This is a genomic window from Agrobacterium sp. CG674, from assembly GCF_053521645.1.
In genome coordinates, this window is the sequence record NZ_JBNWDZ010000007.1 from 228,656 (window position 1) to 286,326 (window position 57,671).

A 57,671-nucleotide genomic window follows, 5' to 3' on the forward strand; every position below is an offset into this window, starting at 1 on the left:
TAGACCTCGGCGAAAGCAATCGGCGTGGTGTTGGCGCCGCATGCGCGCGGCATGGCCAGATAGGCCGGAACATCAGGAACGCGCATTTTCACGCCGGCCAGATCAGCACATGTCGCAATCGGCTTGTTTGCTGTGGTGTGGCGAGTGCCGTAATAGCTGACGGCTGCGATGACATTGCCGCTCTTGTCCTCATACCCTTTCGCAAGGCGCTTGAAGACGTCGCTCTTGGTGTAAGCAATCAGATGCTCGGGGCTGCGGAAGATGTAAGGGAAGTACGTGACGCCGATAGGCTTGTAGTCACGGGCGGCGAAGCTGGAACCCGAAATGATCATATCGACCGTTCCCAGTTTCAGGCCCTGGTTAATATCAACCTCCTTGCCGAGCTGCGATGCAGGAAACACGTCGATCTTGTAACGGCCTTCCGTACGCTTTTCGATTTCCTTCGAAGCCCAGACGGATTCGGTGTGGAAAGGCTCACTTGTTTCGTAAACATGGGCCCATTTGAGCGCGGTCTGCGCCTGGGCTGCAAATGCGGATACAGCGACGATTGCCGTTGCACCCAGCAAGCTGATGATTCTAAATGACATTGTTTTCCCTCCCGGATTGATGTCAGATTTTCTGTTTTCATGCTCCTCCCTCTTGGAAGGATCATGCTTCGCCTACGGCTCCTCCCCGAAGCTTTCGGAAAACCTTTTCTGCGACAGCATCAGATGGCGGCGCATGGCATCGCGCGCACCTGTCGCGTCGTTTTGGGCAATCGCATTTCGAATGACCCGATGTTCATCAAGCGCCAGACGCCATGTCTGCGGCCCTTCGAAATGGCTGGCCAGCCTCTCGAAATACGGTGTCATGCGCCGGTCAAAGATCTGGCCGGTAAACCGATGCAGAGTAGCGTTGCCGATGATATCCGTTATGGCAGTGTGAAATGCGCGGTCCTGAACCAGCATGTTGACGGGATCGCCAATGGCTTTTTCCATCTGCCCAAGACAATCGTCCAAACGCTGAATACCTTCAGCATTTGCAACCCGCGCGGCCTCCTCCGCAATTGCACTTTCGATAATGCTGCGCGCCTGAAGTATTTCAAACGGGCTGTCATTGTCGTCAACCGGCAAGGCCTTGGGAGCGTGGTTCGTGCGCTGACTGACGTAAACGCCGGAGCCCATCCGGATATGGATATACCCTTCCACTTCCAGAACAATCAGCGCTTCCCGAACCGTCGGCCTGGAAACTGCGAACCGTTCGGCAAGATCCCGCTCAGCTGGAAGCTTCGCGCCCAAGCTCAACTCGCCCGTTTCGATCAGCGAACGGATTTGGTCCGCCACCTGCCTGTGCAGACGGCGTGGTTCCAGTGCCACAAACATGAAATCCTCCCAGATCCCATCTGGTCAATTGGTCTTACCAGTTGCAACGTTTTAACGTTTGCTGCAGCGCAGAGTCAAGCCTTCACTGCCGTCGCTCAGGCAGTGTTTTGGGGGTAGCGAAGATCATGCAGGATCGTGCCGCTCTACAACCAATATCTACGGCTGCGAGCGGTGATTTCGATCAACCAGAAGCGCACCCATTACCAGATCGAGATGCGCATCGATGTAGGCCGGAAGATCCAAAACTCGGCGGTCTTCATGGATGAGCGTTTCAATCGCTATCGCAACGATGGGCGCAAAGAGAAGGCAAGCGTTTACCCTTGGCCCTCCCACAAATTCTCCCGTCTCAACGCCCTCATCCAGTATGGCCTGAATGCGGGCGTGAATGGGCTCGATGAGTTCATCGCGGTGTGTATCGATGACATGGGGAAAACGCGCACCTTCCGCTACGACAAACCGCAACAATTGCCTCAGCCGCTTTTCCCGGAGCAAACGATCATAGAGCCCCTTGATGAGTATCTCCAGACGAACAGCTGGCTTGCCTTCAATCTCTCCAATATCGGCGATGACAGTTTCCAGCGGCGCGGCAATATGCAGGATCATCGCCGAAAAAAGTTCTTCCTTCGTTGGGAAATAGACATACACTGTGCCCTTGGTAACACCCACCCGCTCGGCGATGTCTTCTACCCGTGCCGCTGTAAAGCCGTGATCTACAAACTCTTGAAATGCCGCTTCCAAGATTTGCGTTGGCCGAAGTGCCTTCTGTTCGGCGCGTGTCAGCCTTTTCATAACTATCCTTAACCATCTGCGCTCGATCAACTCGAAACACAATAATTTCATTGACTACCCAGTAAGTCAAATGTATCACGTATTCATCATGGTTCAAGAGGCAATATATGAGACGGTACGCAACAATCGCCTTGCTGGCGGCAGCACTGCCAGGCCTTTCCGCCTGCGAGCCTGAAAAAGAAGCGCCGAAAAAACCGCTACGTCATGTAGAAGTGGTCCATGTCAAATCGCTCCCCGTCGCCGATGTCGTTTCGACAACCGGCGAAATCAGCGCCCGGGTACAATCCGATCTGTCGTTTCGCGTCAGCGGCCGCATTGTTGAACGGTTGGTGGACATAGGCGAACACGTTACCAATGGTCAGATCCTCGCCCGGATAGACCCACAAGAACAGAAGGCGGACCTGCAGGTAGCATTGGCGACGCTACAATCGGCGCAGGCACAGCAAACTCAGGCCCAGCAGGCTTTCGAGCGGCAGCAAAGCCTTTTCAACACCGGCGTCACCACCAGAGCCGCACTCGATCAGGCGCAGGAAACGCTTCTGACCGGACAGGGCACCGTTCAGTCCGCACAGGCGCAGGTTGACACTGCGCGTGATGCGCTGGAGCAGACCGAACTGAAAGCAGACGCCGACGGCATCATCACCGCCCGCAATGCGGAGGTCGGCCAGGTGGCCCAGGCGGCGCAGCTCATTTTCACCCTCGCCCATGACGGCCCGCGAGATGCCGTGATCGACGCGGACGAAACGACCCTGTTGGGCGGAGAAATTCAAAACGATATCGTCGTCAAGCTGCTGTCCGGTGGCAATGACATGAAGGCATCGGTGCGAGAAATTTCGCCCACTCTTGACACCTCGACCGGCACGATACGCGTCAAACTTACGCTAGATGCAAAAGCAGATGTGCGTCTTGGCAGTCCAGTCGTCGCCATTGCTCACTACAAACCCATCGACACGATCGAGCTTCCATCGTCGGCGATGGCGTCCCTGTCAGGCAATCCAGCCGTTTGGATTGTTGACCCCAAAAACCATGTAGTATCCATGCGCAAAATCGAAGTCGGAAAATACGCGAATGGCCGCTTCTCGGTCCTGTCAGGTCTTTCCGAAAATGAAACGGTTGTCGTGAACGGCACGAAATTTCTGGCTCTAGGCGAAATCGTGACGTACGAAGGAGCCGCCCAATGAAGACGTCTTTGACTGCTGTGGTGCTTTTGGCAGCCACAACGTTTCTTGTGTCCTGTGAGAAGCAGGAAGAAGCGGTAGAAAAGCCAAGGCCCGTGCTCTCCGTGGTCGTTAAGCCTGCGCCTGAGGCAACGCTGACACTGCCGGGCACCGTTAACGCAAGGATTGAAACGCAATTCGGCTTCCGCATTCTCGGGCGAATCGTTGCCCGGAATGTTCAGGTCGGTGACACCGTGAAAAAGGACGATGTCCTTGCTGCTATTGATCCGCTGTCTCTGGAGTTAGCTGTCAGAAGTTCGCAGTCCGATCTTTCCAATGCGCAAGCCCAGCTTGCAAACGCCATCACAAATGAGCAGCGCCAGCAAACATTGTTTGAACGGCAGTCTGCGGCAAAAGCGACGTTCGAAAGCGCGCAACAGGAACGCGAGACCGCTGCGGCAAACGTAAACAAGGCGCAGGCCAACTTGGATAAGGCGAACGAGCAGTTGGGATACTCACGCCTCCTGGCCGAGTTCAACGGCGTCGTTACCAGCACCTCTGCCGAGGTTGGGCAGGTCGTCTCCGCCGGACAAAGCGTTGTAACTGTTGCTCGGCCGGAAGAGCGGGACGCCGTCATCGACGTCCCTGAAACGGCAGGGACATTGGTCAAGCCAGGTACCGCGTTCGACGTGGCCCTCCAACTTGACCCCAGCTATCATGCCAAAGGCGTAGTTCGTGAAATCGCGCCCGATGCTGACGATGCGACACGCACTTTCAGGACAAAGCTGGCATTGGTAAACCCGCCTGAGGCGCTCCGTCTCGGCGCGGTCATCACAGCGACTGCAATTACGAATACTCAATCCATCATTCGCCTGCCTGCATCGGCAATCAAAGTGGATGGCTCCAAATCTATCGTCTGGATCGTCGACGACAAGGCGGGAAAAGTTTCATCCCGTGAAGTAACCGTCGCGCCAGGCTCCGCTCCAGGCGGCCCGGTTGTCATATCGGCGGGTCTCAATTCGGGCGACCGCGTGGTGGTTGCCGGCGTCAACCAACTAAAGGACGGCCAAGCCGTACGCATCGCGCAGGAGAATGCCCAGTGAAACCGTTCAATCTTTCTGACTGGGCGCTCGATCACCGTTCGCTCGTCTGGTATTTCATGATCATCTTCCTGATCGCCGGCGCGTTCTCCTACATCAATCTTGGCCGCGAAGAAGACCCTGCGTTCACGATCAAGACGATGATCGTCAACGCGCAGTGGCCGGGAGCATCTGCCGAAGAGGTCGCTAAACAGGTTACCGACCGGATCGAGAAAAAGCTTCAGGAGCTTGATGCGCTCGACTTTACCCGCAGCGAGACCAAGGCCGGTCAAACAACGATTTACGTTGAACTGCTGCCAACCACCAAGGCGAAAGACGTGGCCGGAAACTGGGTCAAGGTTCGCAACATGGTGAGCGATATCAAGGGAGACCTTCCAAGCGGTGTCGTTGGCCCGTTTTTCAACGACACGTTCGGAGACGTTTACGGCAATATTTTTGCCTTCACGTCCGATGGCCTGTCCCAACGCCAATTGCGCGACCTCGTTGAGAACGCGCGAGAAAAGCTGCTGACAGTTCCCAATTCCGGTAAGATCGATGTTGTGGGAGAGCAGGATGAAGTGATTTATCTTGAGTTCTCGACGCGCAAGATCGCAGCACTGGGAATAGACCGACAGGCCATCATAAGCACGTTGCAGGCACAGAACGCGGTTACCCAGTCCGGCTTTGTGGATGCGGGACCGGAAAGCATCGCCTTGCGGGTTGGTGGAGCTTTCCTGTCTGAGGACAGCCTGAAGACAATCAATCTGAGGGTCAATGATCGCTATTTTCCGTTGACCGACATCGCAACCATCAAGCGCGGCTATGTAGACCCTCCATCCGCACTATTTCGCTTCAAGGGAAAGCCCGCCATTGGCTTGGCCATTGGCATGAAACCGGGTGCTAACCTTTTGACATTCGGCAAGGACCTTGATGATGAGCTGAAACGCGTTGTGGCGGACCTCCCCATCGGTGTGACCGTGGAGCGTGTATCCGATCAGCCTGCAGTGGTAGAGGAAGCCGTGTCCGGGTTCACTACCGCCCTTTTCGAAGCCATCGCCATCGTTCTGGCTATCAGTTTCATAAGCCTGGGCGTACGTGCTGGCCTAGTCGTTGCCGTGTCGATTCCACTCGTTCTGGCCATCACTTTTGTGTTTATGGAATATACGGGCATCTCGCTTCAGCGAATCTCGCTCGGGGCGCTGATCATTGCCCTAGGCCTTCTGGTAGACGATGCCATGATTGCCGTGGAAATGATGGTTTCGCGGCTGGAAGCCGGCGACAACCTGAGAAAGGCAGCCACTTACGTCTACACATCAACGGCATTTCCGATGCTGACAGGGACTCTCGTCACTGTTGCGGGCTTTATTCCAATTGGCCTGAATAGCAGCGCGGCTGGCGAGTTCACATTCACACTCTTTGTCGTCATTGCTGTTTCGCTCGTTGTATCTTGGATCGTCGCGGTGGTCTTCACACCGCTGCTCGGCGTCGTCATTTTGCCGAAAACAATGAAGTCGCACCACGATAACAAAGGTCGCTTCACGAGAGCCTTTGCCTGGACGCTCAGGCTCGCCATGCGCTGGCGGTGGGTCACAATCGTTTTGACGGTCGTTATTTTTGCCCTGTCGATCGGCGGACTGGGCCTTGTGCAGCAGCAATTCTTCCCGGCCTCCGACCGCACCGAGCTTGTCATTGACTGGGGTTTGCCACAGAACAGTACAATCGCTGAAACCAACAGGCAGATGACAAAGTTCGAGACGGAAAAACTCGTCGGCAATGGTGATATCGACCACTGGTCTACCTATGTTGGCGAAGGAGCACCCCGCTTAATTCTGTCGTACGATGTGCAGAGCCCTGCGGCATGGTTTGGCCAGACTGTGATCGTGGCGAAGGATATCGAAGCCAGGAACAAGCTCCGGACCGACCTTCAGGCTTACCTCTCAACAACATTTCCCGGCACGGATGCGTTTGTGAAGCTTCTCGATATCGGCCCGCCGGTTGGAAAGCCGGTTCAGTATAGAATCAGCGGACCTGACATCCAAAAGGTTCGTCAAATCGCACAACAGTTCGGATCTATCGTTCAGGCGAACCCACTCCTGTCCAATATGGCCTATGACTGGAACGAACCGTCCCGCGTTGTGAAGGTCGATGTGCTTCAGGATAAGGCCCGACAGCTAGGTGTATCGTCTCAAGATATCGCGACTGTGCTGAACGATGTCGTCAAGGGAACCACGGTTACCCAGGTCAGAGATGATATTTATCTGGTGGACGTCGTGGGCAGAGCTGAAGATATCGAACGGGGTTCCATCGATACACTCAGAAACCTTCAGCTGGCTGCGTCGAACGGGAAGGCGGTTCCACTCTCGGCTGTTGCCAAGTTCCGCTATGAACTGGAACAGCCACTGATTGGTCGCCGTGACCGGATGCCGACGATCATCGTCAAAGCAGCTGTCGTCGGCCCCACCCAGCCCGCGACGATTGTTGAACAATTGAAGCCTGAAGTCGAGAAATTCAGCGCATCCTTGCCAACAGACTACAAGGTCGAAATCGGTGGATCTGTCGAGTCGAGTGCAGACTCGCAGGGACCAATCGCAGCCGTAGCCCCGATCATGCTGCTGGTGATGGCGACGATTCTCATGTTCCAACTGCAAAGTTTCAGCCGACTATTCCTTGTCTTTGCTGTTGCTCCGCTGGCCCTGATCGGGGTGGTCGCGGCCCTCATGCTCAGCAATGCTCCGATGGGCTTCGTAGCGATCCTCGGTGTTCTCGCGCTCATCGGAATTCTGATCAGAAACTCGGTGATCCTTGTCGTGCAAATCGAGCAACTGCGGGAAGAAGGTGTCAGCCCTTGGCGTGCCGTCATCGAGGCGACCGAGCACCGTATGCGGCCTATCCTGCTGACTGCAGCTGCCGCGACACTTGCGCTGATACCAATCTCGCGCGAGATTTTCTGGGGACCAATGGCTTACGCCATGATGGGCGGCATTGTCGTCGGAACGGTCTTGACCCTTCTGTTCCTGCCGGCACTCTACGTCGCCTGGTTCCGAATTCCGCGTGAAGACGAGAACCAGAAACCGCACGAACCGGTAACGGCTTGATCTGCAGGGGGGCGCGCAAGCGCCCTCTTTTTCCATCCATTCAGCAAGGCGATATTGAGCGTGACGATTCTTCACTTCTGCATGGGCGAACTCCCACGCCGCATTCTCATCCTATCCGCTCTTGCCTTGGCATTGTCCGGCTGCGTTTCCCGCCCGGGCACCGAGGTTCTCAAACCCGTCGCCCTGCGCACCACCCCCGCGCAAACAGTTGATGTACTTGCTGTTACGAATCGCGTTTTCGAGCCAAAGGACAACACGTTTGGCAACAGATGGGGGAGCGGCGTTCAATATGATCGTTTTGTTTTTTCAGTCCCACCCGACAGAAAGGACATTTCGATTGCATATCCCTCTGCAAAGCCCGACCCGAAGCAGCAATATATCGTAACAAAGCGGGAGAAGCTGACGCTGGATTCCCTCGTGAAGGATGCAACGCATTTAGCCAGATTTGACGGCACAGTTTCAGTCTTTGTGCATGGCTACAATTACTCCTATCAGGAAGCGCTGTACCGAACGGCGCAGATGGCTGCTGATGCCACTGCCATTGGCTCGCCAATCATGTTCTCCTGGCCATCTGCCGCCAGCGTGACAGGCTATGTAGCAGACCGGGACGCCGTCCTATATTCTCGCTCGCAACTCGACTCTCTCCTCCAAGCATTGGCGAAGGCGCCCAAGGTCAAGCGCGTCATCCTGTTTGGCCACAGCATGGGCGGCTTCCTTTCCATGGAGGTCGCAAGACAATTAAGACTTCAGGGACAAGATAATGTTCTTGGGAAACTTCAAATCGTTCTGGCAGCTCCCGATATTGATGCCGACGTGTTCAAATCGCAACTCAGGGATATCGGCCACATCCCCACACCCGTCACGCTGTTGGTATCAAACAGCGATAGCGCCTTGAAAATTTCCAGCTTCGTCAGCGGCGAACGGCCACGGGTTGGTATGCTCGACATCAATGACCCGCTGATCCAACAAACGGCAAAAGCAGAGCGCCTGACCGTTATCGACATTTCCTCCCTGAAGTCATCCGACGGATTGGGCCACGATCGCTATGCAGCGCTCGCTCAGTTTTCGGGAGATCTCGCCGCAGCGGAAAAACGGATGCAAACAAATGGCACAAACATCGGCGCTTTCGTGTTTGATGCAGCGGGTGCCGTCGTCTCAAGCCCATTCCGGTTGGCGGGAAAAATAGCACGCCAGTGACGGCCATATCGCCAATAGAAAAGGGGCTGGGTCAGCGACCCAGGCCCCTTCTCTCGCGCTCGATATCAATTGTTACTTCCGGATTTCCGCAAGTTCCGCAACGATGGAATCAACCACACCAGCACCGATTTGGTCCTTGTGCTTCTGGTAGACGACCATCGACTTTTCGCGAATGCGGGCCTGCTCTTCCGGTGACAGCGTATTCACCTTCAATCCGGCTTCCTTGATCTTTTCGAGGGATTTCTTGTTCAGCTCCTGAATGACCATCCGCTCCTTATCACGTCCGACCACGGCGCACTCGCGAAGAGCTGCCTGTTCTTCTGGCGTGTAGGTATCGAAAATCGCCTTCGAGAAGAGCAGCAGGAACGGCGTATAGGCGTGATTGGTCTCGGTGATGTACTTCTGAACTTCGAAGAACTTCGAAGTGTCGATCGTCACATAAGGATTTTCCTGCGCATCGATCGCGTTGGTTTCCAGAGCCGAGAAGACTTCGCCAAATGCCATCGGCGTTGGGTTCGCACCCAAATTCTTGAAGGTATCCAGGAAAATGTTGTTCTGCATGACGCGAACCTTCATCCCGGAAAAGTCTTCCCACTTGGTCACGGGTCTGACGGAGTTCGAGAGGTTGCGGAAACCGTTTTCCCAATAGGCAAGATTAACCAGTCCCGCTGCCGCCAGCTTCTCGTTCATCATGTCGCCGAACTTGCCGTCAAGCACGGTGTAGGCTTCCTGCGGTGTGGCAAACAGGAATGGCAAATCGAAAACACCAAGCTCAGGAATGATGCCAACGAGCGGCGATGAGGATGTAACAACTCCTTCCTGAACGCCGGAGCGCAGGGCTTGCGTGGCCTGCAAGTCACCACCAAGGGCACCGCCCCAGAATGCTGTAATCTTCAGCTTGCCGCCTGACTTTCCGTCGAGGCAGGCCTGCATGGCCTTGATGCCATCACCTACGGGGTGATCGGCATTGATGCCGTTGGAAATACGGATATTGCGAGCGTTGTATTCGGCAAAGGCCGGCAATGCCGACACCATGCTGAAGGCAATTGCTGTGGTGGCTAGAAGCAGTTTTCTCATTTTATCCTCCCAGGATTGATTGAAAACGACGTGTAGATTGCGAAGCGCTAGCGCAGCCAGCGGGCAGGCACGAGCACGATGTCAGGGAATATGACCAGCAGGAACAGAACAATCGTCTGGGCGAGCAAGAACGGCCAAACGCCGATCGTCACCTTGCCCAGCGGGATCTTGCCAACGCCGCTGACGACATTCAACACCACGCCAACCGGCGGCGTGATGAGACCAATACAATTGTTCATGATGAACATGACACCGAAATAGACGGGATCGATGCCGGCCTGTTTGATGATCGGCATCAGAACCGGTGTCAGGATGAGGATGGTTGGCGTCAGATCAAGAGCAGTGCCGACAACCAGCACAAGCGCCATGATAACGAACATCAACAACATCGGCCGGTCAATCAATGGCTCGATATAGCCAGCAATCTCCGCCGGTATATTGGCAGCCGTTATGAGCCATGCCGAAACCAGCGCTGCACAAACCAGAAACATGATGACCGAGGTGGTCTTGGCAGCCCGTAGAATGACACCAGCCAAATCTCGCGGTTTCAATTCGCGGTAGATGACCATGCCAACAAACATCGCATAGGCAGCGGCGATCACGGCTGCCTCAGTCGGAGTGACCACACCAGCTTTGATGCCACCGAGAATGATGACAGGCATACCCAGCGCCCAGGCCGCACGTCCCGTTGCCGTCAAACGCTCCGACATCGGCGCCTTTGGCAGAGGCTCAACCTTGTCTTTGCGCACGACGATCAACCATGCGACGACGAGCGCGAGCGCCATCAGCAAACCGGGGACAATACCGGCCATGAAAAGCTGCGTAATGGAAACGTTTGCAGAGACGCCGAAGACGATGAACGCCATCGACGGAGGAATGACGGGTGCGATGATGCCACCGGCAGCAATCAAGCCACCAGCGCGCGGCACGTTGTAGCCAGCCTTTGCCATCATTGGCAGCAGAATAGCGGCAAGAGCGGCGGTGTCGGCTGCAGCGGAACCCGAAATACTCGCCATGATGATCGCGGCCAGAATGGCAACGATACCGAGGCCACCACGAATATGCCCGACACAGGCAATGGCAAAATCGATGATGCGGCGCGACAAGCCGCCGGAATTCATCAATTCACCGGCCAGAATGAAAAAGGGAATCGCCAGCAGCGTGAAGGTGTCGGCACCCGCAATCATGTTCTGCGCGATGATTTGCGTATTGAACATGCCCATAAACCACATGAGCATGACGCCGCAGAACATCAATGCAAAGGCAACGGGCACGCCAATAACCATGGCGCCCAAAAGCGATGCGATGAAGACAAGAAGGGTCATCAGGTACGCTCCGCCAGCTGCTCAATCGTCAGATTTTCACCGGCGAAGACAGCAATCTCCTCGTCCGTCACGCGCCCTGTCAGCAATCGGAACAACCGCTCGCAGGCGATCAGTACCATTCCGGCGCCAGTGAAGAGACCGACGCCATAGACCCAGATCATCGACATGCCGGTTACGGGAGCAGACATGCTGGCATTGATCGGGAACTGCTTCCACGTTCCCCAGAAAAATATGCCGGAACAGGCAATGATGACGACGTTGGCAAGGGACATGCAGATGATGCGTCCCCGGCGGGACAAGAACATGACGAGCGTCTCGATGCCGAGATGGCCATGCTCTCTGAAGGCCACGACTGCACCTATGAAGGTAAGCCAGACGAAGAAATACCGAGACATTTCTTCTGATACGTTGAGGCCGGAGTTGAAGCCGTACCGCATGACGACATTGACAAACACCATGATCGCCATGCCGGACAGCAGCAGGATCAGCAGGAGTTCAAGGAAACGAAAGAAGAGATCAATGGCTCTTTGCATAGGTCACACCTTCTCCAGAAGGCCGCGCTCTGCCAGATTGCGAATGAGCGAGCGAACGCCAAAAGTCCATTCCGGGCACGCGTCGGTGCGTTCAACCCAGTTCACGAGCCGCCCAAGCCTGGCGGTGGAGATTTCCACCCGGTCTCCGACTTCGTGCGTAAACCCCTGCCCCGCGCCCCTACGATCCTTGACGGGCGCGAACATCGTACCGAGAAACAGGACCGCGCCATCGGGATATTGGTGGTTGCGGTTGCGCAACTGCGCCGCAAGGCTTTCTGGCGAGCGACTAATGGCTTCCATCGGGCTTTCGCCTGTCATCTCGAACCCATCATCACCCTGCACCTTCAGCCCAACCCGAACCCGACGCAGGTCTTCCATCGTGAAGCCCTCGTCAAACAGCCTGATGAAAGGGCCGATAGAGCAGGAAGCATTATTGTCTTTCGCCTTACCCAGCAGCAGAGCCGACCGCCCCTCGACATCCCGCAGGTTGACGTCATTGCCGAGGGTGGCGCCAAGAATGGTGCCATCCGACCGCAGCACTAGAACGACCTCGGGCTCGGGATTATTCCATTGCGAGATGGGATGAATGCCGACAAGATCCCCACAGCCAACAGATGACATAGGCTGGGACTTGGTAAAGATCTCAGCGTCAGGGCCAATCCCGACCTCAAGGTATTGCGACCAGAGGCCCATATCCTGCAACAAGGCCTTTACCGCTGCGGCCTGTTCGGAACCGGCAACAAGGCCACGAAGACTATCGCCGAGAACCGGCGCGAGCTTGGCGCGAATATCCTGAGCGCGGCGCGGATCGCCCTTCGCCTGCTCTTCGATGACCCGCTCCAGCATGCTATCGGCAAAGGTCACACCGGCGGCCTTTATGGCTTGAAGATCGATGGGCGCTAGGAGGTAACCTGCTTCTTTCGACAGGAAACTCTGGAGATCGCCAAGGTCCGGCAGATCACGCGCTTGGCGCAAGTGGGCAACGATATCAGCCTTCTCAAGCAGGCCCGTCATTGTCGCGGCAATATTGGTCAGATCAAGCACACGTTCGTTCGATATGAGAACCGGGCATGGGCCACCGCTGGCATTAGACCAAACGCGGCCGACAAGAAGAGCGCTGGTAGCATCATCCGGCAAAATGGACTCTGCGCGTAGTACACGATCGCTTTTCACAGGTGCTCCTCCCATTTCCAAGCAAGCCATGCCCTCCAGCACGTGCTTGCCTTCTTGTCAGGATGTCTGACAATACTCCTAAACGTTCTCTAGTATGACTTTTGCATCATGTCCAGCAGGTAAGAAGCAGCAAGGCGATGCAAATGATTGTTGCCCACATGGCAGCAGCTTCAGTAAACCTCGAGGGTGAGATCGAGGCGCTCGGCCGCACCAATCAGATGGCGGCGCATCGCGGCACGCGATTTGACGGGATCACGCGTTGCGACAGCATCCCTGATGGCCACGTGCTCGGCAATTGTGATTTCCACAATCTCCTCAAGAACGGCTGTGGCCCGGGCGGCGTTAATGGTCAGACTGATCCGCTCAGCGATGAAGCCGATAAAAAGCGGAAAATATTCATTGTGGGTGGCCGCAGCCAATGCCCTGTGAAAGGCAAGATCCGCAACAATTCCCTCTTCCGTCCATTTCGCGGCACCGGTCATAAGGACCAGCGCCTTGTCTAGTTGCGCCAGATCATCAGCGTCACGGTGGATCGCGGCGAGCCCTGCCGCCTCAATTTCCAGCGGAATACGAAGCTGGAAAAGGCTACGGAAGCTTTCGCGGTCATGAAGAGCCGCATGCTCGATCCGAATGGAGCCGCGTGTTTTCGCTTCAGTCACAAAAGCGCCGATGCCCTGCCGCGTTTCGACCAGCCCCTCATTGCGCAACTCTGCAATTGCCTCACGCACAACGGAACGGCTCACACCAAAGGTTTTGGCCAGGATGTGTTCCGTCGGCAGTTTTTCTCCAGGCATGATTCGACCGTCGGCAATTTCCTTGCCAATATGTCCCGCTATGCGCGCCGGGAGATGCTCATTACGCTTTATCTGGCCAAAATCCGCCACCATTCACTCTGCCCACCTTTCATGGTGCCGGATTATTCTATGATCTGTCCGGAAAATTCAATTGGCATCCGGGATTCATCAGCATGGATGGATCGATGGCCCGCTTCAACGCCGCCAGCAAGTTGCGATGCGCAGGCTCCAAGCGCTCCTCGAAGTCTGCACGCTTCAGACGACCAATGCCGTGTTCGGCGCTGATGCTGCCGCTGAAGCGGTCTACGACAACATTCACGACTGTCTTGGCCTGATAAATCATCGCAGCAGCCTCCTCTTTGGAGGAGCCTTGCGGCGGCAGGACGTTCAGATGAACATTGCCATCACCGACATGGCCGTAAGACACGTTCAAGCATGTTGGGAGCGCCTCACTCACGGCTTTTTCGGCTTCCTTCACGAACTCGGCGAGACGGGAAAGGGGAACAGAAATGTCTGTGCGCATGTGCTGACCACGTTTGGCCTGCCCCTCGTTCATTCCCTCTCGTATTTTCCAGAGGTTTCGGGTCTGAGCCTCCGACGCTGCGATGACGCCGTCAACGACCAGACCGTCTTCCATGACACCAGCCAGAAAGCGCTGCATCAAATCGGAGATATCAATCAACCCCGAGCCGGAAATTTCCATCAGCACATAGGCCGGATAATCAGCCGCCATTGGCATCGGCAGGTCAGGTATCGCTTCCTTGGCCAAAGTGAATGCCAGCGGTGGCATAAATTCGAATGCCGACATGAGATCACAGCATTCTCGCCGTGCACGGCGATAAAGGGTCATGACATCCTCAAGGGAATTCAACCCCAGCAAAGCCGTTGCAATCTGGTCGGGTAAAGGCGTCAGCTTGAGTGAAACGGCGGTAATAATGCCAAGAGTGCCCTCAGAGCCGATGAAAAGCTGCTTGAGATCAATGCCGCGATTGTCTTTGCGCAGGGTCGAAAGACAGTTAAAGATGGTGCCATCCGGCAGCACGACCTCCAGCCCCAGAACCAGTTCACGGGTCATGCCATAGCGAAGCACGTTGATACCGCCAGCATTCGTCGCAACATTGCCACCAATGCGACAAGAGCCTTGTGCGCCAAGCGCCAAAGGAAAGAACATGCCCTTTTCGGCAATTCGATCTTTTAACTCCGAAAGTACACAGCCTGCTTCTACCACGGCGGAAAAATCGTCGGCATCAATTCTGCGCACCGAGTTCATGCGCTCGAGGCTCAGAATAACCTGCGCGTCCGGCTGATCGGGAATCCCGCCGAGGACGAGACCCGTGTTGCCGCCCTGCGGAACAATGGAAATTCCCAATTCACGGCATAGCTTGACCGCCGCACAGATGTCTTGCGTCGAGCGCGGGCGCAGAACAGCGATCGCACCGCTTGTCACATCTCCATGCCAGTCCCGGCAGAACCGCAACATTTCCTCTGGATCAACGAGCACCACATCGTGGCCCAATGCCGCAGACAAAGAGGCTTGGCGATGCGCGACTGAATTCCCGACATCTGCGCTCATGGTCCTGCCTTTCGATTGCGGTTACGACGTCCCGCGTCGTTAATTGACGCATGGGGGCCATTTTCAATGGATATGGCCAAATCGCTGTTTTCAAAACAGCAATATATGGTTATCAGACAACCTTACAATAGAAATGTTCGGCTGCATTGTGAATGCCGTTGGGCGTAGAGCATATGTGTGGAGGAGGAAACGAAATGCATGTTCTGATCATAGGCGCGGCTGGCATGGTAGGCCGCAAGCTCGCGGCCAAATTGGCAAGCGAAGGAGATATGGGCGGAGATCAGGTCTCCAAAATGACATTGGTCGATGTCATCGCGCCAGAAGGTCCCGCTGGTTATGATGGCGTTGTCGACGCGTGGGAAACGGATTTGTCCACGGTGGGAGAGGCCGAAAAGCTCGTAGTAACGCGCCCCGATGTGATTTTTCATCTGGCGGCCATTGTGTCTGGCGAAGCAGAGCTTGATTTCGACAAGGGCTATCGCATCAATCTGGATGGCACGCGCTATCTCTTCGATGCAATTCGCCTTGCCCATGGCGTGGATGGCTACAGGCCTCGCGTCGTCTTTACCTCTTCCATCGCAGTGTTCGGCGCACCCCTGCCCTACCCGATTTCAGACGATTACCACACGACGCCGCTGACGAGTTATGGCACCCAGAAGGCAATCTGCGAACTCCTCCTGTCTGATTACAGCCGTCGCGGCTTTTTTGACGGCATCGCCATTCGCCTGCCAACAATCTGCATTCGCCCTGGCACGCCCAACAAAGCCGCATCCGGCTTCTTTTCCAACATATTGCGAGAGCCTCTGATCGGGCGCGAAGCCATACTCCCTGTTTCGGACGATGTGCGCCATTGGCACACATCGCCACGTTCCGCGGTCGGTTTTCTCTTGCATGGCGCAACGATTGACCTCGATAAGGTCGGCCCGCGACGCGCGCTTTCCATGCCGGGGCTGAGCGCCACTGTGGGTGAACAGATTGAAGCGCTGCGACGGGTTGCAGGAGAAAGTGCTGTTGGCCTGATCCGCCGCGAACCGGATGACATGATCATGAAAATGGTCGCCGGTTGGGCACCAGGATTTGAGGCAACACGCGCCAAGGGGCTGGGTTTTACAGCAGAGAAATCCTTCGACGAAATCATCCGTGCGCATATCGATGATGAACTTGGCGGGACATTGTGACGCCTCGACCCAGGCAGCACCGGCGATGCGACGCAAAAAATCATAGAACATTCCACATCGATATGAATTCGCGGTAGCTTTTGCATCTCCGCTATGGCAGTTGATTGATGAGCAATTGCATTATAAAAGTCCGCAGCGAAGGCAATCGCTTCAGGAACTCGAAAGGAACTGTCATGCCAACTGGCACTGTAAAATTTTTTAACGACGACAAGGGCTTTGGTTTTATCACGCCGGAAGATGGCGGCACGGACGTATTCGTTCACGTGTCTTCCTTGCAGCGCGGTGGATCGCTGAGAGAAGGCGACAAGGTCAGCTTTGAAGTCGGCCAGGACCGCAAGACGGGCAAGTCGAAGGCTGAGAACGTTAGCGTACTTTAATCGTAACGTTTGCTGCCAGCCTGAACGTGTTTCAGAACAGGTTGTTCCTTTGGATTGAGTAGCTGCCGGAATTGAAAAGCGGCGGTCTGCACCAAGCAGACCGCCGCTTTTTTATGGATTGCACACCGTCATGACAGTCTGGCGGTTCGCCGTGCTGGCATGGCGCCCCCCATTTGTCCTTGCGAACAAACGGAGGAAGAAAGCCAAAGCTTTAGCCGCCTGGCAATTATGCACTTCGCCTGTATTGAACAGCCTGACGCTCCATTCGGCCAGCCGATGAGCTCATCTTGGATGTTGTTCCGAGCTTGAACTGGGAGAGTAGCTCGCTCAGCGAACCACTTTCCTGCGCCAACGCGGCACCAGCAGCATTCATCTCTTCCACCATCGCAGCGTTTTGTTGCGTGGCCTGGTCCATGTGGTTGACGGCTGTATTCACTTCGGCAAGACCCAGCGACTGCTCTTGAGCGGCCGTTGCAATAGCATCCATGTGGGCCGTCACGGTCTGGACGAGGTCCTTGATGGCCATGAGCCCCTCACCCGTCTCGCTAACAAGCTTCACGCCTTCCGAAACCGCGACAGCTGAATTTGACACTAGCGTCTTGATTTCCTTGGCCGCTTTCGCAGACCGCTGCGCCAATTCACGAACTTCCTGAGCAACAACAGCAAAACCCTTGCCTGCCTCACCTGCTCGGGCAGCTTCAACGCCCGCATTCAGAGCCAACAGGTTTGTCTGGAAGGCAATCTCATCAATGACACCGATGATCTGACCAATCTGCTGCGACGACGTTTCAATACGTTCCATGGCCGCAACGGCGTTACGCACAACCAAGCCTGATTCATCTGCACGAGAGCGAGCGTTGCGGACAACATCGCGAGCTTCTGATGTGCGGCTTGTTGTGGCGACCACGTTAGAGGTGATCTCTTCCAGAGCCGCCGCGGTCTGTTCCAGCGAAGCAGCCTGCTGTTCTGTGCGCTTCGCCAAATCGTCGGATGCGTCCGAAATCTCTTTCGAGCCGCCGGCTACCGTCGCGGCAGAATTATTGACGCTGAGCAGAGCGTCACGAAGCTGGCGAACGGACGCGTTGAAGTCTTCGCGCAGTGTTTCGAACTGAGGCGCAAGCGCTTCACGGACCTCACAATGCATATCACCGTCAGCAAGACGACGAAGGCTGGTAGCAAGCGATGCGGTTGCCTGGTTGAGGCGTGCTTCGGCATCGGCTTCTGCCTGCCGCTGAAGGTTCAAACGTTCCCCTTCAGACCGCCGACGACTATCTTCAGCTTCGGCTTCAAGCGACTGATTGCGAATTGCGGCATCCCTGAAAATTTCAACAGAGCGTGCAATATCCCCAATTTCGTCTTTGCGGTCAGCAAATGGAATGTGATCCTGTGTGTTGCCAGCGGCAAGATCAGACATGCGAGAACTAACGCGGCGGATCGCGCTTGAGAGCCCCCGTGCGGTCGCTACCGACAGACTGATCGCAACGATGATGAATGCTGCGAGGATAGACAGGGACACAAGAAGAGATTGATAGGCCTTGTCGAGCTTCGACGTGACAGTTGTCCTAACGTTTTTGGAGGTCGCGAGCAGTAGGTCCTTGACAAGATCGCGACGCTCAACCATCGCCTTTGTCCAGTTTTCCAGGTCAACTGGCACTGGAGTGAAGGTAGTGTTCTTCGACATCCCGTCTATGGCTTTTTGGATCATAAGTCCTGAAGGGGACTGCATGAAGGCATCGAGACGAGCCGCAACATCAGGGGCGACAAATTCCTGGACGCCTTGATTAAAGATGCGAATTTGAGTGGTAGCTGCGTGGACCCGCGCGTACTCATCAAGCGAAAGTGTTCCATTTTTCGCATACTGTATACCGAGACGGTTCAACACAAGGTAACCTTCGTTGTATTGCGAAAACGCATTGTAGCCGGTCACACCATGCAAAAGGTCGCGGTCTTCCATAAGGTTACCGGCACGGCTTGCCAGACGAATCGATGCTGAAGACAGCGGCTGCATATATGCCAGACTGGCCAATGGTTCGGCAGTTCCTGTGTCTACTTTCGTTCGAAATTCGGCAAGCTTGGCATATCGTTCATCAACGTTACGCTTGATCTGAAGAAGCAGAGGATCCGCATATCCTTCTGCGACCACTTTATCGTAGCTCTGGACAACTGCGTTGTAGGCGTCATCCGTATTCTTACGCGCCTGGGAGCGCTGCTCAGCAGACGATGCACTTTCTACGGGTAGATTAATCATCAGCCGACCGCCATTGGCAGCGAGACTTTCAAGCACCGAAGCATCCAAGAGCTTCTGGTACGCCCGGTATGTATCCAATGTGACGATAGCCCCCAGCACCACAACGGCTGCTAGCGGCAAACTCGCCAAAAACGTGAAGTAATCTGAAAGAAAAATAAGAAAATATCCGCGCAATTAAAATCCCCCCCGAATAAACGCACGACCGTGCCGGTCCCATCCAGCATAGAAGTAGTTATGAAATAGCATTATATTCTTACTCATTGATTTAAATGCTAAGTCTGGGGAGGAATGCATCCAAACTTACTTAAAAAATGACAGACTGGGTTATCTCCGTCAGGCCCATCAAAATTGCAGGGGAAAGGCTTTGGGGCCGGAGATTGATTGCGAGGAACGTCAGTCGCTAACCTGTCCATGCTGATTTTATAATAAATAACTACCTAAGGTAGCGTTGTTATGAACCATCCGACAGCTTTCTGGGGGCAGTCCGTCTCATGTAGGAGTGTGCAAACCCGACCGGAAGCGAGAGGTTGGCGCGAGCCAGCGCCAACCAGAATGCTAAAGTTATTGAAAATCGGAGGTTTAGTGAAATTCCTACATCTCGACCTTTGCGTTTTCACCCATGTCGGGACGGGTGTTGCTAACGGCAGCTGCCGCCATCTTGATGTAGCTGATGACAGTGCCTGGGCTGTCCCAATATTCTGCGAAGGATGGTGTCACTTTCAAAATCCGAATGGATGGATCTTCCGCACTATCCCACCAGGCCTTTGCGGGCGTGGCCCACAATTCCTTGATTTTCTCACGGTCATTCTGCACCTCTGCGACGCCGGAGATCGAAACATATTTCTGGCCTTTGGAATCCGCAAATGCGAGGCAGACATTGGGAGCGCGGGAAATTTCTTCATCCTTGTGGCTTGCGACATCTGTGAGAAAATAGAAGGCGTTCTCAAGCTGTTCGGAATAGGCCGACATGGGGCGGGCACGCAAATCGGTGCCGGTCTGGGTGGTCAGCATGCAAAACCCGATTTTGTCAGCGAGTTCCCAGACTTTGCCGATATCTGTGTCTGAACTGGTCATATCTGTCTCCTGTTAGTGTGTGCAGCAAACGATATGGGCGAGGCAACGTTCCACGCATGCCTGACTTATACCTGATGGATCATCGGCATAGGCCGCTTGAACCTAAAATGCTCCCAACGTGCTTCTGTTGAGCAACTTTGCGACCCAGTCTACGAAGACGCGAACTTTATTGGTCACGTGCCGCGTCTGCGGGTAGACAATGTAGATCGGCATGGGCTCATGGTTCCAATCGGGCAAAATACGCACAAGGCTTCCCTTTGTCAGTTCTTCGCGAATAGTGAAGGGCGCAAGTTGCCCAACACCCAAGCCCGCCAAAACAGCATTCTGATAGGTCCGGCTGTCATTCGCTGCGATGATGTAACGAGGATTGACCTCGACTGAGCGTGTACCGTTGTCGAAGGCAAAATTCATGACGTGCCCGGAGGTAGCATTCAGGTAGCCAACACTGAAGTGATCACCTTCCAGATCTTCCGGTTGCAACGGCACACCGAATTTTTCGATGTAGCGTGGGGCTGCACACGTCACCAAATCCAGTTCAGACACTTTGCGGGCAATGAGCGACTGGTCGCGGGGCGTTCCCACGCGCAACGCACAATCCACGTTTTCGGCAATGTAATCCACCAGTCTGTCACCGACGCCGAGATCGAGCCGGATGAGAGGATATCGTTCATGGAAGTCACATAGGTTCGGTATGATTATGTTGTCAGCGAATGCACCTGCCATCTCCACGCGCAACCGGCCCGAGGGCTGAACATTGGCGCTCGAAAGGCTCGCGTCCAGTTCGTCTACTTCAGATATGATCTGGATTGCCCGTTCGTAGTAGAGGGCGCCATCGGTCGTGACCATAACCCTGCGCGTGGTGCGGTTCAGAAGGGTGGTTTGCAGATGCGCCTCCAGACCCTGCACCATGTTCGTGACAGTCGTCTTCGGCATGTTCAAAGCGGCAGCGGCGCGAGTAAAATTGCCTGTTTCTACCACGCGCGCAAAGACACGCATTGCCGAAAGCTGATCCATAGCGCCTCTCAATCTCTATTATCCGTATTTTTGGAATAGTGTTTCCATTTTTTCGTACTTGCGCATTTTCTTCCGAACAATAATATCGGTTTTGGAAGTGACGGCAAGAGCGGTTCTTTCGAACAACCTGCCGAGGGCAAGAGATGAACACGCAGTGGCATACTATGGAAGGCAGCGGCTCAAAGCAGCCACCTCTTTCCGTGCGTATCTACAGGGGCGAAAGCGAGAGCCGCTCTCCGCCGCTGGTGCTTTATCTCGGCGGCGGCTCGTTTCAGGAACAGGGCTGCCAGCAACTTGAACTGCCGGTCGCGAGAGCATTGGCAGACCAAGGTGCCGTTGTCATCGAGGCCGACTATACCACGCTGTCGGGCAATGAATTTCCGGCGGTGATCGATTGTGCTTTTGAGGCTCTGGATTGCCTGAGCAGCGCCCGAAAGCAATATGGCGGTGCAAAGTCGCTGCTGTTTGTGGCCGGTGAAGAGGCCGGAGGCAACGTTGCTGCCGGTTTGGCGCTGAAGGCGCGGGATCGGATGCCGGGAAAGGTCGCAGGGCAGATTTTGCTGTCACCGATGATCGACCCGTTTATGGCATCCATCTCTTTTCGCGACGCCGACAAGATTGGCATGCGCCAGAGGTGGGCCGAGGGATGGAGCCGTTATCTGGCAAAGGCGTGTGGCTCTGTGCACCCTTATGCCGCACCGTGCCAGTGCACGCGGCTCGACCGTGTCGCACCGGCGCTGATTTTTACCGCGCAGGATGATCCTCTGCACGATGAGACCGTCAACTACGCCAGTCGCCTGATAGCGGCAGGGGTGCCGGTTCGGCAACATGTTTTCCCTTCTGGCGATGGCTGGACGGGACTTTATCGCGGGCAAGGTGGCAAGTGGCTGCCTGCTGTTTGCACCGAATTTTCGGATTTTATTCAAGACCTTAAGAAATAATAGTCAGACCCACAATCACTGATCGGCTTCTGAAGAAGCCAAGGAGTATCCCATGACGCTCAAGAACAAGCGCCGTGCCCTTGCGGGTGCTGGCTTAGGCCTTGCCGTGTCCGTTGCAGCGGCGGCATTTTTTTTCGACCTTCCCATGAAAACCGACGCCAGAGCTGCATCTGCACTAGCTGAAACGCCTGCAATTCCTGTCACTGTGTCGGTGGTCGAAAGCCGCGATGTAACGAACTGGCAGCAATTTTCCGGACGGCTGGAGGCTGTTGAGCGTGTCCAGATCCGCTCTCGTGTCGCAGGGCAGATCCAGGCGGTTCATTTTCGTGAAGGGGCATTGGTAAAGGCAGGTGATCTCCTGTTCACAATCGATCCCGCGCCTTACCAGGCAACAGTTGCCGGTGCGGAAGCTCAGGTTGCCTCCGCCGAAGCCAAGGTCAGCCTCGCAAGAACCGAACTTGAGCGTGGTCGTCGGATGTCTGAGAACCGCACAATCTCGCAAAGTGATCTCGACCAACGGCTGAGCAATGTTGCTGACGCAGAGGCACAAGCAAGAGCCGCAAAGGCGGCACTGACAACAGCGCAACTGGACCTTGATTATACGCAGCTGCGCGCTCCTGTGTCGGGTCGTGTCGGCAAGCTCGAAATTACCGTTGGCAACCTTGTGGCCGCTGGCTCCACGTCGCCGGCACTCACCACGCTTGTCTCCGTTGATCCAATCTATGCTGGCTTCAACGCCAGCGAAGAAATGGTCTCAAAAGCCTTGTCGCAATTGCCTGTATCGGATGGCGCACTTCAGGCTCTGGAGCAAATTCCTGTCGAAGTCGGCACGCTGGCGGATGAGGGCACACCGATCAAGGGCACCCTCCATCTGATCGACAATCAGGTGGATAGCGCAAGCGGCACAATTGGTGTTCGCGCCGTCTTCGCCAATGCGGATGGGCGTCTTATCCCAGGCCAGTTCGTACGGGTTCGCATGGGTGAGCCTAAGTCCGAAAACCGCATCGTGATCAGCGATCGCGCCATCGGCACGGATCAGGACAAGAAATATGTCTTCGTCGTGGATGGCGAGAACAAGGTGAACTACAGGCAGATCAAGCCCGGCCCATCTGCGGATGGCATGCGGGTCGTTGAAAGCGGTCTCGCCGCCGGAGACAAGATCGTCGTCAACGGTTTGCAGCGCATCCGCCCCGGCGCTGTCGTAGCGCCTCAGACCGAAGACAAGGTTGCGGCCTCGCAATAAAAAATCCGGCGGGCCTGCTCCCAAGGGGTCTGCCGTCCCATTGATCAGAACAGGACACGAAGATCTGCCGGTGGCCATCGCCACCGGACGGGTCCTCTGCGTCCAGATTTTCACCCGGAGAGGGCTAAATCATGAACATCTCCAGATTCTTCGTAGACCGGCCGGTTTTCGCTGGCGTGCTATCGGTCCTTATCGTCGTGGCCGGCCTCATTGGCATGCGCGCGCTACCGATTTCAGAGTATCCAGAAGTCGTCCCACCTTCCATCGTCGTTCGCGCCACCTATCCCGGCGCAAACCCGAAAGTCATTGCTGAAACGGTTGCAACACCGCTGGAAGAGCAGATCAATGGCGTCGAGGACATGCTTTACATGTCCAGTCAGGCGACGTCTGACGGCGTCATGACACTGACGGTGACGTTCAAGCTCGGAACGGACCCAGACAAGGCGCAGCAGCTGGTGCAGAACCGTGTCTCGCAGGCAGAACCGCGCTTGCCCGCCGAAGTCAGAAGCCTTGGCGTTTCCACCGTCAAAAGCTCGCCAGACTTGATGATGGTCGTGCATCTGGTCTCGCCCGGAAATCAGTACGACCTCACCTATCTGCGCAACTATGCTGTCCTCAACATCAAGGACCGTCTGGCGCGCATTGAAGGCGTGGGACAGGTGCAGATTTTCGGCGCTGGCGATTATTCCATGCGCGTCTGGATCGATCCGCAAAAGGCAGCTGAACACAATCTGGCTGCCAGCGATATCAGCAATGCCATTCGCGAACAGAACGTGCAGGCTGCGGCAGGCACCATCGGCGCTTCGCCAAGTCTCACGGGCGTCGATCTTCAGCTTAACGTCAACGCGCAGGGCCGTCTTTCCACACCGGAAGAGTTCGGCAACATCATCGTGAAAAGCGGCACGAATGGCGAAATCACCCGCCTTCGTGACGTTGCTCGCGTTGAACTCGGCGCTGCCGATTATGCATTGCGTTCACTGCTGGATGGCGAATCGGCGGTGGCCATTCCTGTCTTTCAGGCTCCGGGCTCCAACGCCATCACCATTTCCGATCAGGTTTCCGCAACCATGCAGGATTTGCAGGCCGCGATGCCCAACGGCGTGAAATACGAAATCGTCTATGACACGACCCAGTTTGTGCGGGCCTCCATCGACAAGGTCATCGATACCCTCTTGGAAGCCATCGCACTTGTCGTGATCGTCGTTATCCTGTTCCTCCAGACATGGCGCGCTTCGATCATCCCGCTGATTGCCGTTCCCGTATCCATTATCGGTACATTTGCGGTCATGTATGTCTTCGGCTTCTCGATCAATGCGCTCAGCCTCTTCGGGCTTGTGCTGGCCATCGGTATCGTCGTGGATGATGCCATCGTGGTAGTGGAAAACGTCGAACGCAATATCGAGAACGGTTTGTCGCCTCGTGATGCGACCTATCGCGCCATGAAAGAAGTCTCCGGCCCAATCATCGCGATTGCGCTGGTCCTCGTCGCGGTCTTCGTACCGCTTGCCTTCATCTCAGGCCTGTCGGGCCAGTTCTATCGTCAGTTCGCGCTGACGATTGCGATTTCCACGGTCATCTCAGCCATCAACTCATTGACCCTGTCTCCGGCATTGGCTGCCTTGCTTCTTAAGGATCACGACGCGCCAAAGGATTGGCTGACGCGTGGGATGGACAAGGTCTTTGGCGGCTTCTTCCGGGGCTTTAACCGCGCCTTTGGCGCCGCATCGAATGGATACGGCAAGAGCGTCGGCGGGTTGTTGAACCGCAAGAGCATCGTGATGATCGTCTATGTCGTGCTGGCGGGCGCCACCTATGGCATGTTTAACGCGGTGCCCGGCGGTTTCGTGCCCGCACAGGACAAGCAGTATCTGATCGGCTTTGCGCAATTGCCCGATGCCGCAAGCCTTGACCGCACCGAAGACGTCATCAAACGCATGAGCGAGATCGCCATGCAGCAGCCCGGCGTCGAACACGCGATTGCGTTTCCGGGCCTATCCATCAACGGCTTTACCAACAGCTCCAATGCGGGTGTCGTCTTTGTGGCCTTGAGCCCGTTCGAGGAGCGTACGACACCGGAACTGTCTGGCGGTGCCATTGCCATGGCGCTCAACCAGAAATTCGGCGCTGTTCAGGATGCCTTCATCGCCATGTTCCCGCCACCGCCGGTCAACGGTCTCGGTACCACGGGCGGCTTCAAGCTTCAGATAGAGGACCGCGCGGGCTTCGGATATCAACAGCTTGACGAAGTGACCAAGGCCTTCCTTGCGAAAGCCTATCAGACACCGGAACTGGCAGGTCTGTTCTCCAGCTTCCAGATCAACGTGCCTCAGCTTTACGCCGATTTGGATCGCGCAAAGGCTGAGCAGCTCGGCGTATCCGTGACTGATGTTTTTGAGACGTTGCAGATCTATCTCGGCTCTCTTTACGTCAATGACTTCAACGCCTTCGGCCGGACCTACAGTGTGCGGGTGCAGGCAGATGCGAAGTTCCGGGCGCAGGCAGACGATATTGGTCAGTTGAAGGTGCGCTCATCCAACGGTCAGATGATACCACTTTCGGCCCTCCTGAAAGTTGACGCCACGACGGGACCGGAACGCACCACACGCTACAACGGGTTTCTCGCTGCCGATATTAATGGCGGTCCGGCTCCGGGCTTCTCATCGGGCGAGGCGCAGGCTGCCATAGAGCGCATCGCCAACGAAACGCTGCCAGCGGGCATCGCCTATGAGTGGACGGATTTGACTTATCAGCAGATCCTTGCCGGAAATTCGGGTTTCCTTGTCTTCCCGCTGGCGCTTTTGCTGGTCTATCTGGTGCTGGCCGCGCAATATGAAAGCCTCACACTGCCGCTTGCGATCATCATGATCGTGCCAATGGGTGTGCTGGCGGCCATGACGGGCGTCTGGTTGACAGGCGGTGACAACAACATCTTCACCCAGATCGGCCTCATCGTCCTTGTGGGTCTGTCCGCAAAGAACGCGATCCTGATCGTGGAGTTTGCCCGGGAACTGGAGTTTGAAGGCCGAACGCCTGTGGCAGCGGCCATCGAAGCAAGTCGCCTTCGCCTGCGCCCGATCCTGATGACATCCCTTGCCTTCATCATGGGTGTCGTTCCCTTGGTCATCTCCACAGGTGCAGGGGCTGAAATGCGCTCGGCCATGGGCATCGCGGTGTTCTCGGGCATGATCGGGGTCACGATCTTCGGCATTTTCATGACGCCGGTCTTCTATGTGCTGGTGCGCAAAATGTCGGGCAACCGTCCGCTCATCCAGCACAAGCCAGAGCCTGCAAACACTGACTACAAGATGGAAGAGGCCGTATAGGTCACATCCGAAGTCCAAACGAAAAAGCCGCGGGTTTGCCTGCGGCTTTTTGTTTTCAGGGGATCACTGGTTCAATTCGCCAATCGGGCTTTCATCGCCCGGATTATCTCGACGTCTGTGCGCTTGATATGATGGCCGGAAAAGCCGAACGCCATGATATCGGGCTTTTCAACAGCCACGCTGGAAGAGCACGAAGAGTGCACCTCCTTTATCGTTACGTGAGCCAGCAGAGCATCGATGGTTTGAAGATTGACGCCAGCGCCGGGCATGATGGAGATGCGATCACCGGCAATATCCAGAGTGGCTTTCAAATCGGCCAAGCCTTCGATGACTGACGGCGCGCGGCCTGATGTCAAGATGCGCTCGAATCCACAGGCAACGGCAATGTCCACCGCTTGCGCCAAATCAGGAACGAGATCGAAGGCCCGGTGAAGCGTGCGCGGCATGGAGTCGACCACATCCGACAGCCTTTTCAAAACCTCTTCGTCCAGACGTCCATCGGCATGGTTTGCGCCGAAGACGATGCCGGAGATACCGCATGTCGCGGCAAATCGGATATCGTCCTCCATCACAGCCAGTTCATCCTCGCAGTAGACGAAGTCTCCGGCGCGCGGTCGGATCATCGCATAGGTCGGAATGGGGCAACGACCCGCCAGGTTCATCAGCCCGACCGATGGCGTAAGCCCGCCCACAGCAAGTGCGCTGCACAGCTCAATGCGGTCCGCACCACCCTTGATGGCAGCGTGGAGCCCCTCAACGTCATCGACGCAGACCTCAAGCAAAATCTCAGCCATGGACCAGAGGCCTCACTATGGAATGGTGATCAGGACGCGACGATATTGCCGTCTTCGCCAAAGCGATGGGTGGCACCGCCACTGGGCGAGGCATGGACGATATCATCTGGAGCATAGGCGTGTTCGCCAAACAGGCGCACCGTGAGGAGACCAATGGCTTCGCTTTCCAGATAGACAATCGTATCTGCACCCAGATGCTCGACATGCACGACCTTACCGGACCATGTTCCACTCTCGCGTGACAAGACCAGATGTTCCGGACGGATACCAAGCGTCTTGTACCCGGTTTCACCGAGGCGATCAGCGTCGATGAAATTCATCTGCGGAGAGCCGATGAAACCCGCGACGAACAGATTGGCAGGACGGTTGTAAAGCTCCATCGGTGAGCCGACCTGCTCGATCCGACCGGCGTTGAGAACGACGATCTTGTCTGCCAGTGTCATGGCTTCGACCTGATCGTGGGTCACGTAGATCATCGTCGCCTTCAGGCGTCGGTGCAGGCGGGCAATTTCAAGCCGCGTTTGAACACGCAAAGCAGCGTCTAGATTGGACAGGGGCTCATCGAACAGAAAGAGCGTGGGTTCCCGCACAATCGCACGCCCAATGGCAACACGCTGGCGCTGCCCGCCAGAAAGCTCCGCCGGACGCCGCTCGAGATAGGGCCCGAGCGACAGCAAATTCGTAGCATTCGCAACCCGCGTTTCGATTTCATCCTTCGGCGTTCCCGCCTGTTTCAAGCCCAGGCCCATATTGTCTTTCACCGTCAGGTGCGGATACAGCGCGTAAGACTGGAAGACCATGGCAATGCCACGTTTGGCTGGTGGCACGGCAGATACTTCGCGACCGTCGATGACGATCTGGCCAGAACTGATATCTTCAAGCCCGGCAATGGTGCGCAACAGCGTGGATTTGCCGCATCCCGATGGACCAACGAAGATGACGAATTCGCCGTCCTTGACCTCCAGATCAATGCCTTTCAGTACCTCAACGGTACCGAAGGATTTGGTGACGGATTTGAGTGTCAGATTACCCACGGATGCTCTCCAGTCTCATAGGTCGACCATGCGGCCGGTTCGCACGCTCTCATCCGCAGCAAGGCAGATGCGCAGCGATTGAACGGCGTCGGTCATGTGTCGGTTCAGATCGATGTCTTCGCGGATGGCCTTCAGCACATAAGCTTGCTCGCGGTCGCAAAGCTCTTGATGCCCCGGCTCCCCTTCCATCTGCAGAAACTGGTCTGGCTCAACGAAAGTGCCATCCGCGCCCGTCGCTGCCTTGTGAAGGCGGATTGTCGAGGTTTTCGTGTGGGTGTCGATGTCGTCAGACTTTGCGTTCGGGTCCATCACGATGGACACGCAGCCCTTGGGTGACATCACGTCCTTTACAAAGAAAGCTGTCTCCGAAATCATCGGTCCCCAGCCCGCCTCATACCAGCCAATCGATCCGTCATCGAACGTGACCTGCAAGTGGCCGTAATTATACATCTCTGGCGCAATCTCGTCGGACAGGCGCAGGCCCATGCCGCGCACCGAGACCGGTTTGGCGTCCGTGATCTGGCACATCACATCAACATAATGCACGCCGCAATCAACGATGGGCGGTGTCGTCTGCATCAACGCCTTGTGAGTGGCCCAGGTCTTACCAGAAGACTGCTGGTTGAGGTTCATGCGGAACACATAGGGACCACCAAGATCGCGCGCGAGCGAGATGAGTTTCATCCAAGATGGGTGATGGCGCAGAATGTAACCAACAACCAGCTTGCGGCCATTGGCGCGGGCGCAAGCGACAACGCGCTCTGCATCTGCTACCGTGGTTGCCAGCGGCTTTTCCACAAACACATGGCAGCCCGCTTCCATTGCCTTGATCGCAAAGGCGGCATGGCTGTCCGAATAAGTATTGATCGAGCACAGATCCGGCTTCAGCTCCGCCAGCGCATCATCAAAGGATGACAGTATCTCATGGCCTGACAGTGGTTCTGGCAAAGTAACCGCGGAGCGGTTGACGAGCCCGACAATCTCGAAGCCCGGATTGGCAGCATAGGCCAGTGCGTGGCTCATGCCCATATTTCCAAGACCGGCGACCAGAACCTTCAGAGGTTGCACGTTCATTTGACCGCTCCTGCTGTAATGCCGCGGATCAATTGCCGCGAGAAAATCGTGTAAAGAACAAGAACCGGGGCGATTGCGAGCGAAAGCGCGGCGAGAACAGCATTCCAGTTGGTCACGAACTGCCCGATGAAGATTTGCGTACCGAGCGTTATGGTTTTCGTGGCCTCACTTGGGGCGAGGATGAGCGGAAACCACAGATCGTTCCAGATCGGGATCATGGTGAAAACGGCAACGGTTGCCATTGACGGACGAATGAGCGGCAGCACGAGGCGGAAGAAAATCTTGTATTCCGACAGCCCATCGATGCGCCCAGCATTCTTGAGATCATCGGAAACCGTGCGCATGAATTCTGACAGAATGAAAATGGCAAGCGGCAAGCCCTGCGCGGTATAGACCAGAACAAGGGCGGTTCGGGTATTGACCAGTCCTGTTGCTACCATGCCCTGCAAAATGCCGATGGTGCCCAAACGGATGGGGATCATGATACCCAGCGCCATGTAGAGGCCCAGCAACGTATTGCCCCTGAAACGATATTCCGACAGCGCAAATGCGGCCATGGCACCGAACAAAAGCACAAGTGCAATCGAGAGGACGGTCACGATCAACGAATTCTGCATATAGTGCACGAAATCGCCCTGCCCGAGTACCGTCGTGTAACCCACCAGATCGAAGGTCGAAGGGAGCGGCGGATGCATCGGATTACGGAAAATCGCATTTCGCGATTTGAACGAGTTGATGATGGTCAGAACCACCGGAAACAGCGCAATGGCTGTATAGGTAATGAGAACTGCGTGGGCACCGAGCGTGCGAGCCAGGGATGAGCGTGCTTTCGACATGGCTGTTTCCCTTCAGAACTGATAGCGGCGCATGCGGCGCTGAATGGCGAAGAGATAGAGGCTGACACCGGCAAGAATGATGAGGAACATGACGGTGGCAATCGTCGCGCCCATGGAGCGATCACCCAGCTGGAGCTGAAAGCCGAAGAAGGTGCGATACAGCAACGTGCCCAGAATATCGGTTGATCCATCCGGCCCGGCCAGAGCGCCCTGCACGGTGTAGATCAGGTCGAAGGCATTGAAATTGCCAACGAAGGTCAGAATGGAAATGATGCCGATGGAAGGCAGGATCAGCGGCAGCTTGATCTTCCAGAACTGGCTCCAGCCCGTAATGCCGTCCATCTCTGCGGCCTCGATCACCTCATCGGGAATGTTCAAAAGAGCTGCGTAGATCAGCATCATCGGAATTCCGACATATTGCCAGACAGAGATCAGCGACACCGCGATCAGTGCTGATCCAGGCCTGCCAAGCCACGGCGCAAACAGTGATTTGAGATAGACGAGATCCAGTAGTGTCGGTGCGACACCCCAAAGAGGCGACAGGATAAGCTTCCAGATGAAGCCGACGATGACGAATGACAGCAAAGTCGGCAAAAAGATTGCGGTGCGATAAAAGGCCGAAAACCGCAGTTTCGGCAGCGAAAGCAAGGCTGCAAGCGCTACGCCAATGGGGTTTTGCACCAGCATATGAATGATGAAGAAAATCGTATTGTTGAGGAGCGCATTCCAGAGATCGGCAGACCAACGCTCGTCCCCGAACAGCGTTCTGAAATTCTGCAGGCCGACGAAAATTCTCTGACCATCCACCTGATTGAAAAAGGAAAGCCAGAGCGTGCTGCCAAGCGGAATGATCATAACGGCGGTGTAGACAAGAAAGGCCGGCAGCATGAACACGACAATGTGCCAGCGCACGGGCCGCTTAATCGGTCGTTGATCGTCTGAAATCATATCGGCGCTCATGGGACCAGTCCGAACTCTTGGAAAAAGGAAGCCGTGTTACCCGGAACCATGCCCGCGCAACCGATGATCTGGCTATAATATGCGACCAAGACGATGTTCCAGAGCATGGCGGTTTCTGAACCGCCACGCCCTGAACCAATCGACTTACTTGGCAGGCTTATACCAACCGTCGAGGCCCTTTTGCAGCTTTTGAGCAGCAACAGCCGGTGTATCCGTACCATTGATCACATTGGCGGATTCAACCCAGGTCTCGTTTTCGAGGTTAGGCGTGCCGCGTGACAGGATCTGGTAAGTGGAGCGGATGGTTGGCTTGCACTTTTCGCGCCAGGATACGAATTCCTGCGCGACAGGGTCAGCCATCTTCACGGCTGTCTTGTTCAAGCTGAAGAAGCCAGGCAAGGCGTTCGCGTAAAGGTCTGCAAATTCTGCCGAAGAAACCCATTCCAGGAATTTTGCAGCTTCAGCAGGGTGCTTCGACTTTGCATTCATACCCATGCCGATATCGGTATGGTCGGAGATGTAGCAAGTATCACCTGCCTTCTCGACGGGTGGTGGGAATGCGCCCATCTTGAATTGTGCCTGCGCGTTGAAGCCGGAGATTTCCCAAGAACCGGCCGGGTAAATGGCGGCGCGGCCCAGGGTGAACATGTTCTGGCTGTCAGGATAGGTCTGCGCTTCGAAACCGTCGCCGAGATAATCCTTCCACTTGGCAAGCACTTCGTATGGCTTGACCCAATCAGCATCGGTCAGCTTCTGCTCGCCCTTGATCAGCGCAAGACGGCCTTCTTCGCCCTTCCAGTAGTTGGGACCGATGTTCTGGTAACCCATGGTCGCGGCTTCCCACAAATCCTTGGTGCCCATCGCCATCGGAACATAAGTGCCATCAGCCTTGATCTTGTCGAGCGCGGCGAAGAACTCGGCCTGCGTCTTCGGAACTTCGATCTTCAACGCCTCGAAAGCGTCTTTGTTGTAGATAAAGCCATGGATAACCGAGGCCATCGGCACGCAGAATGTCTGTGCGCCATCATCCGTTGACCATGCGGTCTTTGCCACGTCGGAGAAGTTCTCCATGCCGGCATTCTTGGTGAGGTCGCCGAGATAGCCCTTCTTGAAAAGCTCAAGCGAGGCGTCGAACGGACGGCAGGTGATGAGATCACCTGCGGAACCGGATTCCAGCTTGGCATTCAGTGCCGCATTGTACTCAGTTGGCGCCATGGGCTGAAACGAGAGCTTGATGCCGGGGTTCTTGGCTTCAAACGCTGGAATAAGCTTGTCTTTCCAGATCGCTAGATCGTCGTTGCGCCAGCTTTCGATGGTCAGTGTCACGTCCTGCGCAGATGCGAGGCCTGCATAGCCAAACAGGCTTGCGCCCACCAGCAGTGCCTTGGTGATAGTGCGGGTCATCTTGTTCTCCCTCTTGATGTAACGCCCTCAAGGCGCTCAACAACTGTGATTTTTGCCAGTCTCATCCGCTGATCAGCTGAAGCGCGCGCCGCACATTGTGGCCGCTTTCTTCCAGCATATGCTCAGCTGAATTCTTCGTCTTCGCGCCTGCTGCTAGCAGGATCGCGATCTTCACAGAGCCGGACGCCTTTTCCACCAATCGTCCAGCTTCGCTTATCTCTACGCCGGTCACGCCGGATACAATCCGTGCAGCGCGCTCGACGAGTTTCTTGTTGTCCGCCCGCAGGTTGACCATATAGCCGTCATGCACATGGCCGAGGCGAATGGCCATCAATGTCGAGAACATGTTGAGCGCAATTTTTTGCGCCGTTCCCGCACCCATCCGGGTTGAACCCGATACAAATTCCGGGGGTGTTTTAAGAAGAACCGACACATCCGACATATCGAAGATTTTTGCGCCGACATTATTGGCAATCGCTACGACTTTCGCGCCTCTTTCCTGTGCAACCTGCACAACAGCGAGGGCATAAGGCGTCGATCCGCTTGCCGTGATAGCAACGACACAGTCACCTTCACCGATAATCTCGGCGTCGATCTTTGCCTGCTCGACATCATCTTCAGGCGCGCCGGGCATATCGGAGAGATTGCTGGCACCTCCGGCAAACAGAATGGCAATCTGTTCGCGCCCGATGCCGTAAGTGCCGGGCAATTCCAACGCATCAGCCATCGCCATCAGGCCGGAACTGCCCGCGCCGACGTAAACCAGTTTGCGCCCTGCAGCGATTGCATCTGCAGCAAGCGCCGATGCACGCGCAATGGCATCATGAGCGGCGTTGACAGATTGCGCCGCCTCCTGCTGGCCCGCGCTCAAAAGCGACAGAATGTCACCCGGCACCATGGTGTCGAGGCCCTTCGCCTTTTCGTGCAAACCTTCAGTTCCGCCAGCGCTCATTGAAAAACTCCCTGCCGGCGAATTTAATGCCAAAAAAATACCAATTGTCCAGCATCTTTTCATATTAGATTTACTTTTGAGCGCAGGAAGCGAGAAGGGTCTGACTAATTGACTGATTTTTATTGCTTATTTAGATTTTAATGGAAATTAATTTTTCCCTCTTGGATATTGGTATTTTTTTGGTATCTTCTTTTCAGGAGACAGTTTCATGCAGCGATATCTCGTGGGAATCGACGGTGGCGGCACGAGTTGCCGGGCGGCAGTCGCTGATTTATCAGGCCGAATTCTCGGTCGGGGCAAAAGCGGCGCATCCAACATCATGACGGCGCCGGATACAGCGATCGCAAATATCGCGGATGCTGCGAAAGCAGCATTTCTGGATGCTGGCCTTGATGCAAGCCTCATTGAAAATGCCTGCGCCTATCTCGGCCTTGCAGGTAACCACGTCGAAAATACCGTCGCCTATGTAATGCCACGCCTACCATTTCGCCATTCCGTGATCGAGTCCGATGGCCTGATTGCGCTTCAGGGTGCGCTTGGCGACGGAGACGGGGCGGTGGCTATTCTCGGCACCGGCACCATCTACATTGCCCGCAGCGCAGGCGTTATCCACTATGTGGGTGGCTGGGGCTATCATCTCGGTGACCTTGGAAGCGGCGGGCGGCTGGGCCAGATGGCACTGCAGGAAAGCTTGCTGGCCTATGACGGGATCGTTGCGCAAACGACAATGACCATTGCGCTTGTTGAAGAGTTCTCCAATCAACCACGCAAGATGGTCGCATTTTCGCAGAGCGCAAAGCCCGGCGATTACGCGCGCTTCGCACCCCGCGTTTTCGATTTTGCCACAGCTGGCGATGCGGCGGCACTCTCCATTTTGAAACAAGCCGCCGGCTTCATCGACGCATCGCTTGATCGCGTATCAGAGCTAACGAGTGGCGGCAGGCTGTGTCTGCTAGGTGGCTTATCCGCGCTTTATGCGCCATATCTAGCGGCACGCCACCGTGAACGGCTTGCACCTCCAGCCGAAGATGCGCTCTGCGGTGCTGTCGCCCTTGCGAAAGCAACCTTCGTGAACGAGATGGAAGGGGCTGCATGATGGAGGGGTTATCACAGTTTCTCTCTCCCGATGATCTTCAATCCAGCGGATCAGGACCGCTTTACGTGAAGCTCCGCCAATCGCTTGAAGATGCGATCCTGTCTGGCAAACTCAGCCACGGACAGGCGCTGCCGCCGGAACGCGATCTGGCTGAATTTGCCAATGTGAGCCGGGTCACCGTCCGCAAGGCGGTGGATGATCTGGTGAAGGACGGACTGTTGAACCGCAAGCACGGTTCCGGCACTTTCGTCATGAAACCCGTCTCGCGTCTGCAACAGCCCTTGTCACGGCTGACGTCTTTTACCGAAGACATGGCGCGGCGCGGTTATGTGACCCGTTCCGAATGGCTTGGCCGGGGGCTTTTTCACCCGTCATCGGACGAGATGATGATGCTGGGTCTGAAGGTTGATATGATGGTGGCACGGCTGGAGCGGCTGCGCATTGCCAATGAATTGCCGCTTGCCATCGAGCGGGCGAGCCTTGCTTCCGATATCCTGCCGGACCCTCACGCGGTGACATCATCGCTTTACGCTGAACTGCATCGCACAGGTTTTAAGCCGGTTCGTGCCGTGCAGCGCATTTCGGCCTGCAACGTGACGCGCGAGGATGCAGCCTTACTGGCGGTGCCGGAAGGGTCAGCGGGCCTTGCCATCGAGCGCATTTCCTATCTGGATTCCGGCCGCGTGGTGGAACTGACACGCTCGCTTTATCGCGGTGATGCCTATGACTTCGTCGCGGAAATGACCCTGACTGACGGCTGATGCGCCCATTGAACTGACAGAAAAGAGAATGCCATGCCAACGCATATGCGCCAGGAAATCAACGAAATACCCGAGGCCGCAAGCCGTCTTCTCACCCGCTCGCATGATGCCTTGCAAAGCGCTGGCAAGGCGTTGCGAGATCGCAACCCGGATTTTCTCATCACCATCGCCAGAGGGTCGTCAGACCATGCGGCTCATTTCCTGAAATATGCGATTGAGCAGCAGGCAGGCAGGGCCGTAGCCTCGATTGGGCCTTCGCTAGCCTCGATCTATGGCAAATCCCTGAAACTGGATCGCGCAGCAGCCATCTCGATTTCGCAATCCGGCAGAAGTCCCGATATTGTCGCGCTTGCCCAATCGGCAGCCGCATCGGGTGCACTGACGATCTCATTGACAAACACCCAGCCTTCGCCTTTGTCAGACGCGTCAGAACATGCCGTGGATATCAATGCCGGGCCAGAGCTTGCCGTTGCGGCGACCAAGTCCTTCTTCAATTCCGTGCTGGCGGGCCTCGCCATCCTAGCTGAATGGACCGTAGACACAGAGCTTCAGCGCTCCATTCAACAATTGCCGGAAAAACTCACCCAGGCAATCTCGCTGGATTGGCAGGCCTTGGCCGATGAGTTGGGCAATGCTGAATCGCTCTTCATGCTGGGCCGTGGCCCATCTCTGGCCATTGCCAGCGAGGCAGCGCTGAAGTTCAAGGAAACATCTGAAATGCATGCCGAGGCCTATTCCAGCGCCGAGGTTCTGCATGGCCCGGTGGCCCTGGTCGACCGGAGATTTCCAGTGGTGACATTTGCCGCCCGCGATGCCGCATTATCTTCTGTTCTCGCCACCGCAGACAGCCTCGGTGAAAAAGGCGCACTTTCCTTCATCACCGCTGATGGCGCAGCCCATGCGCGCCGCCTTCCCTTTGTAGCGACAGGTCACCCGCTGACCGACGCACTGTCTCTCATTGTGCCATTCTATGGTTTCGTGGAAGCATGGTCTCGGTCGCGGGGCTTCAACCCTGACGCGCCGCCTGCTCTTAAAAAAGTCACGGAGACCCACTGACCATGGAAAGAGTGCTGACCAACGCCCGGATATTCGATGGCTTTTCCTGGCATGAGAACAGTGCGCTTGTGCTGAGCGGCGGCAAGGTTTCCGGCATCGTGCCGATGGCAGAGTTGCCATCGGGGCATGAGCTGATTGACGCCCATGGCGCAACCATCATTCCCGGCTTTGTTGATTTGCAGGTCAATGGCGGCGGCGGCGTCATGCTCAACGACGACCAATCCGTCGACGGCATACGCCATATCTGCGCGGCCCATGCCAAATTCGGCACAACAGCCCTTCTGCCGACGCTGATAACGGATACGCCCGAAATCACGGCTGCGGCCATAAAAGCTGGCCTTGACGCGAAGACGGCTGGTGTTCCAGGCTTCCTTGGCCTGCACCTGGAAGGGCCACATCTTTCTGTGGCGCGCAAAGGCACGCATCACCCGGCGCTGATCCGCCCGATGAAAGACACTGATCTTCAGCGTTTGCTCGCTGTCGCAGACAAGTTCGACGCGCTGATGATCACGGTCGCACCGGAGAATGCGACGATTGAGCAGGTGAAGTCACTCGCGGAGGCTGGTTTCATCGTCAGCCTTGGTCACACCAACGCAACATACGAAACCGCGACAGCCTATGCCGATGCTGGCGCACGGGTGGTGACACATCTTTTCAATGCCATGAGCCCGCTGGAAAACCGCTCGCCCGGCCTGGTTGGAGCCGCGCTCGATCTGGGAGAGCTTTCCTGTGGCATTATCGCTGATGGTTTTCACGTGCACCCAGCGTCTCTGGGCGCGGCCATCCGTGCAAAGCGCGGCCCTGGCCATGTCTTCCTCGTCACCGATGCCATGTCGACGATTGGAACGGATCTTGACGGTCTTTTGCTGAACGATCGGCAGATTTATCGGAAAGACGGACGCCTGACGCTTGCCGACGGTACTCTTGCAGGTGCCGATATAGACATGTTGTCCTCGGTGCTCTTTATCCACAAAGTCATCGGTATCGAGTTTTCGGAAGCCGTCCGCATGGCGACTGTCTATCCCGCTCAAGCCGCCGGTGTTGGCAACACAAAAGGATCGTTGAAGCCCGAGTTTGACGCTGACTTCATCGTTCTGGATGAGGACCACGCGATCATCAGCACATGGATTGCCGGCGAGCCGGCATTTGCGGCTTGAGCAGTGGTATGATCGGAATTTGAAAGCCACCCCAGCATAACTCCAAGCGAAAAAGCCTGCCGCGGGAGGAGGTGCGGCAGGCTTTTCGAAAAGAACCGAACAACGGCTGGGAGGAGGAGTGCCGTCGTTCCATCAGGCTTCCCTTGGGAGGAGGAGTGGGTTGCCTGAAACGAAGCTTTGCGGGAGGAGGTGCATCGCTTCGATGAAAACAAAATACCAAATTCGAACGCACAATAAACAGACGACATTGCACCGCAGCCATGCAAAAAGACATAGCTTGCTCAGGACGCCTCGTCCATTGTAAAAGGTTGCGCAAGCAGCGCCTGCAATTCTTGCAATGCGTTGGGTGAAAGATAAGGTCTGAAGAGGCTGGTCACCTGGTTTAGCCCCCAATCGAGATGGTGCCGACGCAAATCCTCAATACCTTCCTGCAGGCTGAGATAAACTGCCCAATAGGTCGATACGATCCAGACATTTGCCAAGAGTGCGGCGGTGTCACCCTCTGGAATGTCGATCAGGCCAACCTCTCTCATTTGCGTGATCCCCGCTTGCACAGCAAGACGTATGGAACCACTCAAAACGCGGATTGGCTCTTTCAGGGAAGGCGCATTGGCCATGATGCCAGGAAGATCACGGAACATGTAGCGATGCGTCCAGACAATCGAGAACCAGTCGCGCATGAAGGCTGCATAGGCGGCGGCCTCGGTGATCTCATTGCCCCCAATGGCGGATGAAAACGCAATCGCATCTGCTTCGAGTTGCTGAAACAAAGCGACCAGAAGAGCTTCTTTTGTCTTGAAGTGGTAATAGAGGTTGCCTTCATTGATGCCGACCGTGCGTGCAATCTCCGCCGTCGTCACTCGGTCCGGGCCTTTTTCATTCAACAAGGCAAGGCTCGCTTCGAGAATGCGATCTCGTGTGCTCAGTTTTTTGTCGCTGCCAACACGCATCGTCGATTTCATTGCATTGCCCTTGCAGAATTAAGGTGTTCACCTTACTTTTATTTGGGTGAACACCTTAATGAAATATAACCGTTGCCGCCCGCAATCAAGGAAAGATGCCATGGACATGACGACCGGAGCTGAGGAACAAACGGCGAAGCGTTTTCCTGTCACCCCGCAATCAACGCCCAGAATTCTTGCGGCCATCATCCGCAATCCGCTCGACGCCATTCCCCCTTCGATTTTTACGGAGCCGCTTGTTTTCTCAAAGACCGCCGGACAGGTGACCGTGCATCTTGCTGACCCGGTCCTCATACATGAAGCACTGGTGAAAAATGCGGATGCCTTGTGCAAAGGCGATCAGGTCAGACGCGCCCTTGGCCCAGCGCTTGGCCAGGGCTTGTTGACGGCCGATGGTGCCCATTGGAAGTGGCAGCGCCAATCCGTTGCCGGGGCATTTCGGCACGATAAGCTTCTGGAGTTGCAGCCAATGATGATCGCAGCCGCACAGCGAACGCGAGACAAGTGGCTTGCAGACAGCTCTAATAATATCGATATCGGTCACGAGATGATGCACACCACATTCGATATCATCGTGGAGACCATGATGTCGGGCGGCCATGGCATTGACGTCGACAGGGTGGAACGCAGCATTTCCGACTTCCTGAAACCAACAGGCTGGACCCTTGCTCTTGGTATATTGAAAGCACCGGAGTGGCTGCCTTATCCCGGCCGCCGCAAGGCAAGGGCGGCTGTTGAATTCCTGCGTTCAAGCCTCATGCGCGTTGTTGAGACACGGCGCGCTGCGCCCGCAGAACGGCCCGATCTGGTCTCAATGCTTCTCGCGGCAGCGGATCCTGAGACGGGCCGAACAATGACCGACATGGAAATTGTGGACAATCTGATGACCTTCATCACCGCAGGCCATGAGACGACGGCGCTCGGACTGGCCTGGACATTCGACCTGTTGGCTCGCCATCCAGAGATTGAGAAAAAGGTTCTCAGCGAAATTGACGGGGTGACGGAAGGCGAGGATCTGACTGCCGAGCACATCTCAAAGCTAACCTATACCCGCCAGGTCTTTTCCGAAGCCATGCGGCTCTATCCACCAGCACCTGTCATCACGCGCACGGCCTTGCAGGATTTCCATCTTGGCGAGTATCTCATTCCCGCCGGCACCGTCCTTATGGTGCCGATCTATGCGGTCCATCGACATGCCTCGATCTGGCCTGACGCCGAGGTCTTCGATCCGGAGCGCTTCAATCCAGAGGCCAGCAAATCCAGGCATCGCTACGCTTACATGCCGTTTGGCGCTGGACCCCGCGTTTGCATCGGCAATGCCTTTGCTGTGATGGAAGCAGTAGCCATTCTGGCGGTGCTTCTGCAGAAGGTTCGCCTTGCAGCCGTTCAAACACACGCTCCAAAGCCAATCATGCGACTGACGCTGCGCCCTGAAAAACCACTCAACATGCAGCTCGTTGCGCGCTAACACACGGGCGCTGTCATGTCCTAGCGGGCCAGAAAGCTGCCTTTCATGCGCAGCGTGATCAACACGCCGCCATCGGTCCAGTTATACTCGATAGAGCCGCCGAGCTGACCTGTGACGGTGCGGTTCAGCAATTTGCTGCCGTATCCTTCGGTGGTTTTAGGAGGAGCTGCTTTTCTGCCCTGTTCGGACCATACAATCTCAATGTCGTCACCGGTTTTGCTTCCCGAAATGTCCAGCAATCCTTCCGCAGTGGAAAGCGCACCGTATTTAAGGGAGTTGGTGGCCAGTTCGTGGATCATCAAAGCGATGCCCGTTGCTGCCTTTTCCCCAAGGCCCATGCGCGGCACAGCGACGCGCACCCGACCGGAAAACGCGCCCGTGTCATCGTAAGGTTCCAACAACACAGCAAACAGATCTCCCAGCAGCGCAGCACTTCCCTGCCCATCGGGCAAAGGCCGCACCAGATCATGTGCGCGCCCAAGCGCGGCCAGGCGTTGAGTCAGTTGCTGCGCCATCTCCTCTTTCGTCTCGGTTGAGCGGGAGGTGATGGTGGTGAGGCCGGATGCGAGTGCCAGCAGATTTTTAACGCGGTGGCTCATTTCACCGGCAAGCAGTTCATGACCTTCCTCTGCCTGCTTGCGGCCTGTTACATCCAGAAAAATTCCCGACATTTTATCGGAATCGGCGCCACCCTCGTTCCCCTCGCCGCGCGCGGAAATCCAACGCACGTCCTCATTGCTCGTCAAAATGCGAAAATCGATTTCGAACGGCCCATCAGAGGCTTTGACAGCAACAAACGATGCCCTGACACGATCTCGATCGGCAGGGTGAACCTTGATCGATAGGTCTTCAAATTTCAACGACGCCTTTGCCGTAAGGTCCCACAGCTCATAGCCCTTGGCATCCATCACGAAATTGTCGTTACTAACGCTCCATGTCCAGAGTGCAACACCTGCTGACTTGATGGCATTGCGCAGCTCCTTTGCATTCCACTCAGGCTGGGCAGATCCCTGGATCGTCATTGAAGCGTCTCCCTCTCGAAACTGACCGCACCGGACATACATCCGGGCGCTCTTGGCATTTGCTGGCAGGGTCACCGAGGCGCTGTGTCAACATGGCAGGCACATCGCAAAGGCCCCTCTTGTCGAAAATGGACATGGAACCCATCCAAGCTCTACGGGTTCCTGCACAATACTTCAATGGAGGTGACGTGTGCGTACAGTGCTGGTGGTGGAAGACGAGCCTTTAATAAGGTTGACGCTGATTGATGCCCTCGAAGACGCTGGCTTCAGCATCATTGAGGCTGAAACGGCTGACGAAGCGATGGTTCTCATCTCCGAGCACACAGTGCACCTACTGTTCACAGATATTCAGATGCCGGGCGAACTGACCGGCATAGACCTAGCGCATGTTGTGGCAGATCGCTTCCCGGAGGCCGGAATCATCGTGGCATCTGGCCGCCTGACAGCCGATGATATCGACCTTCCAGAATCGGCAGAATTCTTCTCCAAACCCTACGATTTTTCCGCCATCATAGGCCGGTTGAACGCGCTTTCAGACACAAAATCCGGCTAGCAGCGCCCGCCTCAAGCATGGGGCGCTGCAAGCGCACGCGCAACTGCCTTGCGAATATCGGGCAGCGCGAAGGGCTTCGGAACGACATCTATGATCTTTTCCATCAGGTCGTCGGCACGCTCACGCTGTTCAGCGTAGCCTGTCATCAATAATATCTTGAGCTTCGGAAATTGCGATGAGGCGCGATGCGCCAGCTCGATCCCGTCCATGACCGGCATGCGGATATCAGAGAGCAACAGATCGAACGTGTGTTCGCTCAGCTTCTCGAACCCCTGCTCACCATCAGCGGCTTCATGGGTTTCATGGCCATCCAGGCGCAATGCGCGGGCCACGAAGACGCGCAATGCATCTTCATCTTCAGTAATCAGAATTTTCGCCATTTTCCATTGCTCCTGGTATTCATTCCAGCGAGCCACAACCTCGGTCATTTCTCTTTGCAAGAGGTAAATGGGTGGGGCGATCACGTTGGCATGGTTAATGATCCATGCTCCTATGCACCGAGACAGGACCCGGTATCACGCTGAATGATTGTTGGCTGCTGGCATGAGATTATGGATACGGAACACTTTGTGTGACCGTAAGGCTATCGCGGACATCGGTTTGCCCAGCAGATAACCCTGCCCCAGGTCACAGCCCAGCGCCTCCAGCTTTGCGAGTTGACCCTCGTTCTCGATACCCTCTGCCGTCACCTTCATTCCCAAGCCTGCCCCCAGGGCGATAATCGCTTTCACGATTTTGTCCTGTTTCTCACACACCTCGAAGCTTGAAACGAAACTACGGTCGATTTTCAGAGTATGAAATTGATAACTCGAGAGTTGCGACAGACTAGAGTAACCCGTGCCAAAATCGTCAAGGGCAAGCTTGATTCCGGTTTGAACGAGATTGTTGAGAACGAACTGCGCGCTCTCGGCATCTTGGATAATCGCGCTCTCCGTGACCTCGAGTTCTATCCTTTGAGGCGCCATGCCTGTTTCGTTGAGAATTCTGAGGATTTTCAGGCCGAGTAGTCGATCCGCCAACAGGGAAGCCGACAGGTTGAAAGCAAGCATCGTGTGCGAGGGCCAGGTAATTGCATCCTGACATGCTTGACGGAACAGGCGTTCAGTCAGCGCCGAGATTAGTCCGGTCTCTTCAGCCAACGGAATGAAATCACACGGCGAAACAAATTGAGCGGGCCGAATCTCCCACCGAGCCAAGGCCTCGTAACCCACAATCTCCCCGGTCTTCAAATCCACCAATGGCTGATAATGGGGCGAAATGGTATTGCCATGTAGTGCTGCTGTTAAATCTGCCAGCATTTGTGCCCGTTCGCGGTCCCGTCTGTCCATCGCCGGCGTGAAGGCCATCAAGACGTTTGGACCGCTTTTCTTGGCGGCGTACATTGCGCTCTCAGCGAACCGGACCAAGCTCGAAAAATCTTTCGCGTCGTCCGGAAATAACGCGTAGCCCAAGTTGGCTGCGATCTCGATCGAGACATTCTGAAACTTGATCGGTCGACAAATAGCCGTCAACATCCTGTGGGCATAGGCCTCAGGATTGGAAAAACTTGGACTGTTTGTGACAAGCATGAAACGATCACCGCCAACATGGAATACCTTGTCGTCGGGCTCCAGGTTTAGCAGTCGAATAGCAATTTCCTTCAGAACGACATCACCGCCAGCCTGCCCCAGCTCGCTGTTCACTTTCTTCAACCCGGTAAGGTCTATGGAAAACGCCGCATGCTTGGATCGCCTGGACTTTCGCATGTCAAATTCATTGATTGCGGCGTCGAGTGAGCGTCTGTTGGGCAGACCCGTCAAACCGTCGTGGTAAGCGGCACTGGCGGCCTTTTCTTCGGCGAGACGACGTCGGTTGCCTTCCACCCACAGGTCTTTCAAGCGCAGAACGGAATAAGCAAGGCCGAAGACACCAGCGATAGCAAGCGCAGTGACGATTTCGTCCAATTGATAATGTTCTTGAGATCTAAAAAACGCATCGATCTCCTCGTGCGCATCGAGCATGACTGCAAAAGTCGCAATGATAATAAAAGCCACGATCCAGACGATAGCTTCGATGCGGGATCTGTCTCGAAAATTGAACATAATACCTTCCAGGAGAAGTTGGCATCATACCGCCGGCAGCAAGGTCTACATCGACCTGCACATATGCGGCGCACTGCACCTCTTCAACCCCTGCCCGAAAGTGAAAGGCCGAACCTCTAATGAGAGGTAAAGTCATTCACATGCCATCCGCAAGGATATTTCGACCATGGCGAGTATCTGTTTCCGCCACTTCACTCTTGGGCCGGATTGTAAAAATAATCTTAATTGAAACGTTCACAATTTATTTTTTACATCAATAAGCGTAGATTTTACGATTTTTATCGTTATTTTATACTGATATATTAGATTTATATATTCAACTATAAACAATACTGCAGCAATCTACATTGCCGATGAGCGGGGACGCATGCAGATCCGTTCGTAGATGGATAAGCACCGATCAGGTAAAGACATACGAGCGCAAAAAGGCCTATAAACGCTCACATGAACAGATTTTCTGAAACAGAAGTCGCTTTGCTGGAGCGTCTGCGCACCCTCAAGGCATCACCGGAAATGTCCTTCAATTTGAATGACATCGCAATGCCAATGAATGCGGCAGGCTTCTCGCAGAGCGAGATCATTGCCGTTCTGGATGCGTTGGAGCAAGAAAAGGTCGTGGCCTACGCGCCCGGCAATCGGCTCCTGATCCTCAAAGACCTGCCGGACTAGAAGCACGTCGCGCTCGACGCTCGTTTGAAAAGCCCGTGGCAAGCATCGCCATCAACTCCGCTCATCCGATGCGGCAAGAACAGCGTCCAGCAATCCGGGGAAGCGCTCTTCGATCTCTGCACGACGCAGCTCATTCAGGTGCGACGGCCCGTCGGTGCGTGTAAAAACAAGGCCACCTTCGCGCAAGACTTTGAAATGGTGGGACATGCTAGATTTCGGCCTTCCGCCATCAAGCGCCGAGCATGTAGCCTGTCCCTCATCCGCCAACTGACGCACAACGCCGAGCCTGACAGGATCACTGAGAGCGTAAAGCACCTGAGTGAGCGTGACGTCTTTCATCGAGGGATGTGGAATTGCGCGCATGACGTAACCTAGCATCTGAAAATCTTATTGGATAGTTCGATTGTAATCGAAATACCGAAAGCATATATGATAGTTCCTGATTATCAGTTGGAGCAATCATGTCATCCCTTTTTACCCCCTTCACCCTTAAAGACGTGACATTGCGAAATCGCATCGTCGTATCGCCAATGTGCCAGTACTCGGCAGAGGACGGCACGATCAATGATTGGCATTATGTCCACCTGGCTGGCCTCGCGCGCGGCGGCGCAGGTTTGATCGTTGCCGAGGCTACTGCGGTTTCACCGGAAGGCCGTATCACCCCCGGCTGCGCAGGCATCTGGAGCGATGACCAGATCGAGCCCTGGAAAAAGGCCGTGAGCCTGATGAAGGCTGCCGGTGCGGTTCCCGGAATCCAGATTGCGCATGCTGGCCGCAAAGCGAGCGCCAACCGCCCTTGGGAAGGCGACGATCACATTCCAGAATCCGATACCCGAGGCTGGGAGACCATAGCGCCATCCGCCGTTGCTTTCGGAGCAAACCTTGGCAAGGTGCCACAGGCAATGGAGATTGCCGATATTGAGCGGGTCAAGGCAGACTTCGTCGCTGCCGCCAAGCGGGCGCTGGCCGCCGGTTTCGAATGGCTTGAGCTTCACTTCGCTCACGGTTATCTCGGCCAGAGTTTCTTTTCGACATGGTCGAACAAGCGCACAGACAATTATGGCGGCGACTTTGATGGAAGAGCGCGGTTTCTACTCGAGACGCTGGATGCCGTGCGTGAAGTCTGGCCAGAGCATCTGCCGCTCGCTGCCCGCTTCGGCGTGACCGAGTTCGATGGCTCGGACGATCTCGAAGAAGGGATCGAAATGGTTCGTCGCTTCAAAGCAGGCGGCCTCGACATTATCGACGTCAGCATCGGGTTTTCCACCCCAACTGCGAATATTCCGTGGGGTCCCGGCTTTATGGCACCCATCGCTCAACGCGTAAGGCGTGAAGTTGGACTGCCTGCCACGACAAGCTGGCTTATTAGCGAGGCGAAGCAGGCCAATACGCTGATCGCGGATGACGTTGTCGATCTTGTATCGCTGGGACGCCCGCTTCTTGCGAACAATCATTGGCCATATCAGGCAGCGCTTGAGCTCGGTATCGAAAAGCCATCCTGGACGCTTCCAGCGCCATACGCCCATTGGCTGGAACGCTACAGAACGGCCTGATCCGGAAGGATCCCTAATTAAAGGCCACCACGAACAACAAATTCGCGGTGGCCTGCCTCTGAAGGTGAGGCCTAGAGATATTCGCTCATTTTGCCGATTGAGGAAACTTTGCAATTTCCTCCTTCAGCCAACTCACAAAATGCTCCGTCTTCCGCCGTCCGGGCCGCTCGACCTTCACGACGTATTGAAGATCGCTCTTCAGGAAGCCGAACGGCGCAGCGAGGCGGCCGCAATCGATGTCTCCGGCAACAAGATGCCATGGCACGATAGCTGCACCTAACCCGTTCAGCACAGCCTCGATGGTCAGGTGATAGTGATCGAAAATGCTGGCTCGCGTCCCATTCCCATGATCCTTCTGGCCGGTAAGATGAGCCCATTCTTGCCATACATGCGGGCGCGTTTTGGTTTCCAACCGGGGAAGCACAAAGGCTTCGTCATGGTCCAGCGTTTCTCGTCCATTTGCAACAGCAGGTGCAATGATAAGCCCCAGCTGCTCCTGAAAAAGCGGCGAGCAATTCTGCGGCATCTCGGCATCGGTCGACAACACCAGAATCTGCACGTCGACCTGGGTTCGCGGCATACGATCGTCTGTTGCCAGACGCACATCATAGCGCGGATGCTTTGTCGTGAAATCATGCAGACGCGGAATGAGCCAGCGCATGGCAAATGTGCTGAGGCAAGCGACATCCAGAATGGTGTCGTCGCCGCGCCTGACAATCCGCAGCGCATCCTCGATCTGGTCGAATGCAGAGGTGAGCGCAAAGCCCAATACCAGCCCTTCAGCAGTGAGTTGTGGACGATTTCTCGGCCCCTCGAAAAGCTGCGTTCCGATCAATGTCTCGAGAAGGCTGACATGGCGGCTGATTGCACCATGCGTCACAGACAGTTCCTCGGCAGCGGCGACAAGCCGACCGTGACGCGACGCTGCTTCAAAGGCCCGCAAAGCGGCAACGGGTATGTTCTTTCGGTTTCTCATGTGAGCAAAGGTCACATAGGCACGGCTATGACGTCAATATGGAGAGAGATTTCTGTCTGGTAACACATGCTGATCGATCAAGGAAAAGCGAGATCAAGCATGCCATTTGTCAAAACAGCCATACCGTCGGGAACAGAACCGTCACGGAAGCATGACATCGTCTGGGGCATTCACGATGCCCTGGTCGAAGCTATCGGCATGCCAGAGGACGAATTGTTCAATCTGGTCAGCGAGTATCAGGATGGCGACTTCTTTTTTGACCGGAGCTTTAACGGCATTGCACGGTCGGACAATGTGATCGTCGTTGAAATCACGATGCGCAGAGGCCGAAGCGACGCAATGAAGCGCACACTCTATGCTGCCATCACCAGAAACCTGGAAACAAAGGCAGCCGTGTCTCTGAAAGATGTTTTCATATTCATGCACGAAAACGATTATTCGGATTGGAGCGTTGGAAACGGCGTCTTTGCCATGGCGGTCGCTCAGCAGCGCGGAACGGATAGCTAGGGCGCTTACACGTCTGAGTGCGCTTGGGCGGTCGATATTGACTGCTCAAGCTCACCCGATGAGTTCGCGAACCTGAGCCGCGAGCGTTTCCACCGCGAAAGGCTTGGTCAGCACAGCCATACCAGGATCCAGTTTGCCGTCCCGCACAGCGGCGTTTTCGGCGTAGCCTGTGACAAACAAAACCTTCAATCCGGGACGGCTGAGGCGCGCGGCATCGGCCATCTGCCGTCCATCCATCCCTCCAGGAAGACCGACATCGCTGACCAGAAGATCGATACCGACATCAGACTGCAATATCTTCAAGCCCGTCGCACTGTCAGCGGCTTCGATGACGGTGTAACCGAACTCCTGAAGCACATCGGAAATCAGCATCCGAACTGTCGGCTCATCATCGACAACCAGCACAGTTTCCTCTGCTCTCGCCCCACCGGGCGTGCGGGAATCCACAGTTTCAGTGGCTATATCTCCTTCGATCATATGGTGCGGAAGATAGATGCAAACCGTCGTTCCAACATTCTGCTCGGATGATATTTCGACTTTTCCCCCGGACTGCTTTGCAAACCCGTAGATCATGGAAAGGCCGAGACCTGTCCCCTGCCCCAGTGGCTTGGTGGTAAAGAATGGCTCGAAGACCTTGTCGATCACATCTGCTGGAATGCCCGTGCCCGTGTCTGTTATTCTCAGACAGACATACTCGCCGTCAGAAGGGCCAACTTCATCCATCGCCTGCGCTTCAATTGTTGTATTTTCCGTTCTGATGGTGATTTTGCCACCATCCGGCATGGCGTCCCGCGCATTGATGCAAAGATTGAGAACAGCATTTTCAAGCTGCGACTGGTCTACAAGCGTTTTCCATGTTTCAGATGTCTTCGTGACCTCAATATCGATCGATGGACCGACGGTTCGCTGTATCAGGTCGTGAAGGTCTATTATCAGCTTGTCGATATCTGTTGGCTTTGGATCGAGTGTCTGGCGCCTGGAAAAGGCCAGCAATCTATGGGTGAGCGCAGCCGCCCGCTTGACGGCCCCTTGTGCGGCCGAAAGATATCGATCCAACTCGTTCGCGCGCCCTTGAGACAATCTGCGCCCCATGAGTTCGAGACTTCCCGAAATGCCCGCCAGAAGATTGTTGAAGTCGTGCGCAAGCCCACCTGTCAGTTGGCCGACGGCCTCCATCTTCTGGGACTGGCGCAAGGCGTCCTGCGCCTTCAGCAACTCGGATGTGCGCTCTGAAACGCGTTGCTCCAGCTGGTCATTCAGCGCACGTAACATGGAAATGGCGCGGTCACGTTCAGCCTCTACCGCACGGCGCTCTTCGACATCGATCAAGACGCCGGGAAAGCTGGAAGGAGAGCCATCTTCGGCAAGATCGACACGTCCATTGGCTTCGATCCAGTAGTACTTTCCATCACGACGGAGGACACGATATTGATGGGCGTAGGCACCCCCGCGAGAAATGACCTCATTGATGGCTGCGATCAAGCCTTCGCGATCATCCGGATGCACAGTCGATATGATCTGCTCCAACGGAATACCCGTCCTGCCGAGTGCGGGATCCAGCCCAAAACTATCTGCAAAAGCGGCATCGATGGTAAAGCGGTCCGTCGGTATGTCCCAAAACCAGGTGCCGATGATTGCGCCCGCGCCAAGCGCCAATTGCACCCGCTCAGCATTCACCCGGTCACGGTTTTGCGCAAAGACGAGCGCTGTCGTGTCATGAGCGACATTCAGGAAGCCTGAGATCACGTCACCGTCACGCAAGGGGCTGTAGGAAAACGTCCAATAAGTGTCTTCTTCATAGCCGTTGCGGGTCATCATCAGATGCAGGTTCTCGAGACGAATGGTTTCGCCTACCATAGCCCGATCAACGAGTGGTTTGATGTCATCCCATATTTCTGGCCATACTTGCGCAATGGGCTGTCCGAGAGCTTCGGGATGGCGGTCGCCGAGGAATTCAGCGTAGGCCTCATTATAAAGAAAAGTCCCTTCAGCCCCCCATGTTGCGCACATGCCAAAGCCGGATGCAGTGATGAGATCGTAGATGGTCCGTAGAGCAACTGACCATTGGTCTTTTGGTCCGAGCGGGGTCGTCGACCAGTCGAAATCATCCAGGAAATTCAAGTGCATTTACTCCCAAGGCGACACCGCGACAGCGCCAGACATTCGTATCAGAGATGCGACGACTAAGATAATGCGGTAACAAGCTCAGACCCGCTCAATGGTTCCAGCCACACACCAATCGTCTGAGAGTGATAGCTTGGTTTGGCTGAAGAGGATCGAGCTTTTAGCTTATGGTTTTGCCATGAATGCAAGTGCGGGATCATTGGCGCCATCCCGTTGAAGTAGGCCTGATCCGACGCCCGCCAATCAAGCGAGAAATATGGATCGTCGCACTTCCGAAGGCAGTATAGTCGAATTTGGTCAGGAAGAGTCCAGGTCGCTATTTCTCTGCGTTGCTGAACGCCTCGATCAACAGTTGACGTAGCTCGCTCATCGACCTTTCTCCAGTCGCATCGACAGGTGTCATTCCGCTGGTGAACCCATCTTTCTGAAAGCGGGCGAGAAGCTGTGCATCGTCAGTGACGATATGCACCGGCACTGCTCTCGACGCATCAGGGCCGGTAATAATGGAGGCGGGCTGATGGTCTCCGAGTATGATATAGACCGCACCCTTCCCCTGCCTTGCCATGAAGTCCCCGAGTGTCGCCAGCGAATAATCGATGGTTTGAATGTACTGGCTGCGAACGCGGTCGGGATCAGCCCAAACCACAGAGGGAAGATCACCACTGGTGGCCTGATCGTTGAAAATCGAGCCATCGCCAACAGCATCCCAATCTACCAGTCTTGGTAGGGGCGTCCAGGGTGCATGGCTGGAGATGAGGGCAATTTCAGCCATCACGTTTTGACCGAGCAAAGATGCGGGCTTCAAAGCCAGTCGATCAAAAGCAGACAGGGTGTACTGATCCGGCATCGTAACCCAGTTGAAGGGCTTGCCACGATATTCCAGACCAGTTGCGGACAGGATCTGATTGTAGCCGAAATAGTCCGCTTCCGGCCATGCCATGGTGATGGCCGGCATGACTGCAACCGTTTGCCAACCAGCCTGTTGGAACAGCCGGTTCAAGCTTGGCTGGCGGCTGATCATCAGACGATCATAGCGCGCTTGGCTATCAACCCACAGGCCGGATAGCAACGTGCCATGGGCCAACCAGCTTAGCCCGCCGACAGTGGGCGATGTGACCCAACCGCTTGCCGCCTGCAGGCCTGTCGCCTCGATCTGTGCTTGCATTGCAGAGAGCCGGGGTAACGTCACGACTGAGTATCGCGGGTCATCCACTGCCGAACGCCCATAGGATTCCACGAAAATGAGAAATACGTCCTTGCCCTTCACCGCCTGAAAAAGACCGCTTCCATCCCGGGGCCCAAGGCCTGCCCCGAGTTGGTGTTCGAACACCTGCATGTCTGCGAAAGAGCGGACAACGAGGCCAAGCCGCCCAGTCAGATAGGTGGGTGTAGCCAACTCCACACGCGTCTTGTCGATCCAAAAAAGGCTTGCAGCTCCTGCGATAATGCACGCAAAAACGCCGATGAGCAGTCTGCGAAGGTTTGCTTGGGCCTCAGCCATCTGTCGGAGCGAGTTCAGAAAGATTATGACGACCAGCAGGACAATAAGGATGCCGCCCGTCAAAGCTATGAGGGCAGCAGGCGTTCCCATGGTACCCGAAATCAGATTCCAGCCATCAGCCAGCATCTTCAAATCCAGATAGGGATTGAACTGCCGCTGGAAGGCGGTCTGCACGCCGATATCTGCTATTTTCAGGAAGAGAACGACAAAGACCACTAAACTGGAAAGATAAATAATGAGACGCCTAAGCAAGCCCCGTGTCATCAGCACGAGGATGGCGATGGCAGGCCATTCAAGCGGCAAACGCAAAAATGCATCCATTCCCAGAGCATCCGGGTGATCCGGCAGCGTGAAAGCCAGAAATGCAGTGACGGAGAAAAGAACTGCTCCGACCACAGCTTTCAAGTTAATGTGTTTGAGATCCACAGGGCTTTGGCGCATCACTGCAATCTGCTCCCGTCTCCTGCACGTAGGATTCTATTGGAAAAACAGGTAAAATACAGAGGCGCCCGCGCTTGAACAAACTGCGAATATTCGTGTCCGTCGCCACGTTGGCGCTCCTGATCATCATCATCCAGCGCGCCGATCAGGCGGGTCTTGCACAATCGCTCTCGCGCATCTCCTGGACTGCGATCATATGCTGCCTCGCGCTGGTGCAGGTGCAAATCGTGCTCTCGGCGCTGAGGTGGCGCTTCACGGCGAGACGTCTTGGCCAAGATATAGCGCCTTTCACGGCAATTCGCGAATACTACGTCGCCAGCCTTTTGAACCAAACCCTGCCGGGCGGCATGGGTGGTGATGCTTTGAGAGCCTGGAGAATGCGCAGCGATGAGCACGGTGGGTGGAAACAATCTGCCAAGGCCGTTATCTTCGAAAGGCTGTCCGGCCAGATCGCGCTTTTTCTTCTGGCATTGATTGGCCTGTGCATCTGGCCCTTCATGACGAACGCGGACAATGTTCAATATTCGGGGCATTTTCTCGTCCTCGGAATAGCTGCCATCGCCATCGTCATACTGATCACCATATGGATCAAAAGGCGAAACGTGGAGAACAACCTTCTCGAAAGCCTGCTCAACGTCTTCGTCCGGCGCAGGGCATGGCTGTTTCAAATCTCGACAAGCGCCGCTATTCTCTTCGCCTATGTCGCCGTGTTCCTGATAACGGCCCATGCCATGGGGTCCAATCTTACGTGGATTGCAGGCCTGACGATCATACCGTTCTGTCTGGTCGCTATGCTGATCCCCACCGGCTTTGGCGGCTGGGGAACACGCGAAGCTGCGGCGATGGCACTCTGGCCTTTGTTGGGCGCATCTTCCGCCGATGGTCTTGCCGCGAGCATTAGCTATGGTTGGCTGTCTCTTGCCGGTGCCGCACCTGGAATAGTTTTCCTCGTCGCCTTGCGCAGGAGATAGACGACATCGATGGCGAAGGACATCACAAGCATGGCAAGCGAAATAGCCGCGAGGTAGCTCGACAGAGGAACGGTGACAAAAGGCACGAGGATCAGGCATAGCGCTGACACCTGGACCACACACACAAATTTGCGCCTGAACGACGTGGGCAAATCGGCAGCCAAGACGGGGAAGAACCAGCCAGCAGCGACAAATCCATAGCGCATCAAGCCAATGAGAAGGACCCAAGCCCCAGCCTTTGCGAGGATAGCTGCGGCAACGGAAAGGATGAGGATGAGAAGCGCATCGACTTCCATGTCGAAACGCGCACCGAGCTCGGATTCCTGCCGGTATTTCCGTGCCAGATAACCATCAATACCATCAAGCGCCAGAGCGAAGGCAACGACCCCGACGAGCACCCACAGAACGGTATCAGCTTGGTGGAGGCTTTCGAAGCATATCACGGTGGCGCCCGTCAGGCTGACAAGCGTACTGCGAAATGCCGTGACAAAATTGGCATAGCCGAAGCGGCGGTGGGGATAATCCGGCAAGAGATACATGACGAAGCCGAAAATGAGGGAAAGGGACAGGATGGCGGCAGCCACAAAATCCCACCCCAAAGACAGTTTCGCGCGCAAGACGACTGCAACGATGATCGTGCCGAGCATGAGACAAGCAAGGTTCGCCAGCGTGCTATGAATGAGGGGCCGTCTGCCCCCCATTTTTTCCGCGGCATAAGTTGGGATCAACGCCATTCATTCCTCCTTGCGGCCAAACATCACTCTGCGGCAACCAGCGCCTTCAAGTCCATGAGATGACCGGCACGAAGTGTCTTCGTGCGGAGGTAATTCTGGTTTTCCATTGTCACAGTGCCGTTGACCGGCGCACGCGCATCAACTTTTATGCCACCTGCCCTCAGCGCGCTGATTTTCGTTGGATTGTTCGTATAGACGGCAACGTTGGAAATTTTCATAAGCAACAGCATCGCAACGGCTGCCTCATATCGGCGATGATCCTCAGCGAGGCCCAGCTCTGCATCCGCATCGATCGTGTCCAGACCGAGGTGCTGATAGCCATAAGCGCGCATTTTCGCGCCAATACCCGTGCCCCGGCCTTCCTGATCCAGATAAAGCAGAACTCCACCACCGGCTTCCTTGAGAAGAGCAAGCCCGTTTTGAAGCTGATCGCCGCAATCGCATTTCAGCGAGCCACAGAGATCGCCGGTAATGCAGGATGAATGGATGCGGATTGGTACCGTGCGGGATGTATCAGGCTTGCCAACGACAATTGCGACCTGGTCCTTCTGCGCGAGCCCGCCACGGAAAACGACGAATTCAGCATCTCCCAGCTCCTTGAGAGGAACGCGGGTGCGAGCAACCTGCTGGAAGCGCTGGCGGGCCACATCTGCACCTTTCAAGTGAGCGGCAGATAAGTGGCAGCATCCTGCAAATGTGTTGCTTGTCGCTGAAATGTCGGCGACGATCATGGAGGGAAGCAAAAGAGCAATTCGCGCAAGCTCGGCTGTCTGGGAAGCAAGAGTATCTGCCGCGACCCAGCTTGAAGGACGCTTGGCGCCGAGTACATAGGATAGACGCGAAGCCGCCTCGAAGTTCACACCCGCAAGTGGCGTCAATATATCCTGTTGGCCTGCGATACCGAGCCGTAATGCCCTTGGGGCGGTCAGCAGCAGCGAATGAGTTTGATCGCAGGCAGCTGCGAATTGGTCATAAATAGAGGGAGCAACGGCATCAAGAGCAAGAACTGCCATCTTCCGTTCGTTCGATGACAACACAACGGGGCGTCCGTAACGCAACTCGGAAACGGCGCGTTCTACGTCAATTTCGGGCGTGCTGAACTGAAAAGATGGCTTGGAGGCATTCAACATCGGACATAATCTCCCTGTGCGTTTTTTGGTTTTACGATGAAATTTGCAGGCTGGTTTTGTGTGAGCCGTAAATTTATTTTGATTTACTCACGGAACAAAACGCGGCTCTGCGTCATACGCTCCATTGAACACGCACATATGGGATCACTCTTTTGGCATTTGCAAAGAACACCGCGACAATCGCGCGCCATCCGGCGCGTGCGCTCTGGATAGAGAGCGCAGGCCAATGTGCGAAGAAGGAAGAGATCCTGAGCTCGGCCCTTGAACCCCATGAGGTCCTTGTTCGCAGCCTGTACAGCGGCATTAGTCGGGGAACGGAATCCCTCGTATTCAATGGTGGCGTTCCCCAAAGCGAGTTCGACAGAATGCGCGGGCCGCATATGGTCGGCGATTTCACGTTTCCGCTGAAATACGGGTACTCCAGCGTTGGCATGATCGAGGATGGGCCAGCGGAATTACTGGGTCGAACGGTGTTCTGCCTCCACCCGCATCAGGATGTCTTCATCACGACGCAGGATATGGTCACACCTCTGCCGGACAATCTTCAGCCAGAGCGCGCCGTGCTCGCTGCGAATATGGAAACCGCCCTCAACATCGTTTGGGATGCCCTCATTCAGCCCGGAGACCGGGTGGCCGTCCTCGGCAGCGGCGTGGTGGGAACACTTGTGGCAAGCCTGTCCAGCAGGATTGCGGGAACAGAAACCACCCTCGTTGACGTCAACCCGGATCGTCGCAAGCACGTTGAAGCCATGAACATCCGGTTCGTAGAAGCTGGCAGTCTAAACGGCGAGTTCGACGTGCTCATCAATGCCTCGGCATCATCAGCAGCACTTGCCAATGCCATTGAACATGCCGGAACGGAAGCGCGGATCGTGGAGGCAAGCTGGTACGGCGAAGGCACCGTTACCATCCCGCTCGGCGGCGCGTTTCATTCCAAACGGCTTTCCCTCGTCAGCTCGCAGGTCGGCTCCATCCCCGCATTTCGCAAGGCGCGCTGGACGTTCGGACGGCGCATGGCAAAGGCCCTGGAGCTTTTGCGGGACGATCGTCTCGATCACTTAATTTCCGGCGAAACGTCGTTTGATGATCTGGCTAGTGATTATCCACGTATCCTCTCATCACAAGACACACTTTGCCATCGAATCCGCTACCCATGAAAGAGAGACCATGTTCGCAGTCGAAGTTCGAGACCACATTATGATCGCCCACAGCCTGCCGCGCCCGGTCTTCGGCCCTGCCCAAGGCATGCACGGCGCCACCTTCGTTGTGGACGCTGCGTTTTTCACAAAGGACGTGGACGAGGATGGTCTCGCGGTCGATATCGGCGCAGCAACGACTGTCCTATCTGAGGTTTTGAAGCCGCTGAATTATCAAAATCTGGATGAGGTCGATGTCTTCAAAGGCAAGATCAGCACCACAGAAGTCATCGCAAAACACATATTCGATGAGCTTGCAGCAGCCGTGGCAGCCAAGCGTTTGGGTCCCGGCAGCCACCGGATCTCGCGCCTCAAGATTACCTTGCATGAATCTCACGCAGCGCGCGGCTGGTATGAGGCAGACCTTTGAAGCCAAGCCTCACATTCGCTTACCCCGGCAACCTCGAACTGAGGACCGGGGGATATGGCTACGACCGGGAAATCATCAAAGGGTTACGAGATCTCGGCTGGGAGCTCGACCTTCTGCCGCTTGGAGATGGCTTTCCCTCCCCCACTCCTGACACATTGGCAGAAGCGGAAAAGCGGTTGTCGTCCTTGGACGAAGGCGCGCTCGTTGTCATAGACGGGCTGGCTTTTGGTGTCATGGATGCCTGGGCAAGCCGTGAGGCTCAGCGCCTGAGGATCGTGGCGTTAATCCATCATCCGCTAGCGCTGGAAACCGGGCTGAGCGCAGAACAACAGGAACCTTTGCGGCAAAGTGAGATGGAAGCCCTGCGGGCAGTGCGCCATGTTCTTGTCACCTCGCCGATGACAGCCAGCGAATTGACGAGAAATTTCGGTGTTTCGCCTGATAAGATCAGCGTCGCAGTACCGGGAACGGTAAGGCCACCGTCATCGCGCAAGGTCGTGAACGAAATCCCGCAAATCCTATCTGTTGGTTCTTTGACAACGCGCAAGGGACATGATGTTTTGATCAATGCGATGGCCAGTATTTCCGAGCTTGATTGGCAGGCAACGATCATTGGAAGTCCCCATTTAGACACGACTGTCGCCAATGCTCTGGAAGAGCAGATCAGAAGGCTTGATCTTTCAGCGCGAATTAATCTTGCTGGAGAAACCGATGATTTGACCACGGCCTATGCCGAAGCCGACATATTCGCGCTTGCAAGCCGTTATGAAGGTTATGGCATGGTCTTTGCCGAAGCTCTGTCTCACGGCCTGCCTATCATTGCCTGCAAGGCGGGCGCGGTACCAGACGTCGTCCCAACCGACGCTGGATATCTCGTTCCTGTAGACGATGTCGAGGCGGTCGCCTCCGCGCTGAGGACGTTGCTAACCGATCATGAGGAACGCAGTCGGCGGGCGGAAGCAGCAGCTAGAGCCGGCGCTTTACTCCCGCAATGGGAAGACACGTCGAAAATCATTTCGACGGCATTGAAAGAGTTGGCATGAGCGGGTTTGATAAGGAATGGCTGAAACTTCGTGAACCAGCAGACCGTGAAGCAAGATCGGCGCCGATGCTCGAGAAAGTGCGTCAGTATCTCGATGCCCTTCCGCAACCGCATGTCATCATGGATATAGGGTGCGGCACAGGATCGACCTACAGGACGCTTTCGCAGAAACTGCCACACTGCAATTGGAAGCTTCTGGACTATGAAACCGTGTTGCTGGATGAGGCGAAGCGCCAAATAGGTGTGCGTGAAAACATCGAATTTCACCGCCAGGACCTGAAAGATCTTGACAACACACTTCTCGATAACGTTGCGATTGTCACCGCATCGGCTCTTTTCGATCTCTGCTCATCGGATTTTTGCGACCGCTTCGTGGAGACGTTGGCCCATCGCAAAATCGGCCTCTACGCAGCGCTGAACTATGACGGCATCATGGCATGGTCGATAGAACATCCGCTGGATGCGCAGATCGCCGCAGATTTTAACCTTCATCAGCGATCTGACAAAGGGTTTGGCCCAGCCTTGGGACCCGACGCTTCTGCCCATCTCTCTCATCGATGTGAAGCATTGGGATTTGCGGTTGAGATTGCCGATAGCCCCTGGCGCCTTGACCCGTCCTCAGCCGAGCTTCAAAAGGAGTTTCTGGCGGGGCTTCATCGGCCAGTGCAGGAAATAGGCAATGTCAGCGATCTGGCA

52 protein-coding genes (2 of these 52 running past the window's edge) are annotated in these 57,671 nt (G+C 55.5%); 23 read left to right on the forward strand and 29 right to left on the reverse strand.

The window, feature by feature from the left end:
• The 3 genes from ACQZ51_RS18790 to ACQZ51_RS18800 all read right to left on the reverse strand — a co-directional run.
• Positions 1 to 587: the 5' portion of a sialic acid TRAP transporter substrate-binding protein SiaP gene (locus ACQZ51_RS18790; protein WP_448779523.1), read on the reverse strand. 388 nt of this gene lie to the left of the window's left edge; only the first 587 of its 975 coding nucleotides appear in the window; its start codon is at positions 585 to 587; the stop codon falls past the left edge of the window.
• Positions 588 to 659: 72 nt separating this feature from the next.
• Positions 660 to 1,361, reverse strand: coding sequence for a FadR/GntR family transcriptional regulator (locus tag ACQZ51_RS18795; protein ID WP_448779524.1), 702 nt, complete (start codon positions 1,359 to 1,361; stop codon positions 660 to 662).
• A gap of 156 nt (positions 1,362 to 1,517) precedes the next feature.
• The gene (locus tag ACQZ51_RS18800) at positions 1,518 to 2,150 is read right to left on the reverse strand and encodes a TetR/AcrR family transcriptional regulator (protein ID WP_448779526.1); all 633 of its coding nucleotides are present in this window, start codon (positions 2,148 to 2,150) and stop codon (positions 1,518 to 1,520) included.
• Positions 2,151 to 2,257: 107 nt separating this feature from the next.
• On the opposite strand from ACQZ51_RS18800, the gene ACQZ51_RS18805 reads away from it, so the two are divergent.
• From ACQZ51_RS18805 to ACQZ51_RS18820, 4 genes are read left to right on the forward strand one after another with little or no spacing between them, the layout of a single operon-like run.
• On the forward strand, positions 2,258 to 3,331 hold the full coding sequence (locus ACQZ51_RS18805; RefSeq protein ID WP_448779528.1) for an efflux RND transporter periplasmic adaptor subunit: 1,074 nt from the start codon (positions 2,258 to 2,260) through the stop codon (positions 3,329 to 3,331).
• Positions 3,328 to 4,410, forward strand: coding sequence for an efflux RND transporter periplasmic adaptor subunit (locus ACQZ51_RS18810; protein WP_448779530.1), 1,083 nt, complete (start codon positions 3,328 to 3,330; stop codon positions 4,408 to 4,410). The genes ACQZ51_RS18805 and ACQZ51_RS18810 overlap by 4 nt, the downstream gene beginning before the upstream one ends.
• Positions 4,407 to 7,481, forward strand: a complete 3,075-nt coding sequence (locus ACQZ51_RS18815; protein ID WP_448779531.1) for an efflux RND transporter permease subunit — start codon at positions 4,407 to 4,409, stop codon at positions 7,479 to 7,481. Before ACQZ51_RS18810 ends, ACQZ51_RS18815 begins: the two co-directional genes overlap by 4 nt.
• 60 nt (positions 7,482 to 7,541) lie before the next feature.
• Complete coding sequence (locus ACQZ51_RS18820; RefSeq protein ID WP_448779533.1) at positions 7,542 to 8,678, forward strand: alpha/beta hydrolase; 1,137 nt, start codon at positions 7,542 to 7,544, stop codon at positions 8,676 to 8,678.
• A gap of 72 nt (positions 8,679 to 8,750) precedes the next feature.
• Here ACQZ51_RS18820 and ACQZ51_RS18825 read toward each other — a convergent pair whose 3' ends face one another.
• From ACQZ51_RS18825 to ACQZ51_RS18850, 6 genes are all read right to left on the reverse strand, one after another.
• On the reverse strand, positions 8,751 to 9,755 hold the full coding sequence (locus ACQZ51_RS18825) for a TRAP transporter substrate-binding protein (protein WP_042617103.1): 1,005 nt from the start codon (positions 9,753 to 9,755) through the stop codon (positions 8,751 to 8,753).
• A 47-nt stretch (positions 9,756 to 9,802) separates the two neighbouring features.
• The gene (locus tag ACQZ51_RS18830; protein WP_448779535.1) at positions 9,803 to 11,080 is read right to left on the reverse strand and encodes a TRAP transporter large permease; all 1,278 of its coding nucleotides are present in this window, start codon (positions 11,078 to 11,080) and stop codon (positions 9,803 to 9,805) included.
• Positions 11,080 to 11,613, reverse strand: a complete 534-nt coding sequence (locus ACQZ51_RS18835) for a TRAP transporter small permease (protein WP_243258295.1) — start codon at positions 11,611 to 11,613, stop codon at positions 11,080 to 11,082. The genes ACQZ51_RS18830 and ACQZ51_RS18835 overlap by 1 nt, the downstream gene beginning before the upstream one ends.
• 3 nt (positions 11,614 to 11,616) lie before the next feature.
• Entirely contained in the window at positions 11,617 to 12,801 is a 1,185-nt protein-coding gene (locus tag ACQZ51_RS18840; RefSeq protein ID WP_448779629.1) for a fumarylacetoacetate hydrolase family protein, read from the reverse strand.
• 155 nt (positions 12,802 to 12,956) lie between these two features.
• The gene (locus ACQZ51_RS18845; RefSeq protein ID WP_448779538.1) at positions 12,957 to 13,673 is read right to left on the reverse strand and encodes a FadR/GntR family transcriptional regulator; all 717 of its coding nucleotides are present in this window, start codon (positions 13,671 to 13,673) and stop codon (positions 12,957 to 12,959) included.
• A 34-nt stretch (positions 13,674 to 13,707) separates the two neighbouring features.
• The gene (locus tag ACQZ51_RS18850; protein ID WP_448779540.1) at positions 13,708 to 15,153 is read right to left on the reverse strand and encodes an FAD-binding oxidoreductase; all 1,446 of its coding nucleotides are present in this window, start codon (positions 15,151 to 15,153) and stop codon (positions 13,708 to 13,710) included.
• Positions 15,154 to 15,347: 194 nt separating this feature from the next.
• Between ACQZ51_RS18850 and denD the strand changes: the two genes are divergently transcribed.
• Entirely contained in the window at positions 15,348 to 16,331 is a 984-nt protein-coding gene (gene denD / locus ACQZ51_RS18855; protein WP_448779542.1) for a D-erythronate dehydrogenase, read from the forward strand.
• A gap of 173 nt (positions 16,332 to 16,504) precedes the next feature.
• A complete protein-coding gene (locus tag ACQZ51_RS18860) occupies positions 16,505 to 16,708 on the forward strand; it encodes a cold-shock protein (RefSeq protein WP_042617110.1) in 204 nt (67 codons plus the stop codon).
• A 226-nt stretch (positions 16,709 to 16,934) separates the two neighbouring features.
• Here the strand turns inward: ACQZ51_RS18860 and ACQZ51_RS18865 are convergent, their stop codons facing one another.
• From ACQZ51_RS18865 to ACQZ51_RS18875, 3 genes are all read right to left on the reverse strand, one after another.
• Positions 16,935 to 18,992, reverse strand: coding sequence for a methyl-accepting chemotaxis protein (locus ACQZ51_RS18865; RefSeq protein WP_448779544.1), 2,058 nt, complete (start codon positions 18,990 to 18,992; stop codon positions 16,935 to 16,937).
• Between the two features lie 555 nt (positions 18,993 to 19,547).
• Positions 19,548 to 20,030: a pyridoxamine 5'-phosphate oxidase family protein gene (locus ACQZ51_RS18870; protein ID WP_042617112.1), complete on the reverse strand. Its 483-nt coding sequence runs from the start codon at positions 20,028 to 20,030 to the stop codon at positions 19,548 to 19,550.
• Between the two features lie 102 nt (positions 20,031 to 20,132).
• Positions 20,133 to 21,044, reverse strand: a complete 912-nt coding sequence (locus tag ACQZ51_RS18875; RefSeq protein ID WP_448779546.1) for a LysR family transcriptional regulator — start codon at positions 21,042 to 21,044, stop codon at positions 20,133 to 20,135.
• 143 nt (positions 21,045 to 21,187) lie between these two features.
• Here ACQZ51_RS18875 and ACQZ51_RS18880 point away from each other — a divergent pair, with 143 nt between their 5' ends.
• The 3 genes from ACQZ51_RS18880 to ACQZ51_RS18890 all read left to right on the forward strand — a co-directional run bounded on the left by ACQZ51_RS18880 (position 21,188) and on the right by ACQZ51_RS18890 (position 26,551).
• Positions 21,188 to 21,985 carry an alpha/beta hydrolase fold domain-containing protein gene (locus ACQZ51_RS18880; protein ID WP_448779547.1) on the forward strand — a complete coding sequence of 266 codons (798 nt, stop codon included), beginning with the start codon at positions 21,188 to 21,190 and terminating at the stop codon, positions 21,983 to 21,985.
• Between the two features lie 52 nt (positions 21,986 to 22,037).
• Positions 22,038 to 23,228: an efflux RND transporter periplasmic adaptor subunit gene (locus tag ACQZ51_RS18885; protein ID WP_448779549.1), complete on the forward strand. Its 1,191-nt coding sequence runs from the start codon at positions 22,038 to 22,040 to the stop codon at positions 23,226 to 23,228.
• A gap of 131 nt (positions 23,229 to 23,359) precedes the next feature.
• Positions 23,360 to 26,551 (forward strand): efflux RND transporter permease subunit, encoded by a 3,192-nt coding sequence (locus ACQZ51_RS18890; RefSeq protein ID WP_448779551.1) that lies wholly within the window; start codon positions 23,360 to 23,362, stop codon positions 26,549 to 26,551.
• 71 nt (positions 26,552 to 26,622) lie between these two features.
• On the opposite strand, the gene ACQZ51_RS18895 is transcribed toward ACQZ51_RS18890, so the two are convergent.
• The 7 genes from ACQZ51_RS18895 to ACQZ51_RS18925 all read right to left on the reverse strand — a co-directional run bounded on the left by ACQZ51_RS18895 (position 26,623) and on the right by ACQZ51_RS18925 (position 33,605).
• On the reverse strand, positions 26,623 to 27,345 hold the full coding sequence (locus ACQZ51_RS18895; protein WP_448779553.1) for a copper homeostasis protein CutC: 723 nt from the start codon (positions 27,343 to 27,345) through the stop codon (positions 26,623 to 26,625).
• 29 nt (positions 27,346 to 27,374) lie between these two features.
• A complete protein-coding gene (locus ACQZ51_RS18900) occupies positions 27,375 to 28,379 on the reverse strand; it encodes an ABC transporter ATP-binding protein (RefSeq protein ID WP_448779554.1) in 1,005 nt (334 codons plus the stop codon).
• 15 nt (positions 28,380 to 28,394) lie between these two features.
• On the reverse strand, positions 28,395 to 29,453 hold the full coding sequence (locus ACQZ51_RS18905) for a Gfo/Idh/MocA family protein (RefSeq protein ID WP_448779556.1): 1,059 nt from the start codon (positions 29,451 to 29,453) through the stop codon (positions 28,395 to 28,397).
• Positions 29,450 to 30,289 carry a carbohydrate ABC transporter permease gene (locus ACQZ51_RS18910; RefSeq protein ID WP_042617119.1) on the reverse strand — a complete coding sequence of 280 codons (840 nt, stop codon included), beginning with the start codon at positions 30,287 to 30,289 and terminating at the stop codon, positions 29,450 to 29,452. The genes ACQZ51_RS18905 and ACQZ51_RS18910 overlap by 4 nt, the downstream gene beginning before the upstream one ends.
• 12 nt (positions 30,290 to 30,301) lie before the next feature.
• Positions 30,302 to 31,249: a carbohydrate ABC transporter permease gene (locus ACQZ51_RS18915; RefSeq protein ID WP_448779558.1), complete on the reverse strand. Its 948-nt coding sequence runs from the start codon at positions 31,247 to 31,249 to the stop codon at positions 30,302 to 30,304.
• 144 nt (positions 31,250 to 31,393) lie between these two features.
• Complete coding sequence (locus tag ACQZ51_RS18920; protein WP_448779560.1) at positions 31,394 to 32,653, reverse strand: ABC transporter substrate-binding protein; 1,260 nt, start codon at positions 32,651 to 32,653, stop codon at positions 31,394 to 31,396.
• A gap of 61 nt (positions 32,654 to 32,714) precedes the next feature.
• Positions 32,715 to 33,605, reverse strand: coding sequence for an N-acetylmuramic acid 6-phosphate etherase (locus tag ACQZ51_RS18925; protein WP_448779561.1), 891 nt, complete (start codon positions 33,603 to 33,605; stop codon positions 32,715 to 32,717).
• 208 nt (positions 33,606 to 33,813) lie between these two features.
• On the opposite strand from ACQZ51_RS18925, the gene ACQZ51_RS18930 reads away from it, so the two are divergent.
• The 4 genes from ACQZ51_RS18930 to nagA are packed head-to-tail and all read left to right on the forward strand — an operon-like array spanning position 33,814 to position 37,675.
• Positions 33,814 to 34,701, forward strand: a complete 888-nt coding sequence (locus ACQZ51_RS18930; protein ID WP_448779563.1) for a BadF/BadG/BcrA/BcrD ATPase family protein — start codon at positions 33,814 to 33,816, stop codon at positions 34,699 to 34,701.
• On the forward strand, positions 34,698 to 35,462 hold the full coding sequence (locus tag ACQZ51_RS18935; RefSeq protein WP_448779565.1) for a GntR family transcriptional regulator: 765 nt from the start codon (positions 34,698 to 34,700) through the stop codon (positions 35,460 to 35,462). The genes ACQZ51_RS18930 and ACQZ51_RS18935 overlap by 4 nt, the downstream gene beginning before the upstream one ends.
• A gap of 33 nt (positions 35,463 to 35,495) precedes the next feature.
• Positions 35,496 to 36,518 (forward strand): SIS domain-containing protein, encoded by a 1,023-nt coding sequence (locus ACQZ51_RS18940; RefSeq protein WP_448779567.1) that lies wholly within the window; start codon positions 35,496 to 35,498, stop codon positions 36,516 to 36,518.
• Positions 36,515 to 37,675, forward strand: coding sequence for an N-acetylglucosamine-6-phosphate deacetylase (nagA, locus tag ACQZ51_RS18945; protein WP_448779631.1), 1,161 nt, complete (start codon positions 36,515 to 36,517; stop codon positions 37,673 to 37,675). The genes ACQZ51_RS18940 and nagA overlap by 4 nt, the downstream gene beginning before the upstream one ends.
• 281 nt (positions 37,676 to 37,956) lie before the next feature.
• Here the strand turns inward: nagA and ACQZ51_RS18950 are convergent, their stop codons facing one another.
• A complete protein-coding gene (locus ACQZ51_RS18950; protein ID WP_448779569.1) occupies positions 37,957 to 38,637 on the reverse strand; it encodes a TetR/AcrR family transcriptional regulator in 681 nt (226 codons plus the stop codon).
• Between the two features lie 100 nt (positions 38,638 to 38,737).
• Here ACQZ51_RS18950 and ACQZ51_RS18955 point away from each other — a divergent pair, with 100 nt between their 5' ends.
• On the forward strand, positions 38,738 to 40,105 hold the full coding sequence (locus tag ACQZ51_RS18955; protein ID WP_448779571.1) for a cytochrome P450: 1,368 nt from the start codon (positions 38,738 to 38,740) through the stop codon (positions 40,103 to 40,105).
• A gap of 20 nt (positions 40,106 to 40,125) precedes the next feature.
• On the opposite strand, the gene ACQZ51_RS18960 is transcribed toward ACQZ51_RS18955, so the two are convergent.
• Complete coding sequence (locus tag ACQZ51_RS18960) at positions 40,126 to 41,127, reverse strand: sensor histidine kinase (RefSeq protein WP_448779573.1); 1,002 nt, start codon at positions 41,125 to 41,127, stop codon at positions 40,126 to 40,128.
• Positions 41,128 to 41,317: 190 nt separating this feature from the next.
• Between ACQZ51_RS18960 and ACQZ51_RS18965 the strand changes: the two genes are divergently transcribed.
• Positions 41,318 to 41,680, forward strand: coding sequence for a response regulator (locus ACQZ51_RS18965; RefSeq protein WP_448779575.1), 363 nt, complete (start codon positions 41,318 to 41,320; stop codon positions 41,678 to 41,680).
• Between the two features lie 11 nt (positions 41,681 to 41,691).
• Here ACQZ51_RS18965 and ACQZ51_RS18970 read toward each other — a convergent pair whose 3' ends face one another.
• Together ACQZ51_RS18970 and ACQZ51_RS18975 are read right to left on the reverse strand one after the other, a co-directional pair.
• Entirely contained in the window at positions 41,692 to 42,060 is a 369-nt protein-coding gene (locus ACQZ51_RS18970; RefSeq protein ID WP_448779576.1) for a response regulator, read from the reverse strand.
• A gap of 135 nt (positions 42,061 to 42,195) precedes the next feature.
• Positions 42,196 to 43,761, reverse strand: a complete 1,566-nt coding sequence (locus tag ACQZ51_RS18975; RefSeq protein ID WP_448779578.1) for a putative bifunctional diguanylate cyclase/phosphodiesterase — start codon at positions 43,759 to 43,761, stop codon at positions 42,196 to 42,198.
• 444 nt (positions 43,762 to 44,205) lie between these two features.
• Between ACQZ51_RS18975 and ACQZ51_RS18980 the strand changes: the two genes are divergently transcribed.
• Entirely contained in the window at positions 44,206 to 44,430 is a 225-nt protein-coding gene (locus ACQZ51_RS18980) for a hypothetical protein (RefSeq protein ID WP_448779580.1), read from the forward strand.
• Between the two features lie 51 nt (positions 44,431 to 44,481).
• Here the strand turns inward: ACQZ51_RS18980 and ACQZ51_RS18985 are convergent, their stop codons facing one another.
• On the reverse strand, positions 44,482 to 44,793 hold the full coding sequence (locus ACQZ51_RS18985; RefSeq protein ID WP_448779582.1) for an ArsR/SmtB family transcription factor: 312 nt from the start codon (positions 44,791 to 44,793) through the stop codon (positions 44,482 to 44,484).
• Between the two features lie 98 nt (positions 44,794 to 44,891).
• Here ACQZ51_RS18985 and ACQZ51_RS18990 point away from each other — a divergent pair, with 98 nt between their 5' ends.
• Positions 44,892 to 45,983 (forward strand): NADH:flavin oxidoreductase/NADH oxidase, encoded by a 1,092-nt coding sequence (locus ACQZ51_RS18990; protein WP_448779583.1) that lies wholly within the window; start codon positions 44,892 to 44,894, stop codon positions 45,981 to 45,983.
• An 85-nt stretch (positions 45,984 to 46,068) separates the two neighbouring features.
• Here the strand turns inward: ACQZ51_RS18990 and ACQZ51_RS18995 are convergent, their stop codons facing one another.
• Positions 46,069 to 46,959, reverse strand: coding sequence for a LysR substrate-binding domain-containing protein (locus ACQZ51_RS18995; protein ID WP_448779585.1), 891 nt, complete (start codon positions 46,957 to 46,959; stop codon positions 46,069 to 46,071).
• Positions 46,960 to 47,058: 99 nt separating this feature from the next.
• Between ACQZ51_RS18995 and ACQZ51_RS19000 the strand changes: the two genes are divergently transcribed.
• The gene (locus tag ACQZ51_RS19000) at positions 47,059 to 47,466 is read left to right on the forward strand and encodes a tautomerase family protein (protein ID WP_448779586.1); all 408 of its coding nucleotides are present in this window, start codon (positions 47,059 to 47,061) and stop codon (positions 47,464 to 47,466) included.
• A gap of 51 nt (positions 47,467 to 47,517) precedes the next feature.
• Here the strand turns inward: ACQZ51_RS19000 and ACQZ51_RS19005 are convergent, their stop codons facing one another.
• Both ACQZ51_RS19005 and ACQZ51_RS19010 read right to left on the reverse strand, forming a co-directional pair.
• Positions 47,518 to 49,593, reverse strand: a complete 2,076-nt coding sequence (locus tag ACQZ51_RS19005; RefSeq protein ID WP_448779587.1) for an ATP-binding protein — start codon at positions 49,591 to 49,593, stop codon at positions 47,518 to 47,520.
• 313 nt (positions 49,594 to 49,906) lie between these two features.
• A complete protein-coding gene (locus tag ACQZ51_RS19010) occupies positions 49,907 to 51,412 on the reverse strand; it encodes a sulfatase (RefSeq protein ID WP_448779589.1) in 1,506 nt (501 codons plus the stop codon).
• Positions 51,413 to 51,606: 194 nt separating this feature from the next.
• Between ACQZ51_RS19010 and ACQZ51_RS19015 the strand changes: the two genes are divergently transcribed.
• Positions 51,607 to 52,503, forward strand: a complete 897-nt coding sequence (locus tag ACQZ51_RS19015; protein WP_448779591.1) for a lysylphosphatidylglycerol synthase transmembrane domain-containing protein — start codon at positions 51,607 to 51,609, stop codon at positions 52,501 to 52,503.
• On the opposite strand, the gene ACQZ51_RS19020 is transcribed toward ACQZ51_RS19015, so the two are convergent.
• Together ACQZ51_RS19020 and ribA are read right to left on the reverse strand one after the other, a co-directional pair.
• The gene (locus tag ACQZ51_RS19020) at positions 52,434 to 53,237 is read right to left on the reverse strand and encodes a CDP-alcohol phosphatidyltransferase family protein (protein WP_448779592.1); all 804 of its coding nucleotides are present in this window, start codon (positions 53,235 to 53,237) and stop codon (positions 52,434 to 52,436) included. The two genes, ACQZ51_RS19015 and ACQZ51_RS19020, sit on opposite strands and share 70 nt — an antisense overlap.
• 23 nt (positions 53,238 to 53,260) lie before the next feature.
• Positions 53,261 to 54,367 carry a GTP cyclohydrolase II RibA gene (ribA, locus tag ACQZ51_RS19025; RefSeq protein WP_448779594.1) on the reverse strand — a complete coding sequence of 369 codons (1,107 nt, stop codon included), beginning with the start codon at positions 54,365 to 54,367 and terminating at the stop codon, positions 53,261 to 53,263.
• 152 nt (positions 54,368 to 54,519) lie between these two features.
• Here ribA and ACQZ51_RS19030 point away from each other — a divergent pair, with 152 nt between their 5' ends.
• The 4 genes in view from ACQZ51_RS19030 to ACQZ51_RS19045 are tightly spaced (at most 10 nt apart) and all read left to right on the forward strand, a layout consistent with a single transcriptional unit that may run on beyond the window.
• Positions 54,520 to 55,524 (forward strand): zinc-dependent alcohol dehydrogenase, encoded by a 1,005-nt coding sequence (locus ACQZ51_RS19030; protein WP_448779596.1) that lies wholly within the window; start codon positions 54,520 to 54,522, stop codon positions 55,522 to 55,524.
• A 10-nt stretch (positions 55,525 to 55,534) separates the two neighbouring features.
• A complete protein-coding gene (locus ACQZ51_RS19035) occupies positions 55,535 to 55,933 on the forward strand; it encodes a 6-pyruvoyl trahydropterin synthase family protein (RefSeq protein ID WP_448779598.1) in 399 nt (132 codons plus the stop codon).
• Positions 55,930 to 56,976: a glycosyltransferase family 4 protein gene (locus ACQZ51_RS19040; protein ID WP_448779599.1), complete on the forward strand. Its 1,047-nt coding sequence runs from the start codon at positions 55,930 to 55,932 to the stop codon at positions 56,974 to 56,976. Before ACQZ51_RS19035 ends, ACQZ51_RS19040 begins: the two co-directional genes overlap by 4 nt.
• Positions 56,973 to 57,671, forward strand: partial view of a class I SAM-dependent methyltransferase gene (locus ACQZ51_RS19045; RefSeq protein WP_448779601.1) — the 5' portion only. Its footprint extends 99 nt past the window's final position; 699 of the gene's 798 nt are visible here — the first part of the coding sequence; the start codon lies at positions 56,973 to 56,975; the stop codon falls past the right edge of the window. The genes ACQZ51_RS19040 and ACQZ51_RS19045 overlap by 4 nt, the downstream gene beginning before the upstream one ends.

Coding starts and splice junctions, on each gene's coding strand:
- ACQZ51_RS18795 (WP_448779524.1), bottom strand. CDS start 1,361: ATGTTTGTGGCACTGGAACCACGCCGTCTGCACAGGCAGGTGGCGGAC.
- ACQZ51_RS18800 (WP_448779526.1), bottom strand. CDS start 2,150: ATGAAAAGGCTGACACGCGCCGAACAGAAGGCACTTCGGCCAACGCAA.
- ACQZ51_RS18805 (WP_448779528.1), top strand. CDS start 2,258: ATGAGACGGTACGCAACAATCGCCTTGCTGGCGGCAGCACTGCCAGGC.
- ACQZ51_RS18810 (WP_448779530.1), top strand. CDS start 3,328: ATGAAGACGTCTTTGACTGCTGTGGTGCTTTTGGCAGCCACAACGTTT.
- ACQZ51_RS18825 (WP_042617103.1), bottom strand. CDS start 9,755: ATGAGAAAACTGCTTCTAGCCACCACAGCAATTGCCTTCAGCATGGTG.
- ACQZ51_RS18830 (WP_448779535.1), bottom strand. CDS start 11,080: ATGACCCTTCTTGTCTTCATCGCATCGCTTTTGGGCGCCATGGTTATT.
- ACQZ51_RS18835 (WP_243258295.1), bottom strand. CDS start 11,613: ATGCAAAGAGCCATTGATCTCTTCTTTCGTTTCCTTGAACTCCTGCTG.
- ACQZ51_RS18840 (WP_448779629.1), bottom strand. CDS start 12,801: ATGGGAGGAGCACCTGTGAAAAGCGATCGTGTACTACGCGCAGAGTCC.
- ACQZ51_RS18845 (WP_448779538.1), bottom strand. CDS start 13,673: ATGGTGGCGGATTTTGGCCAGATAAAGCGTAATGAGCATCTCCCGGCG.
- ACQZ51_RS18850 (WP_448779540.1), bottom strand. CDS start 15,153: ATGAGCGCAGATGTCGGGAATTCAGTCGCGCATCGCCAAGCCTCTTTG.
- denD (WP_448779542.1), top strand. CDS start 15,348: ATGCATGTTCTGATCATAGGCGCGGCTGGCATGGTAGGCCGCAAGCTC.
- ACQZ51_RS18860 (WP_042617110.1), top strand. CDS start 16,505: ATGCCAACTGGCACTGTAAAATTTTTTAACGACGACAAGGGCTTTGGT.
- ACQZ51_RS18870 (WP_042617112.1), bottom strand. CDS start 20,030: ATGACCAGTTCAGACACAGATATCGGCAAAGTCTGGGAACTCGCTGAC.
- ACQZ51_RS18875 (WP_448779546.1), bottom strand. CDS start 21,044: ATGGATCAGCTTTCGGCAATGCGTGTCTTTGCGCGCGTGGTAGAAACA.
- ACQZ51_RS18880 (WP_448779547.1), top strand. CDS start 21,188: ATGAACACGCAGTGGCATACTATGGAAGGCAGCGGCTCAAAGCAGCCA.
- ACQZ51_RS18885 (WP_448779549.1), top strand. CDS start 22,038: ATGACGCTCAAGAACAAGCGCCGTGCCCTTGCGGGTGCTGGCTTAGGC.
- ACQZ51_RS18890 (WP_448779551.1), top strand. CDS start 23,360: ATGAACATCTCCAGATTCTTCGTAGACCGGCCGGTTTTCGCTGGCGTG.
- ACQZ51_RS18895 (WP_448779553.1), bottom strand. CDS start 27,345: ATGGCTGAGATTTTGCTTGAGGTCTGCGTCGATGACGTTGAGGGGCTC.
- ACQZ51_RS18905 (WP_448779556.1), bottom strand. CDS start 29,453: ATGAACGTGCAACCTCTGAAGGTTCTGGTCGCCGGTCTTGGAAATATG.
- ACQZ51_RS18910 (WP_042617119.1), bottom strand. CDS start 30,289: ATGTCGAAAGCACGCTCATCCCTGGCTCGCACGCTCGGTGCCCACGCA.
- ACQZ51_RS18915 (WP_448779558.1), bottom strand. CDS start 31,249: ATGAGCGCCGATATGATTTCAGACGATCAACGACCGATTAAGCGGCCC.
- ACQZ51_RS18920 (WP_448779560.1), bottom strand. CDS start 32,653: ATGACCCGCACTATCACCAAGGCACTGCTGGTGGGCGCAAGCCTGTTT.
- ACQZ51_RS18925 (WP_448779561.1), bottom strand. CDS start 33,605: ATGAGCGCTGGCGGAACTGAAGGTTTGCACGAAAAGGCGAAGGGCCTC.
- ACQZ51_RS18930 (WP_448779563.1), top strand. CDS start 33,814: ATGCAGCGATATCTCGTGGGAATCGACGGTGGCGGCACGAGTTGCCGG.
- ACQZ51_RS18935 (WP_448779565.1), top strand. CDS start 34,698: ATGATGGAGGGGTTATCACAGTTTCTCTCTCCCGATGATCTTCAATCC.
- ACQZ51_RS18940 (WP_448779567.1), top strand. CDS start 35,496: ATGCCAACGCATATGCGCCAGGAAATCAACGAAATACCCGAGGCCGCA.
- ACQZ51_RS18950 (WP_448779569.1), bottom strand. CDS start 38,637: ATGAAATCGACGATGCGTGTTGGCAGCGACAAAAAACTGAGCACACGA.
- ACQZ51_RS18955 (WP_448779571.1), top strand. CDS start 38,738: ATGGACATGACGACCGGAGCTGAGGAACAAACGGCGAAGCGTTTTCCT.
- ACQZ51_RS18960 (WP_448779573.1), bottom strand. CDS start 41,127: ATGACGATCCAGGGATCTGCCCAGCCTGAGTGGAATGCAAAGGAGCTG.
- ACQZ51_RS18970 (WP_448779576.1), bottom strand. CDS start 42,060: ATGGCGAAAATTCTGATTACTGAAGATGAAGATGCATTGCGCGTCTTC.
- ACQZ51_RS18975 (WP_448779578.1), bottom strand. CDS start 43,761: ATGTTCAATTTTCGAGACAGATCCCGCATCGAAGCTATCGTCTGGATC.
- ACQZ51_RS18980 (WP_448779580.1), top strand. CDS start 44,206: ATGAACAGATTTTCTGAAACAGAAGTCGCTTTGCTGGAGCGTCTGCGC.
- ACQZ51_RS18985 (WP_448779582.1), bottom strand. CDS start 44,793: ATGCGCGCAATTCCACATCCCTCGATGAAAGACGTCACGCTCACTCAG.
- ACQZ51_RS18990 (WP_448779583.1), top strand. CDS start 44,892: ATGTCATCCCTTTTTACCCCCTTCACCCTTAAAGACGTGACATTGCGA.
- ACQZ51_RS18995 (WP_448779585.1), bottom strand. CDS start 46,959: ATGAGAAACCGAAAGAACATACCCGTTGCCGCTTTGCGGGCCTTTGAA.
- ACQZ51_RS19000 (WP_448779586.1), top strand. CDS start 47,059: ATGCCATTTGTCAAAACAGCCATACCGTCGGGAACAGAACCGTCACGG.
- ACQZ51_RS19005 (WP_448779587.1), bottom strand. CDS start 49,593: ATGCACTTGAATTTCCTGGATGATTTCGACTGGTCGACGACCCCGCTC.
- ACQZ51_RS19010 (WP_448779589.1), bottom strand. CDS start 51,412: ATGGATGCATTTTTGCGTTTGCCGCTTGAATGGCCTGCCATCGCCATC.
- ACQZ51_RS19020 (WP_448779592.1), bottom strand. CDS start 53,237: ATGGCGTTGATCCCAACTTATGCCGCGGAAAAAATGGGGGGCAGACGG.
- ribA (WP_448779594.1), bottom strand. CDS start 54,367: ATGTTGAATGCCTCCAAGCCATCTTTTCAGTTCAGCACGCCCGAAATT.
- ACQZ51_RS19035 (WP_448779598.1), top strand. CDS start 55,535: ATGTTCGCAGTCGAAGTTCGAGACCACATTATGATCGCCCACAGCCTG.